The following is a 57,671-nucleotide window of genomic DNA, read 5'->3' on the forward strand; positions in this document are numbered from 1 at the left end:
CGGAAGAAGAAATAATCGCCTTTCAAACTATATGTGAAGAAAATGGAATTCCGTGGGCGTTAACAGAAGTATGGGAAAAAGGAAGTCCAGGTGGCATAGATTTAGCAGAAAATGTAATTAAGATTGTTGAAAATACCGATTACTCCGTTCATTCTTTTAAACCTGTATATTCATTTTCTGATTCTATCGAGGATAAATTATTGAAGGTTGTTCAAAAGGTCTATGGTGGAAAAGGAATAGAGCTCACTTCAAAAGCAAAAAAACAACTAAAGGTAATAGAAGAAAATGGTTGGGGAAATTTGCCTATTTGTATTGCTAAAACGCAGTACTCTTTATCGGACCAACCTCAGCTATTAGGAAGACCGGAAAACTTTACTATTACTATTCGCGAGTTTAAGCCACAACTTGGTGCAGGTTTTATCGTCGCATTGACAGGTGATATGATGACAATGCCAGGATTGCCAAAGAAACCCGCTGCTTTGCAAATGGATATGGATGACAATGGACAAGTAACAGGGCTTTTTTAATAATAATTCGGATATTCAATATTTATAATTTCTAAGTGGCAATTACAAAATAGTTTGTAAATAGTTTCTTATACAAAATAATATGTTTCGCTTTCCTTGCCACTATCGGTGAAATGCGGGAATCACTCCGATATTCAATGAACAAAAATAACTCAGCCGAATAAAGAGGTAGATGAAATGTTTGATCCAACCGCATATGAAAATTTAAAAGTCGTTTTAGAGGGAAATGTATATGATTTCGATTTAGAAGGAAAAATTGTTGTAATAGAGCGAAACGACATTGTTAATTTAGCAGATTTATCCCGCTCTTTTACGATAACTTATCGGATTAATAATGAGTTTAGGACATATACGGAAACAAAAATTGAACTTTTTTCATCCTTTAAACAACAAGCTTCTGAGTGGTATTCCTTAAAAGAAGAAGCGGGTGCAAATTTAAAGCTTTATTATTATATTCATCACCCGTTAAACGAGATATTAGAGAAACGAGTATTGAAATTTATTAAGCAAAAATATATGAGAGATTTTACAATGGAGTCATGTAAATTAATTTATTCGGATCAGACAATAAATTATCGTTACGTATTAGAAAAAAACTACTTATTGACAGAAGATAAAATTGATGAAATCACCAATTTTGTTGTTGACACGACAACATTCAGTACGGAACTAGAAGAAATGATATTAAAAAAATAAAGTTATAAATGATAAAAACTTGCATTTTTTAAATGTTTCTGGGACTGTTCCTTACAGTTCCTTTTTTATTGAAAAGTGTGAGAACTTACCTACATCCAAAATTATTTATTTTAAATATGTCATAAACATATTGGCTCAAACATAGAAGATAACCTTTATTACTTTTTATGTTAAAATTAAGTTTCAAGGGGTGATCTGGATGAACAAGATTATTCAGCAGACGAAGGAATTTGTTAAAATAGAGTTTGCTACGGACTCCACTGGCCATGATTGGCATCATATGGAACGTGTTTGGAAAAATGCAAAGCAGCTAGCGAAATTGGAAAACGTAGGCGACCCCTTTATTATTGAAATGGGTGCCTTGTTGCATGATATATTAGATGTAAAACGTAGTAACGCTGAAAATAATAAAACACGTTTCAACAAATTTTTAACTAATTTGCCAATATCGAATGATAAAAAAAAGAAAATCATCGATATAATTCAATCGATTTCTTATAACGGTGGTCATGAAAAAAACATCGAACTGATGGAAGCGAAAATTGTCCGGGATGCCGACCGCCTTGATGCGCTTGGAGCGATTGGAATTGCTCGCACCTTCGCTTATGGAGGGGCAAAAGGACAATTAATCTATGATCCGACAATACTACGAAGAACGGAAATTTCTGAGTTAGATTACCGGAACGGAGTAACAACATCAATTAATCATTTTTATGAAAAATTGTTAAAGTTAAAGGATTTAATGCTTACAGAAAGTGGTAAAAAATTGGCGGCCGAGCGACATAAATTTTTAGTATTATACTTAGAGCAATTTTATAAAGAGTGGAATGGTGAAGGATGAAAATTTTATCTGTTAATGAATTGAAAAAGACTGTTGGAGAAAAGACTTTATTTCAACAATTAACTTTTTCAATTGCAGAGAAAGAACGAATAGGGCTAATAGGTATTAATGGTACAGGAAAATCAACATTAATAAGGATTTTGGCAGAGAAAGATGACTACGATGAAGGTTCTATAGTGAAGCCTAATGATTATACGATTGGCATACTAGAACAACATCCGCAATTAAATAATGAGTTAACTGTATTAGAACAACTTTTAACAGCAGATACGGAAATAAATCGTGTCATTAAGAGATATGAAAAATCACTAGTAGAACTTAATCAGGATCCTAATAATGATGCAATTCAACAACGGTATTTTAACTATCAGAAACAGATGGATGAATTAGCAGCATGGGATATTATTTCAAAGGCGAAAATGATTTTATCAAAGTTAGGAATCAACAATTTTCATGAAAAAATCGCCCATCTTTCTGGTGGCCAAAAAAAGCGGGTTGCCCTAGCAGAAACGTTAATGACAGAAGTAGACTTACTTTTATTAGATGAACCGACAAACCATCTAGATTATGAAATGATCGAATGGCTGCAAGATGAACTAATGAAATATCCAAAATCGATTTTATTTATTACTCATGATCGCTATTTTTTAGATGCAGTGGCCAATCAAATTTTTGAATTGGCTAACGGTACTATTTATGCTTATAAGGGGAACTATGAAAGCTACTTAGAAGCAAAAGCAAGTCGTGATGAGGAAACGCTCCGCAAAAGAGATAAGCTTGAAAATTTATACCGGAGAGAGCTTGCTTGGATGAAAAGAGGAGCGAAGGCACGGTCTACAAAACAAAAGGCGAGAATTGATCGGTTTGAAATACTGGATGAAGAACTTAGTAATAAAATCCACCGAGAAAAGCTAGACATGGATTTTTCTGGTTCAAGATTAGGGAAAGATGTTTTTGAAATAAAAAACGCCGTTAAGTCCTTCAAAAACAAAAAAATATTAATGAACTTTGATCTATTAATTAAACAAGGGGATCGTATCGGTATAGTCGGACAAAATGGTAGCGGTAAGTCAACATTATTAAATTTATTAGCTGGGAAACTAACATTAGATTCCGGTGAAATAAAAGTGGGGCAAACGGTGAAAATTGCTTATTATACGCAAGAATCTATCGACATGGATTTAAATAAGCGGATGATTGAATACTTAAAAGAAACAAAGGAAATGATTGCAACCTCCTCAGGCCAGTTGATCTCTGCAGCACAAATGTTAGAAAGGTTTTTATTCCCAATGCATACTCACGGAACGCCCATCCGAAAATTATCAGGTGGGGAAAGACGGCGATTGTATTTATTAAAATTATTAATGGAAGAGCCGAATGTTCTTTTGCTGGATGAGCCGACTAATGACTTAGATACGGAAACCTTAACTATTTTAGAGGATTTTATTAGCCAGTTTAGCGGGGTAGTCATTACTGTTTCTCATGATCGCTATTTTTTAGATAAGGTTTGTGAAACATTATTAGTTTTTAAAGGGAATGGTGTAATCGAGAAATATATCGGTTCCTTTTCCGACTATTTACAATCAGCAAAGGATAATCAACAATTTAAAGAGCAAACTCAACGAACAGGTAAAGATCAATTTGTGCAAGAACGAGTTACAAAGAAAAAAATGTCTTATATGGAAAAACGCGAATGGGAAACGATTGATAGTGATATAGCAAAAGTGGAAGAAAAACTAGCTGCTATTCAAGATGAAATGACAAGCACTGGTAGCGATTTTTCTAAACTTCAAAAGTTAATGGAAGAAGAGCAACAATTAAATGAACAATTAGAACAATTAATTGAAAGATGGTCCTATTTATCAGAGCTTGCAGAAAGCTAATTTATATACAAAGGGGAGAGGAAAATGAAAATAAAATCGATAGAACCGACACCAAGTCCAAATACGATGAAAATTATTTTGGATGAAGAATTAAAGAGTGGAGAAAGGAATAATTATAAAAAAGCGGATATAGAAAATGCACCAGAAGAAATTGGGCGGATTTTATCAATTGATGGTGTGAAAGGTGTCTATCATGTTGCAGATTTTTTAGCTGTGGAACGGAATAGTAAATATGATTGGAAAGAAATATTACCGCAAGTTCGAGTAGCCCTTGGAGAAGATACTACTTCAAAGGAACAAAAAGACAATAATATACTCGACCGTTTTGGAGAAATTCAAGTATTTGTTCAATACTTTAAAGGTATTCCTATGCAAGTTAAGTTGACCGATGGTGACGCTGAAAAAAGATACGGACTACCGGAAAAATTTTTGACGGCAATTAATCAAGTTCAATTGCCTGGAGATAATGTCGTCTTTGAGCGGAAATGGGTAGAGCAAGGAGTTCGTTACGGAGACTTTGATGAGATTGGTCAAACAATTGTTGAAGAATTAAATGCAACATTTTCGAATGAACGGTTGCAACATTTAATAGACTATGCACTTTCACCAAACCAACCACCTGTTACCCAAAAATACAGAAAGATTACAATGGAAGATTTAAGTCACGCTGATTGGAAGAAACGTTATGCAGCATTAGAACAAATGGCTGAGCCTACATTAGCGGATTTGCCGATACTAGAAAAGGCTTTATCGGATGACAATGCTTCTATCCGCCGGCTCGCAGTCGTTTATTTTGGGATGATTGAAGATAAAGCAGTGTTACCATATATTTATCAAGGATTGAAAGATAAAAGTGTCACTGTACGACGAACTGCTGGTGATTGTTTAAGTGATTTAGGCTTCAAAGAAGCGCAAGAGGAAATGATTGCTGCATTAAAAGATAAAAATAAATTAGTTCGTTGGCGAGCGGCAATGTTTTTATATGAAGTTGGTGACGAAAAGGCCATACCAGCTCTAAAAGAAGCGGAAAATGATCCTGAATTTGAAGTAGCATTACAAGTGAAAATGGCAATAGAGAGAATTGCGTCAGGTGAACTAGCAAAAGGATCTATTTGGAAGCAAATGCTAGAAGCGAGAAAAAATGAGTAACTAATTGGGGGAAATTTTTATTTCTACCTTGTCTATATTATAATTGCAATGGATACATAAGGAGGGATTAACATGTCAATGGCATATGAAGAGTATATGCGACAAATAGTTACGCCAATGCGTAAAGAATTAACAGATGTTGGCTTCACAGAATTATTAACTGTAGAAGATGTTGAGAACTTCATGAATCAAGTTACAGGAACAACTTTCGTCCTCGTGAATTCTGTTTGTGGCTGTGCAGGAGGATTAGCTCGGCCAGCAGTGATTAAAAGTATTCAAGAAGCGAAGAAAAAACCAGACCATTTCGTTACCGTTTTTGCTGGTCAAGATCGAGAAGCAACAGCAAAAATGCGGGAATATTTTACAAATATTGAGCCATCATCACCATCTATGGCGTTATTGAAGGATGATCAAGTAGTTCACTTTATTCCGAGAGAGGAGATTGAATATCATTCCTTAGAGGAAGTAGCGGACAATATCGTAACAGCTTTTGAAAAATACTGTTAATATTCAATAGGAAGACTACTCCAATTGTTTCCATACTAATCCATTGAATGGAACCTTAACAAAACAAAAGGGGTAGTCTTTTCTTTTTGCTCAATTTACTTGCTTATGGAATTTTTCCTTGTGATTGTAGCAGGAATTATCTCCCTATTTTCACAACGTTTTCAACGCAAATACCCTTCATAGAAAGAAAGAATAAATACTAGTTTTCCACACTGAATTTTGAAAAAACCCTTTTTCAATTTAACTAAATAAAGTATAATAGAATTATATATTAGGAGGTGGTAAAAATTAAACGGTGGCTGAGAAAAACGTTTGTAGCATTAGTTACGATTTTATCATTCGGACTAATTTCACCGTATCACTTCATTGATGCAGCAAACGAACTACCCAATCAGACGAATAAAGATGATGTATTAGAATCTGATACTTCTCAAAAAGATGTATTACAAATTCAACTTGCAGAACGAGAACCTACCATTTCGGAAAAAGAAAGGTTTCTAAAGGAAGCGGTATCACTAGGTCAACAGCAAGCTTGGAAAAAATTCGGTTCTAAAATTGGACCAGTTATTGAAGACGAATTTCTACAAATCATTTTACCTAAAATCGAACAGGCGATTGAAGAGGTGACAAACCTTTTACCGGATGAACATTTAGCATATTTAGCAGTTTCAGAAGCTCCAGGAAAAGGTAAAAGCGAGAAAATCTTTCATATTTATAATGTAATCACGAATGAAGATATCATTCGTTTTCATGTTCGACGCGACTTGAAACCTCAAGAAGGATATTGGTTTAATTTTCATTATCATACGTTTATGGATCAATATCACACACATCATGACTTAGGAAGTATTTATTGGGATAAAAATATGCCCCCACATTGGGTAAATTGAAAAACCTTAATCATTCAAAAGCAAATGATTAAGGTTTTTTTATATTGATTACTAGGAAAGTAGCATTAATTACCTATAAATGGACAACTATGAAGTTATTAATTCATGATATAATTAATATTATTAAAGTCGTATAATGCTTTCCACTCCATTAAGAAAAATGTTCCAAGTTAGGACTAATATGAGGACGTGCCTTGCGGAAAGGTCTGCCTGTTCCTGACGCTAAGATTCGCCACAAATAAATCTGGAACGAAAAAATCGACACTATTCTTTAACATAGTTTATTAGAAAGGGGAAACATCATGAAAAAAAATATTTTTTCCCTAATCGTTTTGCTAAATCTATTACTATGCCAGCAGACTAGTGCCCAATTCCCGTATATTTTTTTAAAAGATATACGTAATTCTTCCAAACTAGCTACTTTAACATTACAGTCTCGCAATTTATTGAATGAAATAATTATATTACCAGATAATCATTTTGATGAAGATGCCGCAGCAGAAATGTTAAAAATAATCGATCAGTTACCGATTCATTTAATACAAAAGATGAAAGCGCATCAAATAACTGTCCAATTTTTTACAGGAAATTTAACGGATATTACCCAATTACAACATTTAAAAGGGGTGACACCGCGAGGCTACCCTGCAAACTCTGTTACTTGGGACCATGTTCCTGGAATTGGCGGCAGCCATACTGTTTTTGTCAAAATAGGTGCTAGTCCATTCGGATCTGGCCATCATTCGGTTAACTTAGAGCTACATGAACTAGCTCACTCCATTGATAAAATTATTTTCAAATATATTTCTAGTAGCGGACATTTTCAACACATTTGGCAAGAGGAAGTTCATAAACTTTTCGGTAATAATCTATACTTTATTCTTTACCCTGAAGAATATTTTGCAGAAACTTTCGCAATGTATTATGCTAATGAAGAAACAAAAAAAAATTTAATAGAGATAGCTCCAAAAACGTATCAATTTATTGAGCAATTAATGGAAGTAAAGGTGTGAAAAAATGAAACAATACTTACAGTTATGTGAACACGTTTTAAAGAATGGGGTAAAAAAGGAAGATCGGACAGGTACTGGAACGATAAGTACTTTTGGCTACCAAATGCGATTTGATTTGAAGGAAGGTTTTCCTCTAGTAACTACGAAAAAACTACATTTAAAATCGATAATTTTTGAATTACTATGGTTTTTGCGCGGCGATACGAATGTGAAATATTTACAAGAAAATGGTGTTAGAATTTGGAATGAATGGGCGGATGAATCAGGTAATTTAGGTCCAGTATATGGTGCCCAGTGGAGAAGTTGGCAGTCCCGTGATGGTAAAACGATTGATCAAATTAGCGATGTGATAGAACAAATAAAAACAAATCCTAATTCTCGAAGATTAATCGTAAGTGCTTGGAATGTCGGTGAAATAGAAAAAATGGCACTTGCACCATGTCATGCGTTATTTCAATTTTACGTAGCGGACGGTAAACTGTCTTGCCAATTATATCAACGTTCTGCAGACGTGTTTTTAGGTGTACCTTTTAATATTGCCTCTTATGCTTTGCTAACGATGATGATTGCCCAAGTATGTGATCTAGAACTAGGAGAATTTGTTCATACTTTTGGTGATGTTCATATTTATTTAAACCATCTTGAACAAGTAAAATTACAATTAACGCGGGAGCCGCGAGAACTACCGAAGTTAAAACTTAATCCGAATGTGAAAAATATATTTGACTTTGAATATAGTGATTTTACGTTAGAAGGTTATGATCCACATCCACATATTAAGGGAGTCGTTAGCGTATGATTTCTTATATTTTCGCGATGGATGAAAACCGTGTTATCGGTCATAACGGTACCCTCCCATGGCGACTTTCGGAAGACTTGCGCTATTTTAAAAAAATAACGATGGGTCATCCTATTGTAATGGGAAGAAAGACTTTCCAATCCATCGGTCGCCCATTACCCGGTAGAGAAAATATTATCCTAACTCGTGATAAACATTTTTTTCACGAAGGGATTACAATTTTTCATTCGGTGGAAGATTTATTTACGTATATTAAAAATATGAACCAAGAAATATTTGTAATAGGTGGGGCAGAGCTTTTTAACCTTTTTATGCCAGAAGTAACGAAACTTTATGTTACACTCATACATCATAGTTTTCCGGGTGACGTCTATTTCCCAGAATTTTCATTATCAGACTGGAGAGAAATAGCGAGACAAAAAGGAAAAAAGGATGACAAAAATCCATTCGATTATGAGTTCATTATTTATGAAAAGATATAGATTTAATTTACAGGCTATGTTAAAGATTGTTGTTGATTTCCGTTTCAGGCGGACGCTTTCCGCGGGCACGGCCACAGCCGCTTCGACGCTACGCCGTCTCGTTATTTCTTGCTAGTGCTGTTATGCAGGACAAGGAACGCAACGGTCGCGACTCATCGCACGAAGGAAAAGCGAATGCTTTTTTCGAGGAGTCGCCGCCTTACACTACAATCAACAACTGCCTAAAAATCAACAATTAACAATAACATAGACACCCATGAAAGCAATTTTTCACCATAGTGAATGAAAATCGCAGTATTTTCACGGTAGCCATTTATAAAAAAAGGCGGGAAAAGTATGTGTGGACGCTTTACATTAACAGTTGAACAAGAAATGTTAATTGATTCGTTTGATCTCCTTACATTCCCTGATGATTATATGCCGCGATATAATATCGCTCCAACACAAAATATATTAGCGGCAGTACATACTGATAGTGGCAGAAAAGCAGGATTTCTTCGTTGGGGTCTCGTACCGTATTGGGTAAAGGATACAAAAAAGTGGAAACCGTTAATTAATGCCCGTGTTGAATCATTAACAGAGAAAGCAAGTTTTAAGCATTTATTAAATAAAAGACGTTGCATCATTTTTGCCGATAGCTTCTATGAGTGGAAAGTAGATGAAAATGGCAAGAAAATTCCTTATCGATTTATGAAGAAGGATGAAGCACCATTTGCTTTTGCCGGTCTATGGGATCGGAAACAAACGACGTCGAATAATTCTGTTGTATCTTGTACGATTATTACGACGCAGGCTAATGAATTAGTAAAGGACGTCCATGAGCGGATGCCAGTTATGTTAACCGAAAAGGAAGCAATCGAATCATGGTTAAACACGACCAAATATTCTTTTCGTGATGCTAAAGATATGTTACAATCATTTCCAAGTAATTCGCAAAAATGTTACCAAGTTTCTTTAGCTGTAAATAATGTTAAAAATGATAATTTAGATTGCATCCAAGCAGTCAATAGTTTGTAAAAAATAGGATGTGAAAAAATGACAAAAATTAAAGTTGTTACAGACTCAACAGTAGACTTAAATAAAGAAATTATTCAAAAATATGAAATCCATGTGTTACCGTTGCAAATAAATTTAGAAGGAAAGACCTACTTAGATAGGGAAGATATTACTCCGACTGAATTTATTGAAAAGATGAAAACAGCAGATGAACTGCCGAAAAGCTCCCAACCTTCTTTAGGTTCATTTATTAAATTATATAATGAATTAACGAGTGATGGCAGTGAAGTAATTTCTATTCATTTATCGTCTGGCTTAAGTGGTACAGTACGAACCGCTGAAACCGCGGCAAAACAATGCAATGGAAAGGTTACGGTTGTCGATTCTTTATATATTTCTAAAGGACTTGCCTTTCAAGTAATCGAAGCAGCTACAATGGCCAAAAAAGGACATTCGATGGCAGAAATAATTGATCGTTTGAACGTTGTCCGTAAGTCCACAAGATTATTTGTCGTCGTTGATACGTTAGAAAATTTAATGAAAGGTGGACGTATTGGTAAAGCGAAAGCATTAATTGGGTCGTTACTTAACATTAAGCCAATCGCTACACTTGAGGAAGGTGTTTATTCACCAATTGCTAATGCAAGAAGCCACGGACAAGTTGTCAAACAATTAGTTAAACATTTAGTTGAAGATACGAATGGAAAAATAATTAAAGGAATTGGTATCACCCACGCGGATGGAAAAGATTTAGCAATCCGCTTAAAGGAAAAAATATTAGAACTATATGAAAATCTAGAAATCTTAATAGAAGATACAACACCAATTATAAGTACGCATACTGGTCCAGGGGCTATTGGCTTTATGTATTATGCAGAATAAAAATTGACAGAGAGGGCATTAGAAGGAATGGAAAACTTCTATATTGTGCCCTCTCTTTTTAATTGGAAGGAATCAGATTTTAACTTTTACCTAACACTCTATTATGCTAGTAGATGATTGTTAACATTTTGTCAAAAAGTGGATGTTTGTAAGTTTATCTAAGTATGAATTATTTTGGATAGGGTAATTATTTTGTTAAAATGAGGAGGAAGGGGAGGAGAATATTCATGAAAGGAATAAAATTCTTTTTTGTTCTACTACTAATATCCAGTCTATTATTAACAGGATGCAGCTCAAAGAAAATAGAAAATGAAAAAAATTGGCCAATTGAATCTTTCGAACATATTAATCAAGACGGGGAAAAGCTTTCTTTATCTGATTTAAAAGGGAAAATTTGGATTGCAAACTTTATATTTACAAATTGTACAACTGTATGCTCACCTATTACTGCAAATATGGCGAGAATCCAACAACTGTTAGCAGAAAATGATTTGCAAAATGTGGAAATCATTTCTTTTAGTATTGATCCTGAGGTCGACACACCTGAACAGCTAAAAAGTTTTGCAGCAAATTTTACGGAGGACTTATCTAATTGGCATTTTTTAACCGGATATGTTCAACCATATATTGAACAATTTGCTAAAGACAATTTTCATCTTTTTGTATTAAAACCAGAAGATGATGATCAAGTAATGCATGGAACCGATTTCTTTTTAGTTGATCAACAAGGAGTAGTGGTAAAATATTATTCTGCTTTAGATATCCCATATGAGGAACTGTTACAAGATATTGAAGTGCTAGTAAGTAGAGGAAGTAAGTGAAATATATTCAACTCATTGTTCTAGACCGCACATATTCATGATATAATCAAAGGGCCGTCTGCTTGGAATAAAACTTAGTAAGATAGTAGGTGGATTATATGAAAAAATATTTTCGTTTATTTATCTGGTTCGTTTTAATTAATATAATTGCAGCGTGCTCCTTTGAACAATCGAAACATGAAATGAAACTTCATATAGAAAACCGAGATGTTGGACATTTAACGAAAGCTCTAATCCCAGCAGATTTTATCCCCCAACCGTTAAAAATTGCAGCAATCGGTGATTCATTAACTGCAGGTGTCGGTGATACGAGTAACCAAGGTGGTTATTTACATTTTTTAAAAGGAGATTTAATAAAGTTAAAAGGGGTTAAAACGGTTGAAATTTTCAATCATGGTGTAAGTGGCAATCGGACAGATCAACTTTTAAAAAGATTGACACAAGAAACTGTAGAAAAAGATATTAAGAAAGCAGACTTAGTTATTGTAACAATTGGCGGCAATGATTTAATGAAAATAATGAGAGATAATTTCACAAATCTTCAAATGGATGTTTTTCTCAAAGAAGAACCGAACTATGAAAAAAGGTTATCAAATATAATTACTACCGTAAAAAAATTAAATCCTCAGTCTACTGTAATTTTAGTAGGTCTTTATAATCCATTTCAGCATTTATTTGCTAACATTAAGGAACTGAATGAAATTGTCGATAAATGGAATGAAATTGGTCAGCAAGTTGTTTCCGAATTTGAACAAACATATTTTGCACCAATTGAAAATATTTTTTCTGATGGGAGCATAGATTTACTATATGAAGATAGTTTCCACCCGAATAATAAAGGTTATTCACTGATCGCAAAGGAAATATATGCGACCCTTTCAGAGGTAGAATTGACAGAAACGAATGAATGGTTCGTTGTGAAGGAAGATGGCAATGAATAAGCGAAATTGGAAACGAGCGTTTTTCATCTTACTAGGTATAAATATAGCAGTAATGCTTACTTTATTACTGTTATTCATGCTGCCAACGAGTGGAAATATAAATGAAATTAGTACAACAAAACAAAACGATGATGTAGAGTTAATTATTTCAGCGAAAAAGGAAGATTTGACGACATTCATTAATGAATATATAAGGAATGAGAATGACGGGAATATCGCTTATGGTGTATATTTAAAAGACGAAGTTGAATTAGTAGGGTCTTTACCCGTCTTTACAGAATCCATTGATATGAGTATGACATTTGATGCGAAAGCATTGGAAAATGGAGATTTGCTATTATCTCAAAAAGGAATCAGTATTGGCAATCTGCATTTACCTGTTACGTATGTGTTAAATTTTATTAAACGAGTATATTCTTTCCCTGATTGGGTTGAAATTTTCCCGAATGAACATATGGTTTATTTACACTTAACAAAAATGGAATTAAAAAATGGAATACAAATAAAAGCAAAACAGTTTGATTTATCGAAGGACGAAATTACTTTTTCGTTCAAAATGCCATAATGAATAAATTATAGAAAAGGTTTTGACTCCACAAAGAACGAGGAAACGTCTTTGTGGAGTTTCATTTTCGCTCTTTTCGCAGGACGAGAAACACTTCGGCTGCGACGCATTGCACGAATGCCTATTTCGAGGAATCATCGCGTTATGCTTCAATCAACTAGTTTTTATATCAAAAAACAATCATTTCTTCCATCTTCATTTCCACTATAATAAGAACAAAAACCTTTAAATTCTTTTATAAAATCCGTAATCCTTTTGGATAATAATTTTTTATTTGTCCATTGGAAGCTTTTCCCCAACCTAGCGGAAATCCATCCATTGTTATTAAAACCCATCCTTTGTATTGATCGCAAGCAATTGTTTCACCTTTTAAATATTGTCTCAGCAAATTGCTAGATGAAGGTAAATCAAATGTTTGTTTTACTTGTTGCGGTCTTATTGCTAAAGCAAGAGCATGATTTGGCTCAAAGCGGTTTTTTTTCAATTCCCCAAGATGTAATCCGAAGCGTTGTATCTTTAGTCCTGCTATATTTGGTGTATTATCTGGTAATTCGTGAAGATGAGAACCAAACAGAGAAAGCTGGTTAAAGCTAATATTTTGTAAGTATTTTTCCTGAAAGTTAGCAAAATCCTTTAAACTAATTTGATGTTGTTTATTTTTCAACGGTTTTACTGAAGTTATTGTCTCACTCTGTTTTATTAACTTCGCAGCAAAATGGCCTTCACCTTTAAGACGGTGGGGCCATAGTCGTGCAGACTTTTCTATCTCTTTTGTAGAGGCTTTTGTCCAATTCACTCTTCCAGCCTCAATCCCATGATGTTTTTCAACTTGTACTAGTTCCATGTCGGGATGCCGTTGTAAAAATGTTTCAATTACTTGTTCATTTTCTTCTGGTGAAAACGTACAAGTGGAATAGACGATTGTTCCCTCACCCTTCAACATTTTATAAGCTTCTTCCAAAATATGAATTTGTTTAATGCTACATTCCATTACGTGATGATTAGTCCAATATTTACTTGCCTCCGGATCTTTACGAAACATCCCTTCTCCAGAACAAGGAGCATCGACTAATATTTTATTAAAATATGCAGGAAAATGATTCGCTAACCGCTCCGGTGTTTCGTTCGTCACGATTGCATTCGTGATCCCCATTCTTTCAATATTTTCAGCTAAAGCTTTCACTCGTTTCGGATGGATTTCATTGGCAAATAAAAGCCCCTTTCCATTTAACGCGGCAGCTAATTGAGTGGATTTTCCACCTGGTGCGGCACATAAATCTAATACTACATCTCCTGGTTGAACAGCAAGTAATGGGGCGATAAACATTGCGCTAGGTTCTTGAATGTAATAGAGCCCTGCATGGTGGTATGGGTGTTTCCCTGGTTCCGTTTGTCTGTAAGGATAATAATAACCATGCGAAACGAACGGAATTTTTTCAAGCGGAAAAGGAGCAAGTTGTTCCCATTTAGATTCCGTAATTTTCAGCTGATTAATTCTTAACCCACTTGTTCTCGGCAATTGATAACTAGAAAAAAATTCTGCTGCTTCCTCTGCTAATAAAAGCTCCATCTTTTCCACAAAATCTTTCGGTAATCCAATCACAAAAGTTCTCCTTTCCTATTCTTAACAATGAATTAATAACCCGTAAGCAACTGTTTAATTTTTACATAGCATATATTTTATCAAAAGAAGACCGAGAAATGTAGCGTGAAATAATGATTAAAAGGTATGTAAATATTTGTTGAATCATACAATGTAGCAAGCTCCATTATGTGATGTACATCCCCTATGTATTATTTGAAAGCTAGAACAAACAGGAGGAGGCGTATCGTGATGGATAAGTCTTATGTCATCAAACCAATTTTAGATGAAACTTATCCGCTTATTTCACACGGAAACGGTGTTTATGTATATGACAGTTCCGGTAACCAATATTTAGATGGCTGCTCCGGGGCTGTAACGGCAAATATCGGTCACGGCTTGGATGAAATTATCGATCAAATTGCTGAGCAAGGGAAAAAAATAGCCTTTGTTTATCGTTCTCAATTTGCTAATGAGCCAGCTGAACTATTAGCCAAAAAGTTAATAGACGAAGTCGGTAATGATTACAGTGGAGTATTTTTTGTCAATAGCGGTTCCGAGGCAACAGAAACAGCAGTGAAAATAGCACTTCAATACTGGCAAGAACTAGGAAAACCGAGTAAAACAAAACTTATTTCCCGCTGGATTAGTTATCACGGAATTACGAATGGTGCATTAGCTTTATCAGGACATCCAATCCGACGAAAAAAGTTTTTGCCTCAACTGGTGGAAGTCGACTTTATCGAGCCTCCTTATTGTTATCGTTGTCCATTTCAATTAACATATCCAAACTGTATGTTGAAATGTGCCACTCAGTTAGAAACTGCTATTAAACGGATTGGTAGCGAAAATATCGCAGCATTTATCGCAGAACCAATCATTGGTGCGGCAGGTGGTGCAATTACTCCACCAGATGAATATTACGAAATTATTGCAAAAATTTGTGAAGAAAATGAAATTTTATTTATTGCAGATGAAGTAATGACCGGGTGTGGACGAACAGGTTCCATGCTGGCAATCACTAACTGGCGAGTTCAACCACATATTATTACATTGGGAAAAGGGTTAAGTGCAGGTTATAGTCCGCTAGCAGCTGTTATTTTACATAAACAAATAATGGAAGCTATAGAAAGTGGTAGTAAGTTAATTATGAGCGGTCACACGTTTAGTGGGAATCCACTTTCCACCGCTGCAGGTTTAGCGGTAATGAATTATTTGAAGAAAAATAATGTCATAGCAAAAGTCAAGGAAAAAGGAGAATTTTTACAAGCAGAAATTCAAAATTTACAAGAAAAGTATTCCTTTATTGGGGAGGTTCGCGGGAAAGGATTATTAATAGGTATCGAGTTTGTTGAAAATCAGTTAGTAAAGACACCGTTTTCAAGACAATTAACCGTAACAGAACAAATAATCAAACTAGCTAGAAGAAATGGCTTACTAGTATATCCTGCCCAGGCGGGGTTGGATGGAATAAACGGAGATGCCATCCTCATTGCACCACCACTTACAATTACACATGAAGAAATGCTGGATTTAGTAGGACGGCTAAATAATACCTTTCATGACTTTTCACAGAAAAATATGGAAAGAGACGTAACAATTCACCCTAAGTAAGGGTAAGCGAGGGGATAGTAATGGATAATCCTTTAGAAAAAATCACTTCATTAGAAAAGGTGGCACATTTTTTTCACGATAAAATGACACTTTTATTTGGTGGCTTTGGGGGAATTGGAACACCACCAAGTTTAATAGATTTGATTATTGATTTAAATATAAAAGATATAACGGTTATCGGGAACGATACTGGCTTTCCTCATATCGGTATAGGCAAGTTAATAAGTTTAGGAAGAGTGAAAAAAGCAATTGTTTCTCATATCGGATCTAATCCACTCGCAGGAAAACAAATGACAAACGGCGAGTTAGAAATTGAATTTTCACCACAAGGAACTTTAGTGGAACGCATTCGTGCAGGAGGCATTGGGATAGCTGGGATTATTACTGATATTGGTATTGATAATGAAGTGACAACAAAAGGAAAACAAATCATCCATTTAAATAATGAACCGTTTTTGTTAGAAACAGCTTTAACAGCAGAAGTAGGCATTGTTTATGCAAAAAAAGCCGATCCTTATGGGAATCTTGTGTTTGATAAAAGTGCAAGAAATACTAATCCTTTAGTGGCAATGGCTGGAGAAATTACAATTGCCGAAGTAGAAGAAATTGTCCCACTAGGTGAATTACATCCAGAAGAAATCGTCACACCAGGAGTTTTTGTGGATTATATTGTACCTTCTAAAGGGGTGAATTGGCGATGGGTTTGGGAATAGATACTCGCAATAAAATTGCAAAAAGGGCGGCTCGTGAAATTGAAGATGGTATGATCGTAAACTTAGGGATTGGTATTCCTTCTCTCGTCCCAAACCATTTAGTTGGGAAAAAACATATTTTATTTCATGCAGAAAATGGCATTATTGGTATTGGACCTTCACCGAAAAGGGGCGAAGAAGACGCAAATCTTTGTAATGCTGCCGGATACCCAGTCACTATTCATAAAGGGGCTTCATATTTTGATAGTTCGATTGCGTTTGCGATAGCTAGAAGGGGGAAGTTAGACATTACAATTCTCGGTGCATTAGAAGTTAGTGAAACAGGTGATTTAGCAAATTGGATTGTTCCTGGAAAACGGGTACCTGGAATTGGCGGGGCGATGGACTTAGCGAAAAAGGCAAAAAAAGTAATTGTAGTGATGAACCATCTTGATAAATATGGGAATCCGAAAATTGTGTCTACGTGTAAACTCCCATTAACTGCAAAAAATTGTGTCGATATGATTATTACAGAAATGGCAGTTTTTGAAATTCAACAGAATCAATTAATATTAACAGAGATTTTCCAGCCTTTTTCCATATCAGAAGTGATGGAACATACTGCTGCCAAATTTCAAGTTCCAGCACAAATAAGAGTGAATGCATAATTTCATACAAAAAAATAATGAAAAGGAGTGGAAAGTTTGCAACAACAATTAAATGAAGTTTTCCATTGGATAGAGAATAATCAACAAACAGCAATTCGGCTATTAAAGCGGCTTGTACAAGAAGATAGTACGAGAATGCAAGAATTTAAAGGGCAAGCGGTAATTATTGAGAAATGTAGGGAGCTTGGTTTAGAACTCGATATATGGGAAATTGGCGAAGAAACAATGTGTCATCCTTTATTTCATTCCGATCGAAAAGATTTTTCAGAAAACCCGAATGTCGTTGCAACTTTAAAAGGAAGCGGCGGTGGAAAATCCCTTATTGTAAATAGTCATATCGATGTCGTGCCGGTCGGGAATATGGACGATTGGCAATATGAACCTTTTAGCGGCAAAATTATGGACGGGAAGTTGTATGGTAGAGGGGCGACGGATATGAAAGGTGGGACGGTTGCCCTCTTATATGTGTTAGAAGCATTAAAAGAATGCGGTATCCATTTAAAAGGAGATGTCATTTTCCAAAGTGTTATTGAAGAGGAAAGCGGAGGAAGTGGCACTTTAGCTGCGGTTGTCCGCGGTTATAAAGCGGATGGCGCACTAATTCCTGAACCGACTAATTTAAAAATCTTTCCTAAGTTGCAAGGTTCACTATGGTTTAGAATTAATGTATTTGGAAAATCGGCTCATGCAGGAACTCGCTATGAAGGTGTGAATGCGATTGAAAAGTCAATGAAAGTAATAAACATGCTTCAGCAACTAGAAACGAAAAGAAACGAAACGATTACTGATCCGTTATATAAGAATATTAAAATTCCCGTTCCTATTAATGTCGGAAAATTTTACAGTGGAAAATGGCCTTCCTCTGTTCCTGATTTAGCAATAATAGAAGGCAGACTTGGAGTAAAACCAGATGAAACGATTGATGAAGCAATGGCAGAACTACAGTCTTCCTTAAATGAATTAATTGTAGAAGATGAATGGTTTCAAGAAAAGCCACCTAAGTTGGAATGGTTCGGTGCTCGCTGGTTACCTAGTACAATTGCAGCTGACCATCCACTACTTACGACGGTAGCGGAAAGCTATCAGTCTATTATCGGTCAGAAAGCCATTATAGAAGCTTCTCCTTGGGCAACAGATGGAGGGATGCTCTATCATGCGGGCGGGATACCTGTCGTTGTTTTTGGTCCTGGTATTACAAAACTGGCTCATGACAGTGATGAATATATTTTGTTAGAAGATATCATTACAGCTGCCAAAATTATTGCAAAAACTGTGATCCATTGGTGTGAAATTAGCGAGAAATAGAGGTGATATATAGATGGACTTAACAAGAAGGACTATTCCTGGTCCACTCGGTGAGGAATTATTAACAAGAAAAAATCAAGCAGTTCCAAGAGGTCCATTCCACACATTGCCAACATTTATTAAAGAAGCTAAAGGAGCTATAGTTGTTGATGTGGATGGAAATAAATATATCGATTTTGCGGGAGCAATCGGTTCCTTAAATGTCGGTCATTGCCCGCCAAAAGTCATTGCAGCGTTAAAAGAGCAAATAGAGCAATATATCCACCCTTGTTTCCACGTAATGATGTATGAACCATATATCGAACTCGCTGAAAAGTTAAATACAATCACTCCTGGTCATTTCCCGAAGAAGACGTTCTTTTTAAATAGTGGTGCAGAAGCTGTTGAAAATGCGATTAAGATCGCACGCAAATTTACTAAACGAAAAGCAATTATTTCTTTTGAAAGAGGTTTTCACGGAAGAACATATATGTCTATGTCTTTAACGAGTAAAGTAAAACCATATAAAAATGGTTTCGGACCATTCGTTCCTGAAACATATAAACTACCGTTCCCTTATTATTACTATGAGAATCGGTTAACGAAAGAAGAACTGGACGAACGATTATTGAAAAACTTTCGTGAACTATTTATTCGGGAAGTTCCTGCCAATGAAGTTGCTGCCGTTATAATGGAACTCGTTCAAGGGGAAGGTGGCTTCGTTATCCCATCAAAAAAGTTCGTCCAAGGGGTAAAGGAGATTTGTGAAGAAAATGGAATTTTATTTATTGCGGATGAAATCCAAACTGGTTTTGCTAGAACTGGAAAAATGTTTGCTTCTGAACATTTTTCCATTGAACCCGATTTAATGACGATGTCGAAATCTATTGCTGCAGGGATTCCTATTAGTGCAGTAACAGGGAGAGCCGACATCATGGATGCACCAGAGGTAGGTGAAATAGGTGGTACATATGGTGGTAGTCCACTCGGTTGTGTTGCGGCGCTTGCAGTTATTGAAACAATCGAAGAACAGCAGTTAGTGAAGCGAGCGGAAGCAATTGGAGAGAAATTTTTCACAACTTTTAAAGCTTTAGAAGATAGAATCAAACAAGTGGGGGAAGTTCGCCATCTAGGTGCCATGTGTGCTATCGAATTTGTACAGGACAAAGAAAGTAAAGTTCCTAATAAACAATTTGTCCAACAAGTGATGGCAAAAGCACATGAACGAGGGCTAATCATAATGAGTGCTGGTTTATATAGTAATATTATTCGCTTATTAACACCATTAATTATCAAAGAAGAAGAGTTAGAAAAAGGGTTTGCTATATTAAAAGAAACCATTGAAGAAGTGGCTGGAATGGAGAAGTAGATATTAGAAAGGATGTTTTTCGTGAAAGAAATAGAGATTAGGACAGAACAATTATTTCTTCATTATATAATTGATTTATTTAATAAACGAATCCGGGTATTGCACATGAACGGGAGTGTTGATTCTGCCATTGAAGTATTAGAGAAAGCAGTGAAAAAAGACAACATCGAAAAGCTGATTATCTATGCTAAAAGAGAATTTTTTACAAACTGGCTTAGTAAAGGATTCCAATTAGAGGCAATGATTGACCGTTATTTTTCCGGAACAGATGCATATATTTTCACGAAATATTATACGAGTGAACGAAGAACAAGCACATTCTGGATGGAAGAAGAAACAATTTTACATTCGTTAGTTGCAAAATTCGATCATTCATCATTACCGCAAAACTATTCTTTAAGATTAGCAACGGTAGACGATGCCGACCAATTAGCAGAGTTATATAAAACAGTCTTTGCCATATATCCGACACCGATGGATGATCCATACTATATCCAGAATGTGATGCTACAGAATACGTTATTTGCATGTATTACGGAGGAAGGAAAGATTGTTAGTGCTGCATCTGCTGAGATAGATAGAAAAAACGGAAATGCAGAAATTACTGATTGCGCCACATATGCTATACACAGAAAAAAGGGATTAATGAAAGTATTAATAACTTTTTTAGAAAAACAATTGATGAAAGAACAAATATTTTGTACTTATTCTATTGCGAGAGCATTATCGTTCGGGATGAACAACGCATTTTATCAGCTAGGTTATCAATATCGAGGTAGGCTAACTAATAACTGCTATATTTTTGATAAGCTGGAAGATATGAATATGTGGGTGAAAAACTTAGCTAATTAACTGGGAGGTGAGAAGAATTAATTGGGAGCAAATTCTCGAAACGGTACTTAATACAATTGATGAAGGGATTCATATTATTGACTTGGAAGGTAATACAATATTTTATAATCAAATAGCAGCACGTCACGATGGACTCTCCCGTGAAGATGTATTGGGCCGACATCTGTTGTCAGCCTTTCCGTCTTTAACAAAACAAACTAGTACTTTATTAAAAGTGCTTGAGACAAAAAAACCAATATATCATCAAACACAAAATTACCGAAATTTATACGGAATACCGATCGAAACTGTGAACACGACATTGCCAATTATCGTTGATCATCAAATAGTTGGCGCGGTAGAAATCGCAAAAGACTATTCTAAATTAAGACAATTGGCCGACCAGTTAGTGGAGTTGCAACGGAAAGATACTCAACACCCCCGAAATAAACAAAGTCAAAAATATACTTTTTCTAATATCATTACAACAGATGATAAACTAATTGAATTAAAGAGTAAAATTTCAAAAGTAGCTAAGTTGAATTCTTCTATTTTAGTTTATGGTGAGAGCGGGGTAGGCAAGGAATTGTTTGTCCAAGGAATTCATGAAGCTTCTACTCGAAAGAATAAACCGTTTATCGCTCAAAATTGTGCTGCATTACCGGAAACATTGTTAGAAAGTATATTATTTGGTACGGCAAAAGGGAGCTATACAGGGGCAGTTGATAGACCCGGATTATTTGAACTTGCTGATGGAGGAACATTATTTTTAGATGAACTTCATTGTATGGCACTTGATTTGCAAGCCAAATTACTTCGTATATTAGAAGACGGTGTCGTTCGTCGGATTGGTGATGTAAAGGAACGGAAAGTGGATGTCAGGGTAATTGCCGCAATGAATATCTCACCTGTAAAAGCGCTAAAAACGAATGTCATTAGACATGATTTATATTACCGGTTAAACGTGTTAGCATTCGAAATTCCACCTTTAAGAATGAGGAAAAAAGATATAAAAATATTAGTAAAGTTTTTTCTTAAACAATATAATCAACGTTTTCAAAAACGGGTAACTGACATTTGTGAAAAGGTTGAGGATGTTTTTACTAAATATGATTGGCCCGGTAATATCCGTGAATTGAAGCATACGATTGAGTATGCAATGAATTTTTGTGAAGGAAATAAAATTCTTCTGGAACATTTGCCACTAACATTACAAGACTTATATGGAACAGAAGATACTCATGAAAGTGGTAATAATGTAGAGAAAGTGGTACAGCATGGTTTAAAGGAGTATATAGAATCCATTGAGAAACAAATTATTATCGATATGCTTTATAAAACGGATGGAAATATTCAAAAAGCCGCGAACCAATTACAGTTGCCAAGACAAACATTACAAACGAAACTTAAAAAATATAAAATTAACAAAGCGCTCATTTTAAAATCAAGAGCTACACAACATGCCTAATTTTCGGCATGTTTTTTCTTTTCACCGTCTACATCCAGCTTGCATTGTTACATAGAAAAATATTCAAAGTTACTAGCAAATTATTTATTTCTTGATACAATGCATTTTCGTTATCGCCCTTAGGTCATTTGGCATCATACTTGCATATTTAATTAGTAAATGATTAGGAGGCGAATAGCATGAATTTTAACTTGTATAAGCCAAAACGGCACTGGAAAGAGATTGATCTTTGGAAAGATGTTACAGAGGAACAATGGAATGACTGGCTTTGGCAATTAACGAATACGATACGAACAGTTGATGATTTAAAAAAAGTTATCAATTTAACTGCTGATGAAGAAGAAGGAGTACGCATTTCGGCAAAAACGATTCCTTTAAATATAACACCCTATTATGCATCGCTAATGAATCCAGATGATCCGCGTTGCCCGATTCGGATGCAATCCGTACCTATTTCACGCGAATTGTATAAAACTCCTTATGATTTAGAAGATCCGCTACACGAAGATGAGGATTCGCCAGTACCAGGACTTACCCATCGTTATCCAGATCGAGTTCTTTTCCTAGTAACGAACCAATGTTCTATGTATTGTCGCTACTGTACAAGGCGCCGTTTTTCCGGCCAAATTGGTATGGGGGTGCCTAAAAAACAGCTAGATAAGGCGATTGACTACATTCGCAATACTCCGGAAGTAAGAGATGTTCTTTTATCTGGAGGGGATGCATTATTAATTAATGATCAAATTTTAGAATACATTCTAAAAAATTTACGGGCCATCCCTCATGTTGAAATTATCCGAATTGGTACGAGAGCACCGGTTGTTTTTCCACAACGAATAACAGAAAACCTTTGCAATATATTAAAAAAATATCACCCAGTTTGGCTAAATACGCATTTTAACACATCCATTGAAATAACAGAAGAAGCAAAGACAGCTTGTGAAATGTTAGTAAATTCTGGCGTGCCAGTTGGTAATCAGGCGGTAATTTTAGCGGGTATTAATGACAGCGTGCCAATTATGAAAAAGCTCATGCACGATTTAGTAAAAATTAGAGTTCGTCCATATTATATTTACCAATGTGACTTATCGGAAGGAATTAGCCATTTCCGGGCACCGGTTGCTAAAGGATTGGAAATTATCGAAGCATTGAGGGGGCATACGAGTGGTTATGCAGTACCTACATTTGTCGTAGATGCTCCAGGTGGGGGAGGAAAGATTTCGTTACAGCCAAACTACTTAATCTCCCAAAGTGCAGATAAAGTTGTTCTACGAAACTTTGAAGGAGTTATTACGACATATCCAGAACCGGAAAACTATATAGCTGGGAAGGCAGAAGATTATTTTCAAGAAATTTTCCCGAATATGCAAGAAAAAGCTGCAAAAACAGGTATTGCAGCATTAATGAATGAATCAAAATTTAATTTAATTCCAGAAGGGCTAGAGAGAATTGAAAAGCGGGAGTTGTATGAAGGAAATCCAGATCACGAATCATTAAAAGATTTTCGTGAAAAACGGGACCGATTAAAAGAGAAGAAATTTATCGCGCAGCAAAAAAAATTCTTCCAAAAGGATAAGGTGGACTTAAATGAGTAAAGTTTGTGAATGGTGTGGCAGCGCAAAAATTAAGAAAATGGATAAAACGGTATATTGGGAACTTCCCGATGGAACGAGAGCGGTAGAAATTAAAGAAACTCCTTCCATTCAATGCCTAGATTGCCAAATGATTTATCAAGAAGAGGCATTAATCAAACAAATTGAAGATCAGCTATTTCTCGTCAATACGAAAAACTTACCGAAAGTATTCACCTATAAAAAGTTAATGGCAGAAGAGCGAATGTTAAAACGGAACTACTTTGATTTTTCTGATCTCGAGGGATATTAATTATTCGATAATAAGTAGCTTGACGGCATTTTTTAAAAAAGTTACACTTAAAAACATAATACATCCAGCAAATCATTTAGAAAGGTTATTGTCATGCCCAAATCTTTTTATCACTTTTTAATGCGTTACCGTCATCCGCAGGGAAACGATGAACTGGCAAAGTTCGCAAATAATGCTTATAAAGATCACAGCTTTCCAACCCAATCAGTCAATTACGATGAAATAAGTCGTTATTTAGAACTTAATGGACATTACTTGCCTTCGATGACGATATTTGATGATGCATGGGATTTATATCTCCAAATCGAATTTGACAAAAGATAACTTAACGATTTATCATATGTTTCCCATCCTAGCCAGCATTAACAAATGCTGGTTTTCTCATTGGCCAAGTTGTTTGCATATATTATAAAAAACAATAGGGATATAGACTATCTGATTAATAAATTTGTTTTTTTATATAATGATTGAAAATTTAATGGTCTTAGGATGGGAGAAAAATGACAAAAAATCAAAAACCAAAATTTAAAATTGGTGACAATGTTGTGATAACGAAAGTTGGAAATAAAGGAAATGTAAAAAAAATCGTTTATATTGAAGGAGATTGGTATTATAAGTTAGCGGAACATGATCATTTATTCGCCGAATCTTCCCTTCAATTAAAGCATCATCACGAAGCGAAAGCCCATCTGACAGAAAATATTCATGTAGAATATAAATACCATTTTGGAGATATTGTCCGGGTGAAAGGATATGGTCAGCAGCTTTTCACAGTAATCGGTTTTCGTGTTGAAATTTGGCGGTATCGTGAATCTGCATGGGATGACATCATCTATGAGCTTTCTCGAATTAGTGATGGGCAATGGTTAGAAGCATCAGAAGAAGAACTAACATATATAACGAGTGGCGAAAATGCTTTAAAATTAATCAACTCTAAAAAACAAACGTCAGCTAAGCCATTATTATTATCCCCGCCAAAATCTTCAGCAAAAACAAAAGAAACAGCTGATATAGATACGTTATTAGATATGTATAACGATTATTATTTTCTATATCAAAATTTTGAAGAAGCTAATTACAAAAAGAAAATGAACGAAATTTTAAAAAAGTTAGAAGCTCTCTCAAAAAATCCATTTAACAATGAAAAACGTAGTTAAACTCCCTTTATTTTTAACAATGGAATTATTAAGGCGAGTTTCTCTAATTTGGAGATAGTCGCTATAAGAGAAACTCGCCTGAAAATGATTAAAATTGCCTATTAACAACTTCAACATGTTTCAGTAATTTTTAGTACTATTTTCTCTTTGTGAAAAATATGGTATAGTTGGATTAGTGTTCTATTTATTATCATTAGGAGGAATGCAAATGAGCGTACATATTGGAGCAAAACAAAATGAAATTGCTGAAACAATTCTTTTACCTGGAGACCCATTAAGAGCAAAATATATTGCTGAAACATTCCTTGAAAACGCTGTCTGTTATAATGAAGTAAGGAATATGTTCGGTTATACGGGAACATATAAAGGAAAACGCATTTCTGTCCAAGGAACTGGCATGGGAGTACCTTCCATCTCCATTTATGTGACTGAACTAATGCAAAGCTATAACGTCCAAAATTTAATCCGTGTAGGGACTTGTGGTGCAATTCAAAAAGATGTGAAGGTTCGCGATGTAATCTTAGCAATGAGTGCTTCAACAGATTCACAAATGAACCGAAAAATATTTGGCGCAATGGACTATGCACCGACCGCTAATTTTGACTTATTGAAAAAAGCATATGATGCAGGTATGAATAAAGGACTCCACTTACAAGTTGGCAATGTCTTTACAGCAGATATGTTTTACGATGAAAATGCGGAACATGAAAAATGGGCCCGTTACGGTATTTTAGCATTAGAAATGGAATCAGCGGCACTTTATACATTAGCTGCTAAATTCGGCAGAAAAGCTTTGTCCATATTAACTGTTAGTGATCATCTGCTTACAGGAGAGGAAACAACTGCAGAAGAAAGACAAACGACATTTAACGATATGATTGAAGTGGCGTTAGAAGCAGCCATTAAATAATCGGACCTTTATTCGTTTCAGTCGTATCTATTAGAAAAAATGGAAGCAAGTGGACCGACGATTATTTGTACGTAACTAGGGTCACTTGCTTTTTCTTGTTTTTTATTCCGTCACTCTAATTTATTATCGTTTGACTAAAACAGACCATAATACACCATAGAAATGTTCTACTATTTCATAATTTTTATTGCCACATCCAACTGACGTCCACCAAAAATTGCCTTAATTACGAACTTTAACATTTAAAACAACATTGCTTTTGAAAACTGCCTTTCACAAACTTATAAAATAGTAATCATTCATAAAAAAAATTGTCATCATTTTTATCTATCATATTTTCAAAGTAAATGATAAAATGATTCTTGTTTAAAATAATGAATGGAAACGGTGAAAACGTATGAATAGAAAAGCAATTATATCCGTTTGTATTGCCATCCCTTTTTTATTTTCATGTCAAGCAAATGGTAACATAAAAAATGATCAATCAAAGCAATTATCTGAATCAGAACCACTAAATCAACCTTCAAACAAGGACGTAGAAAAGGAAGATAATAAAGAAGTAACAATTGACCGAAAAAATATAACGAAAACTGAAACAGTAGAAGGTAAAACTGTCATTCAAAACCCTAATAATGTGTTAATATTAGTAAATAAACAATTACATTTACCTGAAGATTACAAACCGACTGATTTAGTACGTCCGAAAGTACCTTTTTCTTTCGGTGACCAAGATATTGAAAAAAGCTATTTACGGAAAATTGCTGCAGAACATTTAGAAAAAATGTTCAAACAAGCAAAAAACGATGGGATTGAGATTTTCGCTGTATCTGGTTATCGCTCCTATAATCGTCAAGTACAAGTGTTTCAAAATCAAGTAGCAAAAAGTGGTGAAGAAACAGCCCTAACATTAGTAGCTGTACCTGGACAAAGTGAACATCAAACAGGTCTAGCAATGGATATCTCTGCGAAAAGTGTTGGATTTGATTTAGTTGAGGAGTTTGAAAATACAGTAGAGGGACAGTGGCTCAGTAATAATGCCTATAAATTTGGCTTTATTTTACGTTATCCGAAAGGGAAAGAAGATGTTACTGGATACAGTTATGAGCCTTGGCATTTTCGCTACGTTGGCAAGGAAATCGCCAAAATAATTTACGAAAATAACTGGACACTAGAAGAGTATTTTGCCGAATCGAAGGGAATTTGATGGTTCTATTGTTAGAAAAAATATAAACAACTATTCAATTACAAAGAAACATGGTATCTTATAACTTATAAGTATAAAATTGTTGTCAAACTTTTCCTTGAAAGTGGTGAAAAGATGTCGAAGGAAGAAAAGGATATAGAAAATTTTTCAATAGAGAATCAAAGTGAAGATAACGGAACGGATAATAAATATATAAAGATAAAAAAGTTTCGCTTCATTATGATGATGTTTTTTCTAGTGTTTATGACCGCAGGAATAACTATTTTTGTGTTATCCTTTGGTGAAGATAAACCAGTAGAAAAAATTACTGTTCGAGATCGTGCAGAATTCATGAAATTATATGATGTTTTTGAAAGTATTAAAGGAAATTATGTAGACGATATTGATGAGAATCAATTAATAGAAGGCGCCATAAATGGAATGGTCGATGCCATTGGTGATCCTTATTCCGATTACATGACGAAAGAAGAAACAAATAGTTTTCATGATAGCATCAATTCTTCATTTGAAGGTATTGGAGCTCAAGTGGAGGAAAAAGAAGGAAAAATTGTTATTGTCGCCCCAATTAAAGGTTCACCTGCAGAAAAAGTTGGTCTTAGAGCGAATGATATTATTTTAGCTGTAGACGGTAAAAGTATTCAAGGGATGACTGCAACCGAAGCAGTTACGTTAATTCGTGGTAAAAAGGGAACAGAAGTCGAACTATTAATTTCAAGGCCTGGTATTGACGGAAATATTACGGTCAAAATTACTCGCGATGTTATCCCAATTGAAACTGTGTATAGTGAAATGTTAAAGAATAAGATAGGGAAAGTTCAAATTACGTCTTTTTCAAATAACACATTGACAGAATTACAAACGCATTTAAATGAATTAAAAGAAAAAGGAATGAAAGCATTAATTTTAGACGTTCGCCAAAATCCAGGTGGACTTTTAGAACAAGCAATTTATATAACAAGTTTATTTGTACCGAACGGTGAAGTAATATATCAAATGGAATATAATGATGGTAAAAGGGAACGACAATTATCAGGTCAAAAAGAATCGTTTGATTTGCCACTTGTTCTATTAGTGGATGGAGGAAGTGCCAGTGCCTCGGAAATATTAGCAGGAGCATTAAAAGAATCAGCTGGGGTACCAATTGTCGGTGAAAAAACATTTGGAAAAGGGACTGCCCAATCTGCAGTTGATTTTAATGACGGTTCTAGTTTTAAAATAACAACGGCAAGATGGCTAACACCAAATGGCAATTGGATTCATGAAAAAGGTATTGAACCTGATTATCAAGTATCACTGCCTGAATATGCTTATTTACCATATATTAATCCAGAATTAGAGCTAAAAGAGTCGATGTTATCAGATCCCGTTAAAGTCGTGGAAAAAATGTTGAAGGCATTAGGATATGATCCAGGAAAAATTGATGGTTTCTTCGATGAAAAATTGTCTGCAGCAGTTAAAGAATTTCAAAAAGCAGAAAAACTAGAAGAGACTGGAGTTGTAACTGGCGATACAACATTATCGATTATGGAAAGACTTCGTGAAAACCTTATTAAAAATGATCCGCAAGTAAAGAAAGCAATAGAAGTATTAAAGGAAAAATTAGAGGAATCGAAAAAAGACTGACAATCGTCAGTCTTTTTATCATTTAGTCGCTGCCTTACACTACAACCAACAACTGCCTAAGTATCATCAATAATCAATAACATACATACCCTTGGAAATCGATTTTTCACTATGATGAATGAAAATAGTTGTAATTTCAGGGTAGCCTATCATTTTATAATTGGCTTAAAATTTCATTATTAGGAAAGACTACTTTCACCAAACTTAGCAAAAGTTCTTTCATCTTCTATTAAACCACAAAGAGCACACTGTATTCGATATTGCGGTCCTTTATATGGCATGTGAAATGGTTCTAGAGTTTCACTACTTAAATTTTGGATAACTTCACCCGTTTGTGGATTTAATTTAACGGATTCTGCCACTTGTTTTATAATATTAAATCGAGATCGGTTTGTTTTACAATTGGGGCAACGATATGGTGTAGCCATTTACTCCATCCTTTCTGCAGTTTTTACCTGAAACGTTATTTATATTATGGGATGGATCAATAGAAAACATTCTTCCAATCATTAGCCTTTTAGTCAGAATGAATGGAGTTAATGGGAAATATCAATCTCATTAAACTGCCGATCTACATTTTTTGGAATAGTAATTTCGAGAATTTTATCTCGATAAATTGCTTTTGCTCCTTTTTTTTTCACGATAGTCGGTAAAGTTATCGTATATGGACCATCAAAGGAATCTAAATGGTCGATCATACACTTATTTAAATTATAAAATATTTTAATATTCCTAACTTCTTCTTTTTTCTCGAATGGAATACGAATATATACATAATCATGTGTTTCAAAAACAATCTCTTGTAAATTCCGGTAAGATTGTTTTTCGCTCTGTTTGTCTTTTTTCGTTGGTTGTTTTTCTGTTTTAAATAGTTCTGTCTCTTTTTCAATTAATGATTTTAAATAGTCCGGAAACATTTGCTCCATCCAGCCATTCATCATCTTATGAAAATCTTGTTCAGATAAATTTTTAAATGGATTAAACCCGTTTTTCGATGAGTTAAAAAAATTCCATGGAAACATACCGATACACCCACTCTCCATGTATATGGCTAACATATGTTAGAATGTAAAAAAGGTGCATGTGTATAGTGTGAAACGTCCATAAGCGGGGATGGACGTACAGGATATACAAGTTAGAAATCATTAATTATTTGCATAATCAATCATACAAATTTACTATATGGATAAGAACGACGAACGGGAAATGAGGGAAGTGGAGTGGAAAAAAGACGTCTAACCGTATTAATTACCGGTGGAGCATCTGGGTTAGGGAAGCAAACTGCTATTGAATTTGCTAAAAGGGGAATGAATATCGTCATCAACTATCGCAATAGTGAAGAACGTGCTACTAAATTAGTGGATGAACTACGAAAAAAATATAATATAGAAACACTTATTGTTAAAGGTGATGTTAGTAAATATCAAGACTGCGAACAAATCTATCATGATGTTACTGCAAAATTTTCTAGTGTAGATATAGTAATTCATAATGCAGGACCGTATATTCAAGAACGTAAAAAAATGTCCGATTATGATATAAACGAGTGGGAATATATCATTAATGGGAACTTAAATAGTGTGTTTTACTTATCAAAACTGTTTTTGCCGAATATGCGTAGGAACCATTGGGGCAGAATTATTACTATTGGTTTTGATCGTGCAGAGACAGCCCCTGGATGGATTTACCGTTCTGCATTTGCGGCTGCTAAAACAGCACTTGTCTCCTTAACGAAAACGTTGAGTATGGAAGAGGCAGAAAATGGTATTACTGTAAATATGGTTAGTCCTGGTGATATTACGAATCATTGGAAGGAACAAACTATCGAAAGCGCGAAACAATGTCACGATCGGTCTACTCCTATTGGACGGCAAGGAACAGGGGAAGATATTGCTAGAGTAATAAGTTTTTTATGTGATAAGGATTCGGATTTTATAACGGGAAGTGTTTTAGCAGTAACAGGTGGGAAAGATGTGCTAAATAAAATCAACGAAGCGGATTGATTTTACATAACATAAATCCTCGACTCATAATTAATTCCTATCTTTCATATATTTCTAAAAAAGTAAGGGGGAATTATTTTGGCTTACAAAGGATCGAAGGGCTGGTATGTCAAAGAACTGAAAAATATGGGAATAAAGAAACATCCAATTGAACAAAAACCATTAGGAAAATATAAAACTTATATATTAAGAAAATTGTATTTACAAGAAAATAATAAAGAGTTTGGGACATAAAGAAACATATAAGTAAAGCAAATAACATATTTGCGATTTCCTTATATAAGCTTTCGTTCGTCCCAAACTCGGTTATTATGCTTCTAAAATTTGAATAGGCTGGTACGGTTGTTGTTGTTTTTTACAATAAAGTGTATAAAAGTCTTTCGGTATTTCATATAAGAAATATTGAAAACCATTTTGGTTATTGTTAATTTGTATTAGTAGAGAGGCTCTCGTATCATTCGCTTGAATGACATACGGGAGTTTCTCTGCCGCTTTTTGTGACCGAATATTTTCTTGACGAATTCTCATAAATATCGTTTCTATCTCTTTCTCGTAAAATAGTTCATGAAAAAATTGTTCTTTTGCTATAGAATTATAGCCTTTTCCATGATAAGGTTTGCCAAGCCAAGTACCGAGAAAACCAGCATGTTCATTTATATCATAAAGGGTAATTACACCGATAGGATTACCCCATTCATCTATGATTGTTCTTGAAATAAGTTCTCCTCGCTCTTCTGCTTCCATCATTTGTTTCGTCATAAAAATATATTCTTCTAAAGATGAAGGCTTTTGACGCACAAAAGGGAAGACGTCCGGATGCGTAATTAGTTCGTATAAAGTAGCGCAATCATGCAATTCTCGCTTTTTTAGCATATTTGTCCCTCCGAATTCGAGGGCAACTTGTGTAATCCACCCTCGAAATTTTTTATAAGTTAAATAAAAAAATTTCGGGGTGGGAATCGAACCCACTAGAACCAGTGATTGGTGGCGCACCATTTGCCTTCCCAAGACATATGATTTTTTTCTTCTGTATGTATATTACACAAATTTTATCAAAAAGGAAATACTTTTTTGTGCGATTTTATTGTCATTTTTCGTCAAAAATTTAAACAAAAAATAGATCAAACGAAACTAAAATATATTAGAAACGTACTTATAGATAAGATAAATTCTAATTGAGGGGGCATTTAAAAATGGTATCTAAAGACGAGAGGTTATTTGCAGCATTGATTTTTGGGTTTAATTTTTTTGCACCAGTCATTGGTCCGTTAATTATTTGGTTATTTAAGCGTGAGGATTCACCATATATTGATTATTATGGGCGGGAATACTTTAATTTTCTTATATCGTTTGCAATATACGGTATCGTTGCAGGTATTTTAACTATTATTTTAATCGGAATTTTGTTGTTGATTATATTAGGTATTGCATCTTTTATTATCATTATTCTTGGGATTTTTAAAGCTTACGAAGGCGAAAAGTTTAGAATTCCATTTATTATTCGATTTTTATAAAACAATTGGGGCTATTCCAGAAAAAAAGGATAGCCCCGTTTATTTTTTCAGCCTTGTTTTTCCTATATTCCCATTTAAAATTAATGATGATCATTTAGATTGGGAAACGGGCAAGTTTTTCGAATATAAGTAACGTATTCAGTAACCGAGAACGATTAATCTTAAAATTGCTGCGTATTCCCTCATATACATCTTTGTTTTAACTGTTTGCGGTGTTTTTGCTGCTAGTGGGTAAGCTTTAATACTAAGGGATTGTGCATTTTTTATTGCACGGAATAGATGAAAATCATTACTTACAATAACAGCTTCTTTCACATCAAACAAATCTTTCGCAAATGTTAAATTTTCTAATGTTGTAGTAGACTGATCTTCTATTAATATTCTTTCTTGATGAATACCATTTTCGAGCAAAAAGTTTTGGATTGCTTCAGCCTCGGTAATCCATTCTCCTTCACCTTTTCCACCTGTTGCAATTACTATCGTTTCCGGATTATCTTGTAAATAGGTTAGTGCAGCTTGTGCGCGATACAATAAACTTAATGACATTGTCGTTCCATTAACCTTAGCACCTAGAACAATGAGATAAGATATATTTTGTGGTGTCTTGCGAGACGCAACCTTTTTTATCTGACCTTGAGCATAAAAAACAAAACTACCAATTACCATTAATAAAATAAAGGAGAAATACAAAATCTTTCGCAAAACAGCCGCACCTTTCTATCATTTTTTTTATTATTAAACATAAAATATAAAAATAAAAAAGATACATTGACAATACGGTAGAAGGGGAAATCCACATGTCTATTAATAAATATTACACTAGATTAAGTGAAACTTATTTTTTAATTAGCATTTATTTTTCTGTTAGTGCACTTGTATTTTTACTAATATTATACAATGAAAAAACGTTAGCTTTCTTAATAACCGTACCCTTTTCTCTATTTAGTATAATCTATTTTTTACTCTATTACTATTACAATAAAAGAGTGGATATGGTGGGAGTTCTTCAAGAAAGAGAACAAAATAAAAATTGCCTATTAATAGAACAAGAAGGAAATACATTGTATTTTTTTAATAGTCGTGGACATGCGTCTTGTTCCATTCAATCAAAATTAACAATGTTAGGCAAAAAGCAATTTTTATATTGCGACGGAAAGAAAAAAATAAAGTTTGTTATATACAATAAACGGAATACTCTCGTAATCGAAAATCCAAACAGTGAAAGGCTTTTTTGGCATACCCATCCTAATCGTCTTTTTGGAGAATGGAATAGGGAAAAGTATTTGTTCGTGAGAGAGAAGAACAATAATAAATATCAGCTATTTAAAAGTGAGAAACTCATTTGCACCGTCGAAAAAGGTTTATTACCTCTAGACTTAACAATGAAATTTCGTTTAAATACACCAGTCATTACATTTTACGACAAACATACAACGGAAGAAAAATGCTTAATATTATTGTTAATATCCTTAATATATTTATAATAAAAAGCTGAAATATTTGCTATTGAATTACATTTTTTTATACAATAAGGAAAAATAATATAAAGGATGGTAAAATGAAAAAAATATTTATTGGCTTTGCGTCAGTTATCGTAGCTTTATTTATCGTGGATCAAGCAGTGTTACAAGAAAAAGCAGTATTACCACTATTTACTAAGGCAGAGAATAATGAAAATAATGGTGAAGAGAGAACAACACAAAATAATGATATAAATACGGATAACCAAAATAACCAACTGGAAGAACCATCTTACGGTCTTCAAGTCGGGAATTTAGCACCTGATTTTAGTTTAACGACGCTAGATGGAAAAAATATTTCTTTAAAGGATCTTAGAGGGAAAAAAGTATTATTAAATTTTTGGGCTAGTTGGTGTCCGCCATGCCGAGCTGAAATGCCACATATGCAAAAGGTTTATGAGGAACATGCAGGAGAATCTTTTGAAATAGTAGCTGTAAACTTAACGTTTGGGAAAGAGACGGCAGAAAAAGCGCAACAATTTGTTACAGATTTCGGATTAACATTTCCAATTCCTTTAGATACGACAGCTGAGGTGTCTGAAAATTATCAAATTGTTCCGATTCCTACAAGTTATTTTATTGATTCAAACGGTATAATTCAATCCAAATACTTAGGACCGATGGACGAAAAGTATATTTTAAAACAAATAAATGCCATTAAGTAAAGCAGGTAAATCATCACCTGCTTTTTATTTTACTCTATTGTTGAACAATGTTACTCATTCCACAGATTTACGAGATGACATGGTTAGCGGGCATTTTTTAAAAAAAGGATAATTTCTTTGATTGCACCATCATCTTTGGCTGTAAAATAATCTGCAAAGGGATCTCCCAATTTCTCCATCCGATTAAGCACTTCCGAAAATGAAAATCCATCAGGAGAAATATTATTAGAAAGCTCATCCCAGAATATCGGAGTAGCAACACCTGCTGATTTATTCCCACGAGCTGAGTATGGACAAATAATCGTTTTTCCTTCTGCATGTTGAACGTAATCAATATATAATTTATTATTTCGATTTTTTTTTAGCCTTTCGATTGTAAATGCATGTTCATTTTTGCTTAATAAAAAGTTTGCAATAAACTGGGTGAACAGTCTCGTTTCATTCCAAGTAATTGAATTATTTCTCGGCAGAGGAAAATATATTTGTAGTCCGCGATTTCCTGATGTCTTAATATAAGCTCTTAAGCCCAATTTATCAATGATATCCGTCTTTATATAATGTGCAGCTTCAAGGGCAAGGGAAAACTCCTTTTTAGTTGGAGGGTCTAAATCAATAACGATTTCATTCGGGTTATTTTGTTGACTAGTTCGAAAAGGAATATGGAATTCAATTGCTAGTTGGTTTCCAAGCCAAAGAAAAGTTTGTTTATTATTACAAACAATATAATTAATACCGTCTTCTTGGAAAGTATCCACATAATCAGGGGCGTATTCTGGACAATTTTTTTGAAAAAATGCTTCTCCAAAGATACCATGTGGATAACGAATGACAGTAAGAGGTCGTTTGTTTAAAAAAGGTGCTATATACGGGTATATCATATTCAAATAATTAACATAATCTTGTTTTAAAATTGCTCGTTCTTCCCACAATGGTTTGTCTGGATGGGTAATTTCTATCAATGTGCTACTTGTTTGTTTCATCCTCTCCAACGTGCATTCCTTGCTTGATATATTCAAGAGAAACCGCGAGAAAAATGGTTCTCTTAAACCGTCTTCCATAAGTTCCAAATAAAAAAGTTCTAAACAAATGGAAGGAGGGACATAAACAAATTGATTATCCTCACGCACTTGATTTTTCCGAATAATTGCTGTTAACGCTGCAGTTTCCTCTTTTGTTAACCCGTTTTTAAATAACCCAACCGTAACTATTTTACCAGAGGAATAAACACCGACATGAAAATACCCATTCGCTTTTTCAAACTTAGTAATAAAGCATTGAACTTTTTTCCAATTTTTATATTTAAACCATTGCACACTACGCTTTCCAACTTCCCATTTACTATATATGTTTTTCGCAACAATTCCTTCTCCATCATACGCTTCAATATTTGCCCACAATTTTTGAAAATCTTTATGAAAGGGCACCATTTGCAAAAAACTCGAAGCTTCTGGAATCGGTTGGGTTGGTAATTGTAATTCTTGAAAAAATGATAGTAACATTTCTTTCCGGTTATAAAATGGCTGATTGATTAGAGACGTTCCTTTATATTGCAATAGATCAAATACTAAGTACGTACCTCTATTTAACTCTAGAATATGCTGGATTTTTTGCTCCGATCGAAGTCTTCCACGTTGCTGAACTTGAGAAAAATTACTTTTATAAGGATTGACGAGGACAGTAATTTCGCCATCTAGTGTTAATGGTTCATATGAAATTAATTTTTCTTTATACAGTTCGTAAAATTGAATGACTTCAGGAAAATGTTTCGATAAATCTTTTCCATTTCTACTGATGAAGGAAATTCCTTTATCTATCGTTAACAAAGCACGAAATCCGTCGTACTTAGTCTCAAACACCCAGTCTTTTTCCGTTGGCACAGTAAATGTTAATGTTGGTAACATTGGTCTCATTTTTTATCACCTACATTTATTATTCGTATTGTTAGTAAAGCTATGTGACAAACTGTTTGGCAAATGTTTTATAGAATGAAGAGAAAAAATAAATAAAGGATAAAACATAAGAAAGGATTGGTTAAAATGCATACGATGTGGAAAGGAAGTATTAGTTTCGGATTAGTGAATATTCCAGTGAAAATGCACGCTGCAACAGAAGACAAAGATATTAAATTTCGCAGTCTCCACAATAAATGTCATACACCGATAAAGTATGAAAAAGTATGTCCTACGTGTAATATCGAAATTGCCAATGAAGAAATAGTAAAAGCGTACGAATATACGAAAGGAAAATATGTTGTATTAGAAGATGAGGATTTTAACAAATTGGAGAAAGAGATGGATGAGAAGGCAGTTGATATAATTGACTTTGTAAAAATAACAGAAATAGATCCAATTTACTTTAATAAAACATATTACTTATCTCCTAATGAAGGTGGAGGTAAAGCATACTCTTTATTACGAAAAGCGATGGCAGAATCAGAAAAGGTTGGCATTGCGAAAATTGTTATTCGTTCTAAAGAACAGTTAGCCGTTATTCGTGTGTATGAAAATACATTAGTTATGGAGACCATTCATTACCCTGATGAAGTTAGGAATGCTAGTGATGTTCCTAATGTCCCTAATAATGATACAGTTTCTGAAAAGGAATTAGCTACCGCCATCTTATTAATTGATCAATTAACAACGGAATTTAATCCTGAGAAATACAAAGATGAATATCGCGAAGCTTTGCTAAAAATAATTAATGCGAAAAGAACAGGTAAGGAAACAGTTGTACCCGAGGCAAAAGGTGAGAGAACTTCTGTAACTGACTTAATGGCTGCATTGCAAGCATCCATTGACAGATCGGCTCCGAAAAATAATGAAACGGCACCAACAAAGCCAGTAACAAAAACAACAAAGAAAATCAAAAAAAATGCCTAATTATGGAGACACCTTATTCCCTAAGTGGAGTAAGGTGTTTTTTAACACTATATGTCAATAAAACATACGATAGTAAAAACAAAATAAAGGCGGTATAATCATGTACTATTTTTACTATCAAAGTAATCCTTACGTTCGAAATGAAACGGTTATTAAAACACAAGCATATGCAAAAATTTATGGTGGTCCATTAGCACCAAATTTAAGTGGATACGTTATTTTTTCTGATTTAGGGAATGGTACCGACGTATTCGTAGAAGTAACCGGCCTGCCTCATTATAAAAAAATGAATGCTGGAAATAATCCGGTAGGTCCACATGGTTTTCATATTCATGACAAGGGAAGTTGTAAAATTGGGGATAAATTAGATCCGTTTCAAGCTGCAGGCGGTCATTGGAATCCAACAAATGAACCACACGGAAACCATGCTGGAGATTTACCAGTGTTATTTTCCAATAATGGTTATGCACGAATGAATGTTTTTACGAATAAGTTTCGACCGCTAGACGTGATTGGTAAAACGATAATCATTCATGAAAACCCAGATGATTTTCGCAGCCAACCAGCCGGGAATGCCGGGAAACGTTTAGCATGTGGAAAAATTGTACGATTATAAACTTTCGAGAGGGATGTGATTTAACAGTCCATCCCTTATAAGATGCTTAACAATAATTACATATTCTCACTCTAGATAGAAAAGACTAAAAGTTGAATAGAGTACATTTGTGGAGGGAACAAGATGAAGGCTGTTACATACCAAGGGTTGAAAAATGTAGAAGTGAAAAATGTGGAAGATCCGAAAATAGAAAAACCAGGTGATATGATTATAAAAATAACAAGTACTGCCATTTGTGGGTCCGACTTACATCTCATTCATGGAATGATTCCTAATATGCCTTTTAACTTTGTGATAGGCCATGAACCGATGGGAATCGTGGAAGAAGTTGGTCCTGAAGTGAAAAATGTGAAGAAGGGCGATAGAGTTGTTATTCCTTTTACGATTAGCTGTGGAAAGTGCTGGTTTTGTCAAAATGACTTAGAAAGCCAATGTGACAATTCTAATGAAAATGGTGAAATTGGTGCCTTCTTTGGCTATTCAGAAACATTTGGTGGAATCCCAGGAGGACAAGCAGAGTATTTACGCGTTCCTTTTGCGGATTATAGTTCCTTTGTCATACCAGAGGAAGCAGAGTTAGAAGATGAACAAGTTTTGTTTCTTTCAGATGTAATCCCTACTGCTTATTGGGGCGTGGACAATGCTGGAGTAAAAAAAGGAGATGTTGTTGTTGTTCTTGGTTGTGGTCCCATAGGATTAATGACTCAGAAATTCGCCTGGATGAAGGGGGCAAAAAGAGTTATTGCTGTTGATTATATTGGCTATCGACTTGCACATGCAAAGCGAACAAATAATGTTGAAATTATTGATTTTACAAAGCATCCTAATACTGGTGAGTATATTCGAGAAATTACAAAAGGGGGAGCAGATATTGTCATTGATTGTGTCGGCTTAGACGGGAAAATGACATTTTTAGAACAAGTTGGATCCGCATTAAAATTACAAGGAGGAGCAATGGGCGCAATTATCATTGCATCACAAGCTGTTCGAAAAGGAGGAACGATACAATTAGTCGGTGTATATGGTTCAAGATATAATCAATTTCCATTAGGTGACTTATTTTCACGGAATATTACATTAAAAATGGGCCAAGCCCCAGTAAATCATTATATGCCTAAGTTATTTAATTTAATTAAAGAGGGTAAGATTGATCCTACTGATATTATCACTCATCGTCTTCCATTAACAGAAGCTGAATATGCTTATGAAGTTTTTGATGAAAAGAAAGATAATTGTATTAAAGTCGTATTAAAACCATAGAAATACAACCCCTCCTACTAATTCCTTCGAAGGTCCTTGTCTGGATGAACCAACGGATAAGGATCTTTAATTTTTATAAGACAAAAGAATCATTTTTGAGCAAAATTCGATTATAAATCGGTTATTTCCCAAAAGTAAGACAAACATCCTTGGAAATATAGTAAAAAAGTAACTGACCAAATAATCAAAAAATTATAAAGTCATACTTTACTATCATTTTAGAAAAGTACAATAAATTTACGACAAAAACCGACAGACAAACATTAGAATGTTCTGCTATTTTAAAATTGCAGCAAGATTTACATAGAGATTGCTAGAAAGGGGGATATAGGTTAACTATTTTTTGTTAGTCTATCAATCTAGTTGAAATTTGGGAGGGAGAAATTTGCGAAAAAAAGGTTTTAAACGGATTTTATCCATCTTTCTGACTGGTTTATTAATTATTTCTATGTTCTTGCCGCCAGTCGGAACTAGTAATGCAGCAACAAAAGGGGTAAGTACCTCAGTAAAAGAGGCGAAGGTGCAATCTGCAAAAGAAAAGATTTCACCAAAATTAACACAGCAATTTAAAAAGGATGAAAAAGTAACTTTTTTAGTTAAATTTACAGAGAAAGTGAATACAACAGAAGTAGCCCTTCAAGCAGAAAAAAATGCAAAAAAACAAAGACTTTCTGCATATCGAACAGATTTAGCAAAGCGTTCTGCTATTGTATCGGAATTACGGGCTACTGCTAAAGTTTCTCAAGAAAATGTCATTGACTTTATTGAAGAACAAGCTGCCGTCGGAAAAGCAAAAGATTTACAATCATTTTATATTGTAAATGCAATCGCTGTAACTGCAACAAAGGATGTTATGGAAAAGATTGCTGAATTCCCGGAAGTAGAAGAAGTAGTTCTTAATGAAGTTAGAGCAACATTAGATTCTGATCGTGAAGAATCAATGAAAGCACTTGAAAAAACATTAAACTCCATTGAGTGGGGTGTTGATCGAATTGGTGCACCTGCTGTTTGGGATATGGGAATAGATGGATCAGGTATTGTTGTTGCCAATATTGATTCAGGAGTACAATGGGATCATCCTGCGTTAAAGGAAAAATATCGTGGTTACAATGTAGCAACAGGTGAAGTAAATCATGAATTTAATTGGTTTGACCCAGCTGCTGGATCATCCGCACCTGTTGATGTAGACGGTCACGGTACTCACACTATGGGTACAATGGTAGGTTCTGAGCCTAATGGAGCAAATAAGGTTGGAGTAGCTCCAGGTGCAAAATGGATTGCCGTTCGTGCATTTGGTCCTTCAGGTGCAACAGATATTGATTTATTAGCTGCAGCTGATTGGATTTTAGCTCCAAAGGATAGAAATGGGGTACCACATCCTGAAAAGGCGCCAAAAGTTGTCAATAACTCATGGGGTTCTGTATATCCAGGTAGGGACGACTGGTACCGTGATGCAGTAACAGCGTGGCGTGATGCTGGTATTGTTCCAGTATTCTCCGCTGGTAACGTGCGTGCGGGGACAAACCCAGGAGGCCCGGGATCTGTTTCAGCACCAGGTAACTACCCAGAGTCCTTCGGTGTAGGGGCGACTGACATTAATGATAACTTAGCAAGTTTCTCTTTATTAGGACCTTCTCCATATGGAGAAATTAAACCTGATATTTCTGCTCCAGGTGCCGGTGTTCGTTCTTCGTTACCTGGCAACAGTTACGGAAACGCAAGTGGAACTTCTATGGCAGCACCACATGTATCAGGTGCAATTGCCTTATTACTACAAGCAAATAGTAGTTTAGAAGTTGATGATGTCGAAAGGGTATTAATGGATACAGCGACACCAAAAACGAATAGTCAGTATCCTGAATCACCAAATAATGGCTTCGGATCAGGTTTATTGAACGTGTTTGATGCTGTTTCTTCTGTCGTTTCTGGACTAGGAAAAATTAAAGGTCAAGTAACAATCGAAGGTGAAGATAATGAATCACCTATTATAGAGCATGTAGGACCGTCTGAAACTTATTCAGGATTAAACTTAAATTTAAAGGCTAATGTAAGTGACAATATTAGCATCGTCTCCGTTAAAGTGAAATATAAAGTTAATGATGGAGATTGGAAAGTGGTTGATGCTACACGTTTATCAGGTGACTATAAAGGTGGAGAATACGAAGTAACTCTTCCAGGAGAAGATATGACTGTCGGTACATTAACTTATCAATGGGAAGTTAAAGACTTCGGCAACAATGTAACTAATAGTGATGAACAGGAAGTAATTGTTAAATCTGGTATTACACCTGGTTATTTCCAAGACTTTGAATCCAATAACACAGGTTGGACTTCTTTCGGTAGTAACGATATTTGGCAATGGGGAGTACCAACAACTGGTCCTGGAAATGCCTATTCAGGGGAAAAAGTATATGCGACTAATTTAACTGGTGATTACAATAGCAGTATGGATGCAACGCTCGTAATGCCACCGCTTGATCTACCTGAAGGAGCAAAATTCCTTAAATTTAAGAGTTGGCATAGTTTCGAGCAGTCTTCTACAGGCACAAATTATGATTACGGTAATTTAGTTGTTTCTACTGACATGGAAAACTGGGAAAATATTAAATTATTTGCTGGACAATCAAACGGATGGGAAGATGTATTTGTGGACTTGTCCGCTTACTCAGGTCGTGTGTATATTGGTTTCCATGTGAAATCCGATGGTAGTGTAACAAGACCTGGCTGGTATATTGATGATATGGATCTATTCGATTCATCTCGTTATGCTGATGATGAAGAAGCACCAGTCATTAATCATCAAGCTCCAGAAAAAGCTTTTGAAGGGTTCAATTTAATTTTACAAGCAGAAGTAACGGATAATGTTCATGTGAACTCAGCTGAAGTGCAATATAAAGATAATCAAGATCAGTGGCAGAGTGTGACAGCCGAAAATAAAACAGGTGGAATCGAATCAGCTTTATTTGAAGCAGTTATTCCTGGGGAAGCAGTAGTTGGTGAAAGCATCACTTATCGCTGGTATGCAAAAGATAGTAATGACAATGAAGCATACAGTGAGGAATATACTGTTACTCTACAAGGACCAGTAACAGTCGGTTACACAGAAAATTTCGAATCCAATCCTGATGGTTGGTATTCCTTTGGACAAAACGACGCATGGGCGTGGGGAGAACCAACATCTGGACCAAATGGTGCTGTCTCTGGCGAAAAAGTATATGCAACTAATTTAGGTGGATTATATCCAAATAATATGAGGGCAACATTAGTAATGCCTCCTGTTTCCATACCTGAAAGTGGGGCGTTTTTAACATTTAAGTCTTGGCATAACTTTGAAAAATCATCTTCTGGTAGGGCATGGGATTATGGCCAAATTGTCGTTTCTGAAGATGGAGAAACTTGGACAGAACTACAACAAGTTGACGGAATTTCTGAAGGTTGGGAAGATGTCACAGTCGACTTGTCCAATTATAGTGGCAATGTATATTTAGGTTTCTACGCTTACTCTGATGGAAGTGTGAACCGAGATGGTTGGTATATTGACGATGTTGCTTTAGTTGCTGAAGTTAACAGTTCTAGTAAAGTAAAACTTGGCCTAAAGAAAGAAACTAATGAGCAAACAGTAATTAAATCTGAAAAGAAAGCGTCAACAGTTGAAAAAGTTAAGGCAGAGCAAAAGGTTGTACCAACTAAACTACCATTACAAGCTGTAGTTAGTGTGTTAGAAACTGGTCGCTCTGTCGTTACGAATCCTGCTGATGGTAGTTTCTCGATGACTCATGCTGCTGGAGAATATACGGTTATAGCGGAAAGTTATGGATATCGTTCCGAAACACAAACGGTGAATGTTGAAGTGGATGGAGAAGCATTGGCTAACTTCACATTAGAGGAGCTTCCAAAAGGAACAGTTAGTGGGACTGTAATTAATAAATCCACAGGCAATCCAATTGAAGGTGCCATAGTTTATTTAGTAGAAGACGCTAAAGTTTTACCAGTCCAAACAGATGCAAATGGACACTACTCCATTACTGGCTATGAAGGAACATATACATTAAAGGTTGCTGCACCACTATTTAGTAATGTCGAAGTAACAATCGATTTACACGGTAATATCGAACAAAACTTTGAGTTAAAACCATTTATTGGTTTTCCAGGTGAAATAGGTTATGATGATGGTACTCCAGAAAATGCTAGAGCGTTTTACGATGCTGGTAACGGTTGGGCGGTAAAAATGTCTTTAGCTGACGGTCAAGATAAAGCAATGGTTACTGGCGGAATTTTCCGTTTCTGGGATACTGAATGGCCTGTTCCAGGGGGCACTGAATTCCAAGTAGCTGTTTATGATGCAACTGGAGCCAATGGTGCACCAGGAAAATTATTGGCAGGACCGATTAATGCAACTGCAAAACGTGACGGTACGTGGACACATGTTGATTTGAGTGGCGAAGGGATTATGGTAGAGGGTGACTTCTACATCGTTTATATTCAGTCACAACCAAACCCATTTGCTCCTGGTTTAGCAACTGATGAAAACGGACCGAATGCAGGAAGAAGCTGGCAATTAGTTGGTGGCGCATGGGATAAAGCACCAGCTGATGAAGGTAACTATATGATTCGTGCTACTGTAAATTACGAAGTATCAGAACCAGTTATCACTTCTCCGACTGACGGATTGTTCACAAATAGTGAGACTGTTACTGTTAAAGGAACAGTTGCACCAGGTGTCAATGTCCATATCTTTAATAACGGAGAAGAAGTAGCACAAGTCGAGTCTAATGATGACAAAACATTCGCTGCAGAAGTAACATTAACGGAGGGGGAAAATATTTTAACCGCTAAAGTTGGAACGGAACAAGGAATGACAGAAGCTTCCAATGAAGTGAAAGTTATTCTTGACCAAACGAGTCCAACATTAACTATTGACTCTCCGAAAAATGGCAGCAAATACAATAGAGAAGTAGTAACTGTTATTGGAAAAGTAGCGGACACGAACCTTGATAAAGTAACCGTTAATGGTACGAAAGCAACTGTAAATAACGGAACATATTCGGCTAGAGTGTTACTGGATGAAGGAATGAACGAAATTGAAGTAATTGCAACAGATAAAGCTGGCAATAGCACATCACAAACAATTACATTAGATGTTGATTCCATTGCACCAGAAATCATCAACTTAAAACCGGATACGGATAAATATTTGACGACAGGTCAGTCAGTGAAAATTGAGTTTGAAAGTGAACCAGGATTACGTGCAACATTTAGCATTAAATTGCCATTAACTAACTTATCTAGCAATAAAGTAAGTAATGTGACGGAGTTGCCGTTTATGGAAATTGCTCCTGGTAAATATGTTGCTTACTACACTGCTACATCGAACGTAATTGCACCAGGTGCAGAAATTGAAGTGAAAGTTCTTGATTCACATAAAAATGAAACAAGAAAAGTAGCTGCTGGAAAATTATTTATTAACGTAAATGGTGCTACTAGTTCAAAAACAGTTGGGTTAGGCAAAAACTAATTTGTCATAGGAAAAGGATGGGGAATTGGCCTTAATGGTCAGTTCCCTATTTATTTCCATAATAACCTTTTGGAATTTAATTATTTGGGTAAAAGTATTTTGATTAAAATTTTACTTTTGATACATAATATTATCGAACTTTAATTTTAGGAGGATCAATATGGCAACAGGAAAAGTTAAATGGTTTAATTCTGAAAAAGGTTTTGGATTTATTACGAAAGAGGATGGATCAGAAGTCTTTGTTCATTACTCTAACATTTCTGGCGAAGGATTTAAGTCGTTAGAAGAAGGACAGGAAGTTTCTTTTGACATAGAGGAAGGAGAAAAAGGTCCACAGGCAATTAATGTCCAAAAACTTTAAGAATAATTAAGGGCTCTTGTTAACAAGAGCCCTTATTAATGTTTTAAATATCTTCTGCTTTACTTTTGTGAAGAGGTGGCGGAGTAATCCAGCCTTTTTCTTTATTAAGTCGTAAAGACTTGGCAGCCAATGTTGCCTTAGTAGTATGGAACTGTCCAAACATTACCGCAATATCTTCGCGGATAGATTCTCCAATAATAGTACTGCATGATACTAAGCCAGTGGCAATATCAGCACCCACTTTTGCAGAAACTTCATTATCTAAAAAGCGAGCCCCAACAGGTATTTCATCTAAAGAGGCATGCGGACGCTCTGGAGGTGTTGGGGGAAGTCCTACTTCATTTTCTTTTAGTATTATTTCTATTTGTTTTACTTCATTTTGACATGCATTTATTACTTCTTCCATTAATTTCTTTAAATCACCATCACCAACATGGTTAATTAATGTTTGATATGCGCTAATACAACTATTTGTTGTAAATAAGTAACTCCATAGAGCAAATACTTCTCCATAATGTAATGGTTCCTCTTTCGGATTTCCGCTTAAAATACCCATTCTATTTACCTCCTTCGTATTTTTGCATTAACATGCTTTTCATATCGTAACCGTTTTATCTTCTCTTAACCCCGTAAAAACTTAACAATAAGTAAAAGTGATGGCAAACTAGTTTTTCAATGAAGGAAGGGAAATTATTCAATACATAGAAACGATGAATGTTATAAAAAATAAAGGAAAAGTGCTCAATTTGGAGGAGGATTACGGTGGAAAAAGCAGAAAATAAATTAAAGTGGTGGCAATTATCAATTTTAGGTGTGGGATTTGTTATCGGAACTGGTTTTTTCCTTGGATCTACTATTGCGATTCAATCAGCAGGAATAATGGTTCTTATTCCATTCGTTTTGGCCTCACTAGGGACATATATTATATATGATGCATTAAGTAGGATGACTGCCGCCGATCCTCAACAAGGTTCCTTCAGCTACTATTCAAATAAGGCATACGGTAGATGGGCTGGTTTTAGTAGTGGTTGGGTTTACTGGAGTTCAGAAATGCTTATCATGGGGAGCCAAATGATTGGTATTTCTATTTTTACGAAATTTTGGTTTCCAAATTTACCATTATGGATATGTGCTACTATTTATACGGTATTAGCAATCATCATCGTTCTAATCGGTATTAAATGGTTTGAACGGTTTGGAAATTTGTTCGCCATTGCAAAATTAGCAGCTATTTTAATTTTTATTGGCTTAGCGTCAATGGCGATATTCGGTGTTTTTGGAAAAACAGCTGTTTTACATTACCCCCGTAGTTTATCAAGCGCCTTTCCTAATGGGTTAACAGGGTTATGGGCGGCACTGCTCTATTCATTTTACGCTTATGGCGGGATTGAAATTATGAGTATATATGCAACAAGATTAAAGGATCCGAAAGAAGCACCTAAATCGGGTAAATTCATGTTGCTTATGTTAACGATTATCTATGTCATTTCCATCGGGCTTGCAATCATTTTAGTTCCGTTAAAAGCCTTCAATATGAAAGAAAGTCCATTTGTAGTTGCTCTAGAACACTTTAATCTTGGTTTTGTTCCACACCTATTTAATGGAATTATGATAATTGCAGGATTTTCAACTATGACTGCATCTTTATTCGCCGTTACAACAATGATTGTCAATTTATCAAAAGCAGGTAACGCACCAAAAGTTTTTCATAAAAGGTCAAAATGGACGTTACCGCCACCTGCATTAATTTTAACTGTTGTCGGTCTATCCACTTCTATTGTTATGGGATTATTGTTACCGAATAAAGTTTATGAATATATTACGACAGCAGCAGGTTTATTATTACTATACAACTGGTTATTTGTGTTATATGCTGCCAAAAAATTACTACCTTTAACAAAATTTGACCATATAAAACGTTACGTAGGGGTATTATTAATTTTATTTGCCGTAACAGGAACGTTATTCCACAACTCAAGTAGGCCAGGGTTTTTTATAAGTCTTGGTTTTTTAGTTATAATAGCGATTGTTGCTTGGAGGGTAAATAAATCAACAGATAATTCTGAAATGGATTTAAGCCAACCGAGCAGTTTATTCATTAAATTAAAATGGCAAGAATAATTAGCCAAATAAAGCTTGGAATGCTTGAATTCCAAAATAAATTCCAAATCCAATGAGGAAAAGCCCAGAAAAAATGGAAATATATCTTAAAAATTTTTCAGCAAAATATTTCCTGAATATGCTGGAAATAGAAGCCATTGTAATATCCCATATAAAAATACCAATAAAAATAGCACCGCTAAATAATAATAATTGCTCCGTTCCATATGTTTTTGCCGTAGTGGATAATACGGAGCCATATATGCCTAACCAAAATAATATAGACAAAGGATTAAACAATGAAATAAAAAAACCAGAAAAAAAAGATTTCCAAACAGACTCAGCGTTCCGGTCTGACGTATTCGTTATTTGACCTGTTTTTGCAATACTTTCAATCCCTGTATATACAAGAACGAAAAAGCCAAACAACCATAAAAATGTTTGCATAAAAGGTATTTCTAAAAAATGAACCACTCCAAAAAAAATTAAAAGCATAAAAATTCCATCTGCAATCATTGCTCCAAGTCCAACAAACCATGAATGAACAAAACCGTGTTTGATGCCTTTATCTAGTTGGGCAGCGTTTATCGGTCCTATTGGGGCGGCAAGGGATAAACCTAATAATATGTAACTAACGAATATCATTGAAAAACCTCCTAAATGACTGCTTGTACATCATATTCAGGATGTCCGTCATTTAGGACCATATTTTTCTTGAATTATTTTCATTCCGAAACAGAAAATATAACTAGTTCCGTTATAAATTTTACAGGAAAAGGTAGGGATTTTAATGAATTATAATTGGAGTAATGGTTTTAGTTCTCAACTTCCTTTTTTAACAAATAATGATGAAATTAACACAGCAAAATTAAATGAGGATCGATATGAATTATATGTAAACGGTGATTTTGTTGGATATAAAACTTTATTAAATCAAGCAGATGATGTAACAGATATAGACTCCTTTTTAAAACAACAAGGGATAACTTCCTTTACAACGGAATTGTCTGGCGATCATTATTTAATTGAAACAGCAGATGACGCCGAGAAATTGAAAGATATACTAAAAATTTATTGTCAAAATCGTTAAAAAGGAAACTACCCAAAATTACCATTGAAATCGTATATCATCATCGATTATGATTTATTTGTAATCATTCAAATGAATTACCCCCATTAAAACAACCCGAGCGAGTAAAAAAGGCTGGAAGAAATTCCAGCCTTTTTTAATTGCCCAATGATTGGAAATAAAACCGATATATGCTAGGAAATTATATTGAAATATACTATACTATTAGTAGAAACTTGTCTTTTTTTCATAGATTATGTAACTTTTTGTCTAATGATCTAGTCTATATATATGAAAGTGATTAAGAAGGGGAAAAGGGTGAAGACATGCGGGTTAAGAGAAGAAGAAGAAAAAGAAAATTGGAATTATTAATACTAAGTATGACTTTTTTATTATTATTATCAGGGTTTGCTTTTTGGCAGGAAGTTCAATCGAAGGAGAATAATGCAACATTACATGTTAGTGATGCTCAAAACTTCCCTCTTAATCCAGTTGAGGAGAAATTACCAGATCGAACTAAGGAAGACAATAAAGAGAAAACTACCCCTGTTAGCAACATAAATGAAAAAGACAATTCCGAAACGGTAAAAGAAAAACCGCAAAAGAAACAAGAGGTAAAGAAAAATAACAGTACTGAAAAAAATATAGAACAAAAAAATGTAGATCAAAAGCAATCGAATGAAAATAATGCTACAAACCCCAATAAAGTTCCAACTAAAAAAGAATCAATAAATAAAGCTCCGCAAACAAATATATCTAAAGAAGATAAAGTTGTCTATTTAACATTTGATGATGGACCGGAATATTTCACAATAGATATTTTAAATTTACTAGATAAATATAATGCAAAAGCGACATTTTTTATGCTTGAGCCAAAAATGCGCCAATACCCGAATGTAGTCAGGGAAATTGTTAAGCGTGGTCATCAAGTTGGAATGCATAGTGTAACACATGATAAAAATAAATTTTATGCTTCAAAGGAATCTGTTGTAGCCGAAATGATGAAAGGTCAACAAACATTACAAAATATCACAGGAAAGAAATCATCATTAATGCGTGTCCCTTATGGTTCTGTTCCTCATATGAAGCCTGACTATATTGAAGCAGTAAATAATGCAGGATTAAAAATGTGGGACTGGAATATAGATAGCATGGACTGGAAACATACTGATGGATCCTTTGTCAATAACGTTATTCATCAAATAAATAATTTCAAAAAAAATGATAAGAAAGTAATACTTCTCCATGATCGAAAAACAACACTGAATTATTTGGAAAATCTATTAATCTATTTAAGTGCTAATGGTTATAAAATGGAAAAACTAGAAGTAACACATATTCCTGTACAATTCGGGAAATAGGATAAATGGAAGGGGCGAAACTTCATTACCGTACTTTGGTGATAAAGTTTTGACCCCTTTTTATTCGAGCTTGCGGTAAATCTTTATGATAAAATGGATTAATTGAGTATTATCCATCAAGGATAAATTGTTTCTCCCTTATTATTAAAATTTCTCCAAAAAAGAATCTTCTTCTTCCTTCTCAGGACGTATCCAAACGATACAAACTAATGCGGTTAAAATACAGATTCCAGTTAAAATATAAAAAATATATTGGTCTAAACTTTTCAAAAGTATTGCTAAAATTGGTGGTCCTAGAGCTACACCGATAAATCGCATAGAACTATATAGTGAAGTTATTGTGCCTCGTTTTTCCTTTTCAATTCCTTGTGTGATTAAAGCATCTAAACATGGTAATCCAATGCCAATACCAATACCAACAAACACAAACAGTGAGATGGAAAGCCATAAATTTTTCGTAAAGCTTAAAAAGAAGACAGCAATTGCTAACATGACAAGACCGAAAAAGATAATACGTTTCATTAACGTCTTGTCCTCTTTTATTTTTTTCCCTGTTATGTAGGAAGATAAGCAGAGGGCACCTAATGGGATTGCCAACATAAATCCTTTTTTAATATCACCAATTTTATAAATGGTTTCTAAAATATTAGATAAGTAAAATAATACACCGAATAAAACGAACATTAAAATGCCACCTATAATAAATACAGCAATTAACCACTGGTGGTTATGGCGAAAGGTTATTTTTATACCATTAAAAAACTCACTTAGAGGAGGAGCATCTTTCACTTTTGGACATTTTACTAAAAAAACCATCATTAGTAAGGAAATTGTACTAAATACTGGGATGGAGAAAAAAGGTAGTGAGATGAAAAAACTAGCTAAAAATGCTCCTAAAATGGGACTTAGAACTTTTCCCAAAGTGTTAGACGTTTCAATGACACCTAATGTTGAACTAATTTCATCATCCCTATGGAACATATCACCAACTAATGGCAACACGATCGGAAAGGCTCCCGCAGCACCAATTCCTTGCAAGGCCCTGCCAATTAATATGAGCCCGTATGGATCTTTCATTTTCCAAATAGCAAGGGCAGATAATAATCCACCAATTGCTGTTAGTATTAAGCTCGGAATAATTATTACTTTACGACCCCATTTATCAGATAAATAGCCAGCTAGCGGTATAAAAATGATTGCCACGATAGAATACACAGTAATAATTAAACTTGATTGCAGGGAAGTAATATTAAATTCTCTTTCCATTGAAGGAAGCACTGGAATTAACATAGAATTCCCTAATGTCATTACTAAAGGAATGGACGCAATAGATACGATTGCCCATCGCTTATTTAAAGTTTTATTTTTTTTCTTTGAATTTCCATGGAATTGCTCAAATAATCCAAATTCCCCCATATTCATTCTCCAATCTTTTAATGGTATTTTTAATATGCTCCAATTAGATAGAAAAATGCTTAAAATAATTCCATAGTAAATGGTTTATTATAATAATGTTATGTAAACAAATAAAAAAGATGGAAAATATCCACCTCTTTTTAAAATGAAATTATTTTTTTATACGCTTCTGCCGTTTCCATATCCATGAATTGCTCTGTTGATATTGGAGTAAATTGAACTTCTGTCCCTGGCATGAACAGATCTTTATGTTTTTTTAGAAAACTAAGTGGGGTTCTTCCGATAATTTGCCAACCTACTGCCGTTTTAATAGGATATATACCTGTTTGTCTGCCAGCAATCCCAACAGACCCCATTGGTAAATAAAATTTCGGGGATTTTTTTCTAGGAACAGATAGGTGTTTGTTAATCCCACCAATAAAGGGAATACCACTTCCAAAACTTAAGTAGGAGACAAAATAAGTCTCGTTAGAATGAATTTCGATAAATTCGGGTATAGAAACTTTGTTTAAGTTTGCAACAAACGGCAAATCAATAGCAAATTCGGGATCATAGCAGACAGGAATACGTACTTTACTTTGTTTATGCAAATCTGCTTGGTTCATTTTGTTTAATATTTGTTCAACTAAATCATTAATTTGTTCAAAAATTTGTTCACTCGCAACTTTACTATCAAAATGAATGGTTAAAGATGTAAATGATGGGACAACTTCCACAAAACCTTCAAACGGATGGTCATTTAAATATTTGGCAATTGTATATACAAATATATTCGTTTCTTTTGAAAATTCCTGACCTAATTGTACGACGATAGCTTCTTGACCTAGTGGAAAAATATCATAATGAATTATCATATGTCACCTCAAAAGATTTAGTCATTACATTATTGAGAAATTGTGAAAATAAGTAAAAAAATGCCCTACATATTATTGTAGTTATGATAGCGCTATCAGTTCAAGGGTTATTTTTATGTATGATTTTGTCTGCTTTATGAAAAAATTTTCGAAGTGAAGGCATAATAATTGATTTTTGCTAGGAACATTGTAAGATGAAAGAGGGAAATAATCCAAAGCTTCACAATAATAAATATTAGTATAGTAAATAACGTGAAAGTAGTTGTTCGAGAAACGATTTATTGTAATATTTAATCATTTCCTTTGACAACATTTACCTGCATGGTACAATGGAAATGTAAACGGTTAAACTTTATATTAATATAATGTTTTTAAAGTTTAATGTTAACTAAAAGGGGACTTTTTAAGGTTAAGTTACTTTAAAACGCTGGAGGGTATTCAAAAATGAATAGGCTGAATGGTCAATCCCAAAATCCATGGGAAAATTTCCATGGTCCTAACTTAGGTGTTGTAATGGAATTGTATGATTTGTATGTGAAAGATCCAAATTTAATTGATGAAGAAATGCGAGCCTTATTCGATGAATGGGGACCACCTGTTTTAGAAAGTGAAAAGTTGAATAATGTGCACATGTCTGAGCAACTATCCAACGGTCTTGATTTCAACAAGATATTATCTGCTAGAAAGTTGGCAGAGGATATTCGCCTTTATGGACATTTATATGCAGATATTAACCCGTTAGAAAAACAAGAAAAAAGATTGTCGGAGCTTTTAAATTACAGTAAATATGGACTGACAGATGCAGATTTATTGAACATCCCTGCTCCTTATATTAGCTCATATTTACCTAATTCTATTCAGGATGGTTTAGAAGCAATTAAGTATTTAGCTAGTATTTATACAAAAAAACTCGCCTTTGAATTTAATCATGTAGAAGATGAGAAAGAGCGGGATTGGCTCCAAAAAATGATCGAATCTAAAGCATATGATCATGAATTAACAATAGAAGAAAAGATATCATTATTAAAGAGATTAGTAGAAGTTGAAAATTTTGAACAATTTTTACATAAAACATATGTAGGCCAAAAGCGATTTTCTATTGAAGGATTAGATACATTAGTTCCACTGTTAGATGAGTTAATTTTAAAATTTGTTGAAAATGGGACAGAAACGGTAAATATTGGGATGGCTCATCGAGGCCGTTTAAATGTATTAGCGCATGTATTAGGAAAACCTTATGAAATGATATTTGCTGAATTTCAACACGCACCGAATAAAGACTTAATTCCATCTGAGGGGTCTATAGGAATAACATATGGTTGGACAGGAGACGTTAAATACCATTTAGGTCTTGATCGAAAAATTACTGATCAAACAGAAGTAAAAGCAAGAGTAACACTTGCAAATAATCCGAGTCACTTGGAATATGTTAACCCTGTCGTAGTAGGTTCCACCCGTGCTGCTCAAGAGACTAGGACAGCAAACGGCTTTCCAGTTCAAGATAAAAATAAAGCCGTAGGAATCGTCATCCATGGGGATGCGGCTTTTCCTGGACAAGGTGTAGTCGCTGAAACTTTAAATTTAAGTAGAATTAGAGGTTATCAAACTGGTGGAACAGTCCATATAATCGCTAATAACATGATTGGTTTTACTACAGAAAGTGAAGATTCACGGTCTACAAGATACGCTAGTGACTTAGCTAAAGGATTTGAAATACCGATTGTCCATGTTAACGCAGATGATCCTGAAGCGGTTTTACGAGCAGCAAACTTAGCAGTGCTGTATAGACAAACGTTCAAAAAAGATTTTTTAATTGATTTAATTGGCTATCGACGATTTGGACATAACGAAATGGATGAACCGTTAGCTACAAACCCATTAATGTATCAAATCATTCATAAACATCCTACTGTGAAAAATTTATATGTTGAGAAATTAATCGAACATAATGTTATTACAAAAGATACATTTGCTAAATTTGAAGAAGCAATAATTAGCAAATTAAAGGCAGCCCATGAAAAAGTTCCGAAAGAACAAGAAATTGATTATGAAATGAATCCTCCTGAGACGGTTGAAAAAGGATTACCTGAAGTTAAGACAGCCGTAGCGGAAAACGCAATTTTCAAGGCAAATGAAGAACTACTAAAATGGCCAGAAGGATTCCAAGCATTTAATAAGCTTGAAAGGATTTTAAAACGACGGGAAAACGCTTTAAAAGATGGAAAAATTGATTGGGCACATGCGGAAGCATTAGCATTTGCCACTATTTTAACTGATGGAATTCCAATCCGTTTATCTGGTCAAGATTCTGAACGTGGAACGTTTGCACATAGACATATTATGTTACATGATTTTCATACTGGAGATAGATTTTCACCATTACATCATTTAAAAGACGGTAAAGCTTCATTCGCCGTTCATAATAGTCCATTATCAGAAATTAGTGTGCTCGGTTTTGAATATGGGTACAACGTATTTGCGCCAGAAACGCTAGTGTTATGGGAAGCGCAGTTTGGAGACTTTGCAAACTCTGCTCAAGTCATTATCGATCAATTTATTTCTTCTAGCCGCGCTAAATGGGGGCAAAAGTCAGGATTAGTAATGTTACTTCCACATGGATACGAAGGACAAGGTCCAGAACATTCTAGCGCAAGGTTGGAAAGATTTTTAACATTAGCAGCTGAAAATAACTGGACAGTCGCTTACATGACGAAAGCAGCTCAATACTTCCATATTTTACGCCGTCAAGCTTTGATGTTAACGAAAGAAGAAATTCGTCCGTTAGTCATCATGTCACCGAAAAGTTTATTACGTCATCCTTTAGTTGCTGCTAATATCGATGAACTAACAAAAGGGGAGTTTTTACCAATATTAGAGCAACCAGGTTTAGGTGAAGCAAAGGATAAAGTGGAGCGACTCGTCTTATGTACTGGGAAAATTGCTGTTGATTTAGCGGAAAACATTGAGAAGATAGAAGAAAAGGATTGGCTTCATATTATTAGGGTAGAAGAATTATATCCATTCCCAATGGACCAAATTAGCAAGAAAGTTAGTGAATTTCCTAATTTGAAAGAAATTGTTTGGGTTCAAGAAGAGCCGAAAAACATGGGAGCTTGGACTTTCGTCGAACCAAGAGTTCATGCAATTGCTCCTGCAGGGATAGATGTCTATTACATTGGTAGAAGAAGACGATCCAGCACTGCAGAAGGAGATCCAGTTGCCCATAAAAAAGAACAAGAGCGAATCATCCAAACAGCACTAACTCGTCCTTAACAAAACATAAATATAAGTATTAATTATAGCACTTTAACGCTTTAAAGCGGTGGGGGACTGTCCCCATTAAAAACGAAAGGGGATAATACAAGTGGCAGAAGTTAAAGTACCTGAATTAGCAGAATCTATTACAGAAGGTACCATTTCAGCTTGGTTGAAGAAACCGGGAGAATCCATTGAAAAAGGGGAAGCAATTGCTGAACTGGAGACTGATAAAGTAAATGTTGATTTAATTTCAGAAGAAGCAGGAGTAATCAGTGAATTGTTATTCGCTGAAGGGGATACGGTTCAAATTGGTGATACGATTGCTATTGTTTCTGAAGGAGGAAGTGCGCCAGTTAGTGAACAACCAAAACAAGAAGAGGTAAAGACAACGGATACAAAACAAGAAGTAACAGATACTTCACAAGAAGATAGTTCAGAAGAATCAACTTCAGATAAATTTATTGCGTCTCCTGCTGCAAGAAAGCTAGCAAGAGAAAAGGGAATTGATTTAGCAACTGTTCCAGCTGCCGATCCATTAGGAAGAATACGGAAACAAGATGTAGAGGCACAGATCAATAACAAAACTCAAGCACCACAACCGCAACAATCGCAAGAGAAAAAACAGGCACCAGTTCAAGCAACGGATGATGCAAAACCGGTAGAAAAAGTCAAAATGTCAAGACGTCGTCAAACGATAGCAAAGCGGCTAGTAGAAGTGCAACATACAGCAGCTATGTTAACGACATTTAATGAAATAGACATGACAGCGGTAATGGACTTACGCAGTCGTCGAAAAGATGCTTTCTACGAGGAACATGATGTTAGACTAGGATTTATGTCCTTTTTCACAAAAGCAGTAGTAGCAGCTTTGAAAAAATATCCGCTATTAAACGCAGAAATTGCTGGTGACGAATTATTAATTAAAAAATATTATGATATTGGTGTAGCCGTTTCAACGGATGAAGGATTAGTCGTACCGGTTGTTCGTGACGCCGATAAGAAAAACTTTGCCGAAATTGAAAGAGATATTTACAACCTAGCTGTAAAAGCACGCGATAATAAACTAAGTTTAAAAGACTTACAAGGTGGTACATTTACGATTACAAATGGTGGAGTATTTGGTTCTCTCATGTCCACACCGATACTAAATGGACCTCAAGTTGGCATTTTAGGTATGCATAAAATTCAAATACGGCCAGTTGCCATTGATAAGGACCGAATTGAAAATCGTCCAATGATGTATATAGCACTTTCCTATGACCACCGAATTGTTGATGGAAAAGAAGCGGTTAGCTTTTTAGTAAAAATTAAAGAGCTGCTTGAAGATCCTGAACAACTATTATTAGAAGGTTAATAAAAAAACTTATTTTAAATACAGGGGTTTGATTTTCCTCTTAATTGGTATTTTGTCTGTATATTATATGACATTATATTAATAAGGGAAATCAACCCCTTTATCTTTGCTAACCTTTTTTCTATAAGTCGAATAGTATTGCTTTTCAGCTATCTAGCTTATTATAATAAAATAGAAATGAAAGGAGTCGCTTATTCATGAAATTTAATAATTGGAAAGATGATAATGTAATGAAACAAGTAAAATGTGTTCATACGAATGCAAAAAAGTATAAGGTGAATCGTGTTTTAACAGAGGGGAAAATATATGATGTAAAAAATGAGACAGAGGAGTTTTATTTTATCACCGATAATACTGGAAAAGTCGGCGGTTATTATAAAGAGTATTTTGTAGAGATTTAATTATGTTTAAGGTTTCTTGGCGCTTTAGCGCTTTAAAGCGGTGGGGGACTGTCCCCTTTTAAAGGATGCGAAGTGGAATGTATATCTATCATGAAGCAGAGATTAGAAGTGCAGATGAAACAGCTAATAAAAACGGCTTATCACTAAATGCATTGATGGAGACATCGGGCAGGAGTATTTATTTCCAGCTAAAAAAGCTATTAAAAAAAGAAGCTAAGATTTTAATATTAGCAGGGAAGGGGAATAA

The 57,671-nt window shown here is 34.8% G+C and carries 56 protein-coding genes (2 of these 56 only partly in view); 46 read left to right on the forward strand and 10 right to left on the reverse strand.

Going from position 1 to position 57,671, the window contains the following annotated elements; all coding sequences use genetic code 11:
* From BN1242_RS12345 to BN1242_RS12415, 15 genes are all read left to right on the forward strand, one after another.
* Nucleotides 1–527 carry the end of a formate--tetrahydrofolate ligase gene (locus BN1242_RS12345; RefSeq protein WP_062356567.1) on the forward strand. Its footprint begins 1,177 nt before the window's first position, so the window shows 527 of its 1,704 coding nt (coding positions 1,178–1,704); its start codon lies beyond the left edge, outside the window; it ends in the stop codon at nt 525–527.
* A gap of 177 nt (nt 528–704) precedes the next feature.
* Entirely contained in the window at nt 705–1,223 is a 519-nt protein-coding gene (locus BN1242_RS12350; RefSeq protein WP_062356571.1) for a hypothetical protein, read from the forward strand.
* A gap of 199 nt (nt 1,224–1,422) precedes the next feature.
* Nucleotides 1,423–2,064: an HD domain-containing protein gene (locus tag BN1242_RS12355; protein WP_062356575.1), complete on the forward strand. Its 642-nt coding sequence runs from the start codon at nt 1,423–1,425 to the stop codon at nt 2,062–2,064.
* The gene (locus BN1242_RS12360; RefSeq protein ID WP_062356578.1) at nt 2,061–3,947 is read left to right on the forward strand and encodes an ABC-F family ATP-binding cassette domain-containing protein; all 1,887 of its coding nucleotides are present in this window, start codon (nt 2,061–2,063) and stop codon (nt 3,945–3,947) included. The genes BN1242_RS12355 and BN1242_RS12360 overlap by 4 nt, the downstream gene beginning before the upstream one ends.
* A gap of 24 nt (nt 3,948–3,971) precedes the next feature.
* Nucleotides 3,972–5,096 (forward strand): conserved virulence factor C family protein, encoded by a 1,125-nt coding sequence (locus tag BN1242_RS12365; RefSeq protein ID WP_062356581.1) that lies wholly within the window; start codon nt 3,972–3,974, stop codon nt 5,094–5,096.
* A 72-nt stretch (nt 5,097–5,168) separates the two neighbouring features.
* Complete coding sequence (locus BN1242_RS12370) at nt 5,169–5,603, forward strand: BrxA/BrxB family bacilliredoxin (RefSeq protein WP_062356584.1); 435 nt, start codon at nt 5,169–5,171, stop codon at nt 5,601–5,603.
* 278 nt (nt 5,604–5,881) lie between these two features.
* Nucleotides 5,882–6,493, forward strand: coding sequence for a YpjP family protein (locus BN1242_RS12375; RefSeq protein WP_071435528.1), 612 nt, complete (start codon nt 5,882–5,884; stop codon nt 6,491–6,493).
* A 302-nt stretch (nt 6,494–6,795) separates the two neighbouring features.
* Entirely contained in the window at nt 6,796–7,506 is a 711-nt protein-coding gene (locus BN1242_RS12380; protein ID WP_062356588.1) for an anthrax toxin lethal factor-related metalloendopeptidase, read from the forward strand.
* A 4-nt stretch (nt 7,507–7,510) separates the two neighbouring features.
* On the forward strand, nt 7,511–8,305 hold the full coding sequence (locus BN1242_RS12385; protein ID WP_062356591.1) for a thymidylate synthase: 795 nt from the start codon (nt 7,511–7,513) through the stop codon (nt 8,303–8,305).
* Nucleotides 8,302–8,787: a dihydrofolate reductase gene (locus tag BN1242_RS12390; RefSeq protein WP_062356595.1), complete on the forward strand. Its 486-nt coding sequence runs from the start codon at nt 8,302–8,304 to the stop codon at nt 8,785–8,787. Before BN1242_RS12385 ends, BN1242_RS12390 begins: the two co-directional genes overlap by 4 nt.
* 336 nt (nt 8,788–9,123) lie before the next feature.
* On the forward strand, nt 9,124–9,804 hold the full coding sequence (locus BN1242_RS12395; protein WP_062356600.1) for an SOS response-associated peptidase: 681 nt from the start codon (nt 9,124–9,126) through the stop codon (nt 9,802–9,804).
* An 18-nt stretch (nt 9,805–9,822) separates the two neighbouring features.
* Nucleotides 9,823–10,665, forward strand: coding sequence for a DegV family protein (locus BN1242_RS12400; protein ID WP_062356603.1), 843 nt, complete (start codon nt 9,823–9,825; stop codon nt 10,663–10,665).
* A gap of 227 nt (nt 10,666–10,892) precedes the next feature.
* Nucleotides 10,893–11,486 (forward strand): SCO family protein, encoded by a 594-nt coding sequence (locus BN1242_RS12405; protein WP_062356607.1) that lies wholly within the window; start codon nt 10,893–10,895, stop codon nt 11,484–11,486.
* A gap of 98 nt (nt 11,487–11,584) precedes the next feature.
* Nucleotides 11,585–12,427 (forward strand): SGNH/GDSL hydrolase family protein, encoded by an 843-nt coding sequence (locus tag BN1242_RS12410; protein WP_062356612.1) that lies wholly within the window; start codon nt 11,585–11,587, stop codon nt 12,425–12,427.
* Nucleotides 12,420–12,992 carry a YpmS family protein gene (locus BN1242_RS12415; protein ID WP_062356615.1) on the forward strand — a complete coding sequence of 191 codons (573 nt, stop codon included), beginning with the start codon at nt 12,420–12,422 and terminating at the stop codon, nt 12,990–12,992. Before BN1242_RS12410 ends, BN1242_RS12415 begins: the two co-directional genes overlap by 8 nt.
* A gap of 235 nt (nt 12,993–13,227) precedes the next feature.
* Here BN1242_RS12415 and BN1242_RS12420 read toward each other — a convergent pair whose 3' ends face one another.
* Nucleotides 13,228–14,592, reverse strand: coding sequence for an RsmF rRNA methyltransferase first C-terminal domain-containing protein (locus tag BN1242_RS12420; protein ID WP_062357081.1), 1,365 nt, complete (start codon nt 14,590–14,592; stop codon nt 13,228–13,230).
* A gap of 234 nt (nt 14,593–14,826) precedes the next feature.
* On the opposite strand from BN1242_RS12420, the gene BN1242_RS12425 reads away from it, so the two are divergent.
* From BN1242_RS12425 to BN1242_RS12490, 14 genes are all read left to right on the forward strand, one after another.
* Nucleotides 14,827–16,188 (forward strand): aspartate aminotransferase family protein, encoded by a 1,362-nt coding sequence (locus BN1242_RS12425; RefSeq protein WP_062356619.1) that lies wholly within the window; start codon nt 14,827–14,829, stop codon nt 16,186–16,188.
* A 20-nt stretch (nt 16,189–16,208) separates the two neighbouring features.
* Complete coding sequence (locus tag BN1242_RS12430; protein WP_062356622.1) at nt 16,209–16,901, forward strand: CoA transferase subunit A; 693 nt, start codon at nt 16,209–16,211, stop codon at nt 16,899–16,901.
* Nucleotides 16,886–17,548: a 3-oxoacid CoA-transferase subunit B gene (locus BN1242_RS12435; protein ID WP_062356625.1), complete on the forward strand. Its 663-nt coding sequence runs from the start codon at nt 16,886–16,888 to the stop codon at nt 17,546–17,548. Before BN1242_RS12430 ends, BN1242_RS12435 begins: the two co-directional genes overlap by 16 nt.
* 36 nt (nt 17,549–17,584) lie before the next feature.
* Complete coding sequence (locus BN1242_RS12440; RefSeq protein ID WP_062356628.1) at nt 17,585–18,853, forward strand: peptidase; 1,269 nt, start codon at nt 17,585–17,587, stop codon at nt 18,851–18,853.
* 13 nt (nt 18,854–18,866) lie between these two features.
* Entirely contained in the window at nt 18,867–20,201 is a 1,335-nt protein-coding gene (gene gabT, locus BN1242_RS12445) for a 4-aminobutyrate--2-oxoglutarate transaminase (protein WP_062356631.1), read from the forward strand.
* Between the two features lie 21 nt (nt 20,202–20,222).
* Nucleotides 20,223–21,053 carry a putative beta-lysine N-acetyltransferase gene (ablB, locus tag BN1242_RS12450; RefSeq protein ID WP_238985140.1) on the forward strand — a complete coding sequence of 277 codons (831 nt, stop codon included), beginning with the start codon at nt 20,223–20,225 and terminating at the stop codon, nt 21,051–21,053.
* Nucleotides 21,054–21,060: 7 nt separating this feature from the next.
* Nucleotides 21,061–22,500: a sigma-54 interaction domain-containing protein gene (locus tag BN1242_RS12455; RefSeq protein ID WP_062356637.1), complete on the forward strand. Its 1,440-nt coding sequence runs from the start codon at nt 21,061–21,063 to the stop codon at nt 22,498–22,500.
* A gap of 179 nt (nt 22,501–22,679) precedes the next feature.
* Nucleotides 22,680–24,095 (forward strand): lysine 2,3-aminomutase, encoded by a 1,416-nt coding sequence (kamA, locus tag BN1242_RS12460; protein ID WP_062356639.1) that lies wholly within the window; start codon nt 22,680–22,682, stop codon nt 24,093–24,095.
* Nucleotides 24,088–24,384, forward strand: a complete 297-nt coding sequence (locus BN1242_RS12465) for a YokU family protein (RefSeq protein WP_062356642.1) — start codon at nt 24,088–24,090, stop codon at nt 24,382–24,384. Before kamA ends, BN1242_RS12465 begins: the two co-directional genes overlap by 8 nt.
* A gap of 93 nt (nt 24,385–24,477) precedes the next feature.
* Nucleotides 24,478–24,708, forward strand: a complete 231-nt coding sequence (locus BN1242_RS12470; RefSeq protein WP_062356644.1) for a YozE family protein — start codon at nt 24,478–24,480, stop codon at nt 24,706–24,708.
* A 176-nt stretch (nt 24,709–24,884) separates the two neighbouring features.
* Nucleotides 24,885–25,541 (forward strand): hypothetical protein, encoded by a 657-nt coding sequence (locus BN1242_RS12475; RefSeq protein WP_062356647.1) that lies wholly within the window; start codon nt 24,885–24,887, stop codon nt 25,539–25,541.
* Nucleotides 25,542–25,749: 208 nt separating this feature from the next.
* Nucleotides 25,750–26,451 (forward strand): purine-nucleoside phosphorylase, encoded by a 702-nt coding sequence (gene deoD / locus BN1242_RS12480; protein WP_062356650.1) that lies wholly within the window; start codon nt 25,750–25,752, stop codon nt 26,449–26,451.
* 397 nt (nt 26,452–26,848) lie between these two features.
* Nucleotides 26,849–27,655, forward strand: a complete 807-nt coding sequence (locus BN1242_RS12485; RefSeq protein WP_062356653.1) for a M15 family metallopeptidase — start codon at nt 26,849–26,851, stop codon at nt 27,653–27,655.
* A gap of 114 nt (nt 27,656–27,769) precedes the next feature.
* A complete protein-coding gene (locus tag BN1242_RS12490; RefSeq protein ID WP_062356657.1) occupies nt 27,770–29,278 on the forward strand; it encodes a lmo1851 family serine protease in 1,509 nt (502 codons plus the stop codon).
* Nucleotides 29,279–29,457: 179 nt separating this feature from the next.
* On the opposite strand, the gene BN1242_RS12495 is transcribed toward BN1242_RS12490, so the two are convergent.
* Nucleotides 29,458–29,706: a hypothetical protein gene (locus tag BN1242_RS12495; RefSeq protein ID WP_062356660.1), complete on the reverse strand. Its 249-nt coding sequence runs from the start codon at nt 29,704–29,706 to the stop codon at nt 29,458–29,460.
* Between the two features lie 108 nt (nt 29,707–29,814).
* Nucleotides 29,815–30,300 carry an Hsp20/alpha crystallin family protein gene (locus BN1242_RS12500; protein WP_062356663.1) on the reverse strand — a complete coding sequence of 162 codons (486 nt, stop codon included), beginning with the start codon at nt 30,298–30,300 and terminating at the stop codon, nt 29,815–29,817.
* 198 nt (nt 30,301–30,498) lie between these two features.
* Here BN1242_RS12500 and BN1242_RS12505 point away from each other — a divergent pair, with 198 nt between their 5' ends.
* Complete coding sequence (locus BN1242_RS12505; RefSeq protein WP_062356666.1) at nt 30,499–31,281, forward strand: SDR family oxidoreductase; 783 nt, start codon at nt 30,499–30,501, stop codon at nt 31,279–31,281.
* Nucleotides 31,282–31,359: 78 nt separating this feature from the next.
* A complete protein-coding gene (locus BN1242_RS13270) occupies nt 31,360–31,515 on the forward strand; it encodes a DUF2639 domain-containing protein (protein ID WP_072136199.1) in 156 nt (51 codons plus the stop codon).
* 75 nt (nt 31,516–31,590) lie between these two features.
* Here the strand turns inward: BN1242_RS13270 and BN1242_RS12510 are convergent, their stop codons facing one another.
* Nucleotides 31,591–32,154 (reverse strand): GNAT family N-acetyltransferase, encoded by a 564-nt coding sequence (locus BN1242_RS12510; RefSeq protein ID WP_062357084.1) that lies wholly within the window; start codon nt 32,152–32,154, stop codon nt 31,591–31,593.
* Between the two features lie 320 nt (nt 32,155–32,474).
* Between BN1242_RS12510 and BN1242_RS12515 the strand changes: the two genes are divergently transcribed.
* Complete coding sequence (locus BN1242_RS12515) at nt 32,475–32,795, forward strand: DUF4870 domain-containing protein (RefSeq protein WP_062356671.1); 321 nt, start codon at nt 32,475–32,477, stop codon at nt 32,793–32,795.
* A gap of 138 nt (nt 32,796–32,933) precedes the next feature.
* On the opposite strand, the gene BN1242_RS12520 is transcribed toward BN1242_RS12515, so the two are convergent.
* Nucleotides 32,934–33,497 (reverse strand): YdcF family protein, encoded by a 564-nt coding sequence (locus BN1242_RS12520; RefSeq protein ID WP_087941752.1) that lies wholly within the window; start codon nt 33,495–33,497, stop codon nt 32,934–32,936.
* A 95-nt stretch (nt 33,498–33,592) separates the two neighbouring features.
* Here BN1242_RS12520 and BN1242_RS12525 point away from each other — a divergent pair, with 95 nt between their 5' ends.
* Together BN1242_RS12525 and BN1242_RS12530 are read left to right on the forward strand one after the other, a co-directional pair.
* Nucleotides 33,593–34,279 (forward strand): hypothetical protein, encoded by a 687-nt coding sequence (locus BN1242_RS12525; RefSeq protein ID WP_062356674.1) that lies wholly within the window; start codon nt 33,593–33,595, stop codon nt 34,277–34,279.
* A 74-nt stretch (nt 34,280–34,353) separates the two neighbouring features.
* Entirely contained in the window at nt 34,354–34,980 is a 627-nt protein-coding gene (locus BN1242_RS12530) for a TlpA family protein disulfide reductase (RefSeq protein WP_062356677.1), read from the forward strand.
* 83 nt (nt 34,981–35,063) lie between these two features.
* Here the strand turns inward: BN1242_RS12530 and BN1242_RS12535 are convergent, their stop codons facing one another.
* On the reverse strand, nt 35,064–36,890 hold the full coding sequence (locus BN1242_RS12535; protein ID WP_062356682.1) for a DNA ligase D: 1,827 nt from the start codon (nt 36,888–36,890) through the stop codon (nt 35,064–35,066).
* Nucleotides 36,891–37,016: 126 nt separating this feature from the next.
* On the opposite strand from BN1242_RS12535, the gene ku reads away from it, so the two are divergent.
* The 5 genes from ku (at nt 37,017) to BN1242_RS12560 (ending at nt 45,611) form a co-directional block, all read left to right on the forward strand.
* Nucleotides 37,017–37,859: a non-homologous end joining protein Ku gene (gene ku / locus BN1242_RS12540; RefSeq protein WP_062356685.1), complete on the forward strand. Its 843-nt coding sequence runs from the start codon at nt 37,017–37,019 to the stop codon at nt 37,857–37,859.
* Nucleotides 37,860–37,959: 100 nt separating this feature from the next.
* A complete protein-coding gene (locus BN1242_RS12545; RefSeq protein WP_062356688.1) occupies nt 37,960–38,475 on the forward strand; it encodes a superoxide dismutase family protein in 516 nt (171 codons plus the stop codon).
* Between the two features lie 123 nt (nt 38,476–38,598).
* Nucleotides 38,599–39,735 (forward strand): zinc-dependent alcohol dehydrogenase, encoded by a 1,137-nt coding sequence (locus BN1242_RS12550; RefSeq protein WP_062356691.1) that lies wholly within the window; start codon nt 38,599–38,601, stop codon nt 39,733–39,735.
* 385 nt (nt 39,736–40,120) lie between these two features.
* Nucleotides 40,121–45,250, forward strand: coding sequence for a S8 family serine peptidase (locus tag BN1242_RS12555; protein WP_062356694.1), 5,130 nt, complete (start codon nt 40,121–40,123; stop codon nt 45,248–45,250).
* 160 nt (nt 45,251–45,410) lie between these two features.
* A complete protein-coding gene (locus tag BN1242_RS12560; RefSeq protein WP_062356696.1) occupies nt 45,411–45,611 on the forward strand; it encodes a cold-shock protein in 201 nt (66 codons plus the stop codon).
* A 43-nt stretch (nt 45,612–45,654) separates the two neighbouring features.
* Here BN1242_RS12560 and BN1242_RS12565 read toward each other — a convergent pair whose 3' ends face one another.
* Complete coding sequence (locus tag BN1242_RS12565; RefSeq protein ID WP_062356698.1) at nt 45,655–46,167, reverse strand: DUF3231 family protein; 513 nt, start codon at nt 46,165–46,167, stop codon at nt 45,655–45,657.
* A gap of 200 nt (nt 46,168–46,367) precedes the next feature.
* On the opposite strand from BN1242_RS12565, the gene BN1242_RS12570 reads away from it, so the two are divergent.
* On the forward strand, nt 46,368–47,732 hold the full coding sequence (locus tag BN1242_RS12570; protein WP_420806033.1) for an amino acid permease: 1,365 nt from the start codon (nt 46,368–46,370) through the stop codon (nt 47,730–47,732).
* On the opposite strand, the gene BN1242_RS12575 is transcribed toward BN1242_RS12570, so the two are convergent.
* Entirely contained in the window at nt 47,733–48,356 is a 624-nt protein-coding gene (locus tag BN1242_RS12575) for a LysE family transporter (RefSeq protein ID WP_062356703.1), read from the reverse strand.
* 145 nt (nt 48,357–48,501) lie between these two features.
* Between BN1242_RS12575 and BN1242_RS12580 the strand changes: the two genes are divergently transcribed.
* Both BN1242_RS12580 and BN1242_RS13420 read left to right on the forward strand, forming a co-directional pair.
* A complete protein-coding gene (locus tag BN1242_RS12580; RefSeq protein ID WP_062356706.1) occupies nt 48,502–48,801 on the forward strand; it encodes a hypothetical protein in 300 nt (99 codons plus the stop codon).
* A 305-nt stretch (nt 48,802–49,106) separates the two neighbouring features.
* Complete coding sequence (locus tag BN1242_RS13420; protein ID WP_062356709.1) at nt 49,107–50,141, forward strand: polysaccharide deacetylase family protein; 1,035 nt, start codon at nt 49,107–49,109, stop codon at nt 50,139–50,141.
* Between the two features lie 144 nt (nt 50,142–50,285).
* On the opposite strand, the gene BN1242_RS12590 is transcribed toward BN1242_RS13420, so the two are convergent.
* A complete protein-coding gene (locus BN1242_RS12590; protein WP_275259454.1) occupies nt 50,286–51,557 on the reverse strand; it encodes an MFS transporter in 1,272 nt (423 codons plus the stop codon).
* Nucleotides 51,558–51,697: 140 nt separating this feature from the next.
* Nucleotides 51,698–52,411: a 5-oxoprolinase subunit PxpB gene (pxpB, locus tag BN1242_RS12595; protein WP_062356717.1), complete on the reverse strand. Its 714-nt coding sequence runs from the start codon at nt 52,409–52,411 to the stop codon at nt 51,698–51,700.
* Nucleotides 52,412–52,855: 444 nt separating this feature from the next.
* On the opposite strand from pxpB, the gene sucA reads away from it, so the two are divergent.
* The 4 genes from sucA to BN1242_RS12615 form a co-directional block, all read left to right on the forward strand.
* Nucleotides 52,856–55,684 carry a 2-oxoglutarate dehydrogenase E1 component gene (sucA, locus tag BN1242_RS12600; RefSeq protein WP_062356722.1) on the forward strand — a complete coding sequence of 943 codons (2,829 nt, stop codon included), beginning with the start codon at nt 52,856–52,858 and terminating at the stop codon, nt 55,682–55,684.
* 91 nt (nt 55,685–55,775) lie between these two features.
* Entirely contained in the window at nt 55,776–57,023 is a 1,248-nt protein-coding gene (gene odhB / locus BN1242_RS12605) for a 2-oxoglutarate dehydrogenase complex dihydrolipoyllysine-residue succinyltransferase (protein WP_062356726.1), read from the forward strand.
* Nucleotides 57,024–57,220: 197 nt separating this feature from the next.
* Nucleotides 57,221–57,424 carry a DUF6501 family protein gene (locus BN1242_RS12610; RefSeq protein WP_062356731.1) on the forward strand — a complete coding sequence of 68 codons (204 nt, stop codon included), beginning with the start codon at nt 57,221–57,223 and terminating at the stop codon, nt 57,422–57,424.
* 77 nt (nt 57,425–57,501) lie between these two features.
* Nucleotides 57,502–57,671, forward strand: partial view of a bifunctional ADP-dependent NAD(P)H-hydrate dehydratase/NAD(P)H-hydrate epimerase gene (locus BN1242_RS12615; RefSeq protein WP_062357091.1) — the 5' end (the start) only. The gene runs 1,291 nt beyond the window's last position; only the first 170 of its 1,461 coding nucleotides appear in the window; it begins with the start codon at nt 57,502–57,504; the stop codon falls past the right edge of the window.

This window comes from Bacillus kwashiorkori, assembly GCF_001375515.1.
Classification (GTDB): Bacteria; Bacillota; Bacilli; order Bacillales; family Caldibacillaceae; genus Bacillus_BK; species Bacillus_BK kwashiorkori.

Bases quoted from the DNA above. Each gene is read 5' to 3' on its own strand.
- BN1242_RS12530 (WP_062356677.1), top strand. From the start codon at position 34,354: ATGAAAAAAATATTTATTGGCTTTGCGTCAGTTATCGTAGCTTTATTT.
- BN1242_RS12365 (WP_062356581.1), top strand. From the start codon at position 3,972: ATGAAAATAAAATCGATAGAACCGACACCAAGTCCAAATACGATGAAA.
- BN1242_RS12545 (WP_062356688.1), top strand. From the start codon at position 37,960: ATGTACTATTTTTACTATCAAAGTAATCCTTACGTTCGAAATGAAACG.
- BN1242_RS13420 (WP_062356709.1), top strand. From the start codon at position 49,107: ATGCGGGTTAAGAGAAGAAGAAGAAAAAGAAAATTGGAATTATTAATA.
- BN1242_RS12465 (WP_062356642.1), top strand. From the start codon at position 24,088: ATGAGTAAAGTTTGTGAATGGTGTGGCAGCGCAAAAATTAAGAAAATG.
- pxpB (WP_062356717.1), bottom strand. From the start codon at position 52,411: ATGATAATTCATTATGATATTTTTCCACTAGGTCAAGAAGCTATCGTC.
- BN1242_RS12500 (WP_062356663.1), bottom strand. From the start codon at position 30,300: ATGTTTCCATGGAATTTTTTTAACTCATCGAAAAACGGGTTTAATCCA.
- BN1242_RS12510 (WP_062357084.1), bottom strand. From the start codon at position 32,154: ATGCTAAAAAAGCGAGAATTGCATGATTGCGCTACTTTATACGAACTA.
- BN1242_RS12415 (WP_062356615.1), top strand. From the start codon at position 12,420: ATGAATAAGCGAAATTGGAAACGAGCGTTTTTCATCTTACTAGGTATA.
- ku (WP_062356685.1), top strand. From the start codon at position 37,017: ATGCATACGATGTGGAAAGGAAGTATTAGTTTCGGATTAGTGAATATT.
- BN1242_RS12575 (WP_062356703.1), bottom strand. From the start codon at position 48,356: ATGATATTCGTTAGTTACATATTATTAGGTTTATCCCTTGCCGCCCCA.
- BN1242_RS12385 (WP_062356591.1), top strand. From the start codon at position 7,511: ATGAAACAATACTTACAGTTATGTGAACACGTTTTAAAGAATGGGGTA.
- BN1242_RS12475 (WP_062356647.1), top strand. From the start codon at position 24,885: ATGACAAAAAATCAAAAACCAAAATTTAAAATTGGTGACAATGTTGTG.
- BN1242_RS12355 (WP_062356575.1), top strand. From the start codon at position 1,423: ATGAACAAGATTATTCAGCAGACGAAGGAATTTGTTAAAATAGAGTTT.
- BN1242_RS12580 (WP_062356706.1), top strand. From the start codon at position 48,502: ATGAATTATAATTGGAGTAATGGTTTTAGTTCTCAACTTCCTTTTTTA.
- BN1242_RS12360 (WP_062356578.1), top strand. From the start codon at position 2,061: ATGAAAATTTTATCTGTTAATGAATTGAAAAAGACTGTTGGAGAAAAG.
- BN1242_RS12425 (WP_062356619.1), top strand. From the start codon at position 14,827: ATGGATAAGTCTTATGTCATCAAACCAATTTTAGATGAAACTTATCCG.
- BN1242_RS12370 (WP_062356584.1), top strand. From the start codon at position 5,169: ATGTCAATGGCATATGAAGAGTATATGCGACAAATAGTTACGCCAATG.
- BN1242_RS12380 (WP_062356588.1), top strand. From the start codon at position 6,796: ATGAAAAAAAATATTTTTTCCCTAATCGTTTTGCTAAATCTATTACTA.
- BN1242_RS12560 (WP_062356696.1), top strand. From the start codon at position 45,411: ATGGCAACAGGAAAAGTTAAATGGTTTAATTCTGAAAAAGGTTTTGGA.
- BN1242_RS12490 (WP_062356657.1), top strand. From the start codon at position 27,770: ATGTCGAAGGAAGAAAAGGATATAGAAAATTTTTCAATAGAGAATCAA.
- BN1242_RS12405 (WP_062356607.1), top strand. From the start codon at position 10,893: ATGAAAGGAATAAAATTCTTTTTTGTTCTACTACTAATATCCAGTCTA.
- BN1242_RS12395 (WP_062356600.1), top strand. From the start codon at position 9,124: ATGTGTGGACGCTTTACATTAACAGTTGAACAAGAAATGTTAATTGAT.
- kamA (WP_062356639.1), top strand. From the start codon at position 22,680: ATGAATTTTAACTTGTATAAGCCAAAACGGCACTGGAAAGAGATTGAT.
- BN1242_RS12400 (WP_062356603.1), top strand. From the start codon at position 9,823: ATGACAAAAATTAAAGTTGTTACAGACTCAACAGTAGACTTAAATAAA.
- BN1242_RS12590 (WP_275259454.1), bottom strand. From the start codon at position 51,557: ATGGGGGAATTTGGATTATTTGAGCAATTCCATGGAAATTCAAAGAAA.
- deoD (WP_062356650.1), top strand. From the start codon at position 25,750: ATGAGCGTACATATTGGAGCAAAACAAAATGAAATTGCTGAAACAATT.
- BN1242_RS12435 (WP_062356625.1), top strand. From the start codon at position 16,886: ATGGGTTTGGGAATAGATACTCGCAATAAAATTGCAAAAAGGGCGGCT.
- BN1242_RS12515 (WP_062356671.1), top strand. From the start codon at position 32,475: ATGGTATCTAAAGACGAGAGGTTATTTGCAGCATTGATTTTTGGGTTT.
- gabT (WP_062356631.1), top strand. From the start codon at position 18,867: ATGGACTTAACAAGAAGGACTATTCCTGGTCCACTCGGTGAGGAATTA.
- BN1242_RS12485 (WP_062356653.1), top strand. From the start codon at position 26,849: ATGAATAGAAAAGCAATTATATCCGTTTGTATTGCCATCCCTTTTTTA.
- BN1242_RS12565 (WP_062356698.1), bottom strand. From the start codon at position 46,167: ATGGGTATTTTAAGCGGAAATCCGAAAGAGGAACCATTACATTATGGA.
- BN1242_RS12550 (WP_062356691.1), top strand. From the start codon at position 38,599: ATGAAGGCTGTTACATACCAAGGGTTGAAAAATGTAGAAGTGAAAAAT.
- BN1242_RS12410 (WP_062356612.1), top strand. From the start codon at position 11,585: ATGAAAAAATATTTTCGTTTATTTATCTGGTTCGTTTTAATTAATATA.
- BN1242_RS12470 (WP_062356644.1), top strand. From the start codon at position 24,478: ATGCCCAAATCTTTTTATCACTTTTTAATGCGTTACCGTCATCCGCAG.
- BN1242_RS12430 (WP_062356622.1), top strand. From the start codon at position 16,209: ATGGATAATCCTTTAGAAAAAATCACTTCATTAGAAAAGGTGGCACAT.
- BN1242_RS12390 (WP_062356595.1), top strand. From the start codon at position 8,302: ATGATTTCTTATATTTTCGCGATGGATGAAAACCGTGTTATCGGTCAT.
- BN1242_RS12535 (WP_062356682.1), bottom strand. From the start codon at position 36,890: ATGAGACCAATGTTACCAACATTAACATTTACTGTGCCAACGGAAAAA.
- sucA (WP_062356722.1), top strand. From the start codon at position 52,856: ATGAATAGGCTGAATGGTCAATCCCAAAATCCATGGGAAAATTTCCAT.
- BN1242_RS12495 (WP_062356660.1), bottom strand. From the start codon at position 29,706: ATGGCTACACCATATCGTTGCCCCAATTGTAAAACAAACCGATCTCGA.
- BN1242_RS12610 (WP_062356731.1), top strand. From the start codon at position 57,221: ATGAAATTTAATAATTGGAAAGATGATAATGTAATGAAACAAGTAAAA.
- BN1242_RS12525 (WP_062356674.1), top strand. From the start codon at position 33,593: ATGTCTATTAATAAATATTACACTAGATTAAGTGAAACTTATTTTTTA.
- BN1242_RS12350 (WP_062356571.1), top strand. From the start codon at position 705: ATGTTTGATCCAACCGCATATGAAAATTTAAAAGTCGTTTTAGAGGGA.